Consider the following 57,671-nt stretch of genomic DNA (forward strand, 5'->3'; position numbering starts at 1 on the left):
CTCCCACCCCAACCCCCGCCTACCGCACCCCGGCGGAGCCCTACGCTCCCGTCGGCTGCCGAACGTTGGCCCTGACCCAGTCCACGATCGACGCCGTCGTGGCCCCGGGCGTGAAGATCTCGGCGACACCCTTCTCCTTAAGGAGCGGAATGTCCGCCTCAGGGATGATTCCGCCGCCGAAGACCTTGATGTCCGACGCCTCGCGCTCCTTGAGGAGTTCGATGACGGCGGCGAAAAGCGTGTTGTGGGCCCCGGAAAGAATGGAGAGCCCGATCGCGTCCGCGTCCTCTTGGATCGCGGTGTCGACGATCTGCTCCGGCGTCTGGTGGAGGCCGGTGTAAATGACCTCCATACCCGCATCACGCAACGCCCGCGCAATCACCTTGGCCCCACGATCGTGACCGTCGAGCCCCGGCTTGGCCACCACCACACGGATCGGACCGGATGCCACACCCATCACTGCTGCCTCCATGAACCGACAAGATCTCCAGAGAACCGGACTGCGGAAATCCGTGTCTAGCAAAAACCCAAATCGACCTGTTACCGTCCCGCACCGGCTTGTATCGACTGATAACACCTCAGGACGCCGACGGCGACTCGTCGCAACCGCTTCACGTCAGCCCACGTCAGGTGTACCCAGCGGCACAGCCACCCCGCACCACGTCGGCCGGGGAAGTGAACGAACGTTATCGCTACCATCCCGCAACCGGCAGTTTCGCGGTGGAGACCGAGGGGGAAATCACACGATGGGACAAGTTCGCCGCGCACCGATCCCGCACCCTGGGGCACATGGGCCACAGCCGGGCCGGGCGCAAGGGGAGCCGCCACGAGGTCGCCGTACCTCCGCGCCGCCAGCCACGCGGCCGGATGGTGCGGCATATCGGCGAATGCACGACGACGGGAGGCCCCGTCGTTCCACGGGCGTGATAAACGCCACCCGTGCACCGTCGTTGCTCTCGTCGGCGGTTTCCCATGAGGGCACACGGGGGACAAGGCCGTCCTTCCGTGCGCCGACGGGAGGTCGGCCATGAAGGTCACCAGGGCAGTACTGCCCTTTTATCCGCTTTTGCCGCTCTGTCAACGGCTGTTGCCCAGCAGACTGGCCGGACTCTCGCTGACTCTCCTGAAGGCCACGGCCCTTGAGGTCGCGATCCTCGCGGGACACCTGATCCTCTATCCCACGGGTATCACCCAAGAGCGCCGCCCCGGCGCCGCTTCACCGTCCCCCGCCCTTACCCCCGCCTCAGTCCCCAGGCCCCGCCGCGCACCCGACGACCTCGCCGCCGGGACCGCGACCGAGACCGACCGTGACGCCGAGGCCACCCGCCTGCCCACCCCACCCAAACCGCCGGTTGTCCTCCTCCACGGGTTCATAGACAACCGCTCGGTGTTCGTGCTGCTGCGCCGCTCCCTCGCGCAGCACGGCAGGCAACAGATCGAGTCGCTCAACTACTCCCCCCTGACCTGCGACATACGTACCGCTGCCGAGCTGCTCGGCCGGCACATAGAGGAGATCTGCGAGCGCACCGGTCAGCAGGAGGTGGACATCGTCGGCCACAGCCTCGGCGGACTGATAGCGCGTTACTACGTGCAGCGCCTGGGCGGTGATGTCCGCGTACGGACGCTTGTGACGTTGGGCACACCGCACTCGGGCACGCGCGTGGTGCCGCTGATGAACGCGCATCCGATCGTGCGGCAGATGCGGCCCGGCTCCACCGTGCTCGAGGAGCTGCGCGAGCCCGCACCGGCCTGCCGGACCCGGTTTGTGAGCTTCTGGAGCGATCTCGACCAGTTGATGGACCCGTTGGAGACAGCCTGTGTCGAGCACCCCGACCTGCTCGCACAGAACGTACGGGTGAGTGGGGTCGGTCACCTCGCCCTGCCCGTGCACCCGGCGGTCGCGGCCGGCATACGGCAGGCACTCGACACCGAAGAGACGGCGGGAGCCCCTGCCGCCGCCCGTGCCGGCGGACTGACCGTGGCGTAGCCGCAACGCCCCCTAGGCGTCGGCCGGACACCCAGGAACACCCTCACATCCTCGAACACTCATCGAACGAAAGGCCAAAGCCGCGCCCGCAGTCCGCCGAAAGGCAGCCGAATGCCCGTTTCCTGAACAGGGGATGGCAGCCGAAGATTGTCGCGCCCGTCTACCGCCGGGTACAGTCACCGCACTGCTCTGCCAGCGCCCCTGTCGTCGAGGCGAAAGAGAAGTTGGTGAACGACCGTCACCCGTCGGGGACCGTAGCGCCCCCGGCTTCGGCTCCCGAAGCCGCCTCGACGCACTTCGCGTCGCATGGCGAGCAGGGGGTCCAGTACGGCGACTTCACCACGTACGACGCCTACGCCGCCACCGGTTTTGACGCTACGCCCACCGGCGTCTACGACACATACGGTGCACCGGGTGCCTGCGCGGCGACGCCCTTCGGGGCCACGACGAGCTTCGAGTCCGATCCCCTCTTCGGCGACCTGCCGGGCAGCGGCGGCACGGGTTCGTACGACGCCACGCAGTGGTCCGGCAGTCACCAGACGTTCGGCGGTCACCCGACGCCGAACTACGACCCGTACGCGGCCCAGCACCACGCCGCGTACGACACCGGCAGCCAGGACGCGACCGGTCTCTGGACGGACACCTCCGGTCACCAGCGGCTCACCGGGATACCGGCGCAGTCCACGGGCCCCGACGTCAGCGGTCAGTGGGACGCGAACGCCTGGCTCCAGGCCGAACCGTTCGGCCAGGCCCAGCAGTGGAATACGCAGACCTTCGACTCGGGTGCGTACGACGCGACGGCGTGGAACTCCGACAGCGGCGACCAGCACGAGTCGTACGAGCAACACGAGCCGTACGACCAGCAGGCCACAGCGATCTTCGAGCAGGTCACGTACGAACAACAGACCTCCATAGAGGACGAGTTCAACCCCTCCGACGACCTGGACCCGGACGCCGGCTCCGGCAGCCACGACGAACCCCCTCTCCTCGACGGTGCCGAAGAGATTGCCCCGGACGCCCACGCCACCACCCCCGTCGCCACCCGCTCGGGTTCACGCACCGCATCCCGCGCAGCCTCCCGCTCCCGCCGCCGTACCCCGCCCAAGCGTTCCGCTCTGCTGACGGTCGCTGTGCCGTCCGCGTGTGTGATGGGCGTGGCCGGGATCGCGGCCGCGTCCGTGGGCAGCGGGAGCGAGAACGAGAGCAATGAGACGACGGCCGCGACCGACACAAGCGCTGTGCAGCCGGCGATCGCCAACAACAAGCTGGACACCCAGCTCGAGAGCCTGACCGCGGACGCGGACGACTTCGCCGACCGGGCGAGCCGTACGCAGGAGCGGATCGATCTCAAGGCCCAGCAGGAGGCCGAGAAGAAACGGGCGGCGGCGGAGGCGGCACGCAAGGAGCGGCTGCGTCCGAAGTTCGTGCTGCCGGTCGAGCAGCACGGGCTCAGCGCCTACTACGGCCAGGCCGGCATCAACTGGATGTCCGTGCACTCGGGCATCGACTTCCCCGTCTCGTACGGCACAACGGTGATGGCCGCAACCGACGGCGTCGTCCGTACGGAGTGGAACAGCGCGTACGGGAACATGGCGATCGTGACCGCCAAGGACGGTACGGAGACGTGGTACTGCCATCTCTCCACCTACAAGGTCGCTTCCGGGACCGAGGTGAAGGCCGGCGACCCGATCGCCTACTCCGGCAACTCCGGCAACTCGACGGGCCCGCACCTCCACTTCGAGGTACGCCCGGGCGGCGGCGGCGCGATCGACCCCCTGCCGTGGCTTCGCAGCCACGGCCTCGACCCGACGTAACCGACCCGCCCCGCCGATCGACCGCCAAGCCCCGCCGCAGGGCTACAGCTTCTCCACCGGCGCGTACCGCAGCAGCAGCCGCTTCGGCTTGGTGTCCCCGAAGTCGATCGTCGCCTCCGCGTTCGACCCCGTGCCCTTCACGCCGACCACCGTGCCGAGCCCGAACTGGTCGTGGGTGACCCGGTCCCCCACCGCCAGCGACACCACCGGCTTCTCCGTGGCACCGCCCCGCCGCGTGGCGAAGCCGGAGGCGCCCGAGGCCACCGACCGCGAGCGGGAGGACGACAGGGAGGCCGCCACGCCCGCGGCCGGGCCGGAGGCCACCGCTCCCATGGAACCCGTCCGCTTCCACTCCAGATGTGTGTCCGGAATCTCCTCCAGGAAGCGGGACGGCGGGTTGTACGAGGGCTGCCCCCAGGCGCTGCGCATCGACGACCGCGTCAGATACAGCCGCTCCCGCGCGCGCGTGATGCCGACATACGCGAGCCGCCGCTCCTCCTCCAGCTCCTTGGTCTGGCCGAGGGCGCGCATGTGCGGGAAGACACCGTCCTCCATGCCGGTCAGGAACACCACGGGGAATTCGAGACCCTTGGCGGTGTGGAGGGTCATCAGCGTTATGACGCCGGAGCCGTCCTCTTCCTCGTCCGGGATCTGGTCGGAGTCGGCGACGAGCGCGACCCTCTCCAGGAAGTCGGAGAGCCCGCCCGATGCCTCGCCCTCGCCGGCCTCCTGCTCGAACTCCAGGGCCACGGCGGCCAGTTCCTGGAGGTTCTCGATGCGGGTCTCGTCCTGCGGGTCGGTCGAGGCCTGCAACTCGGCCAAATAGCCGGTGCGTTCGAGGATTGCTTCCAGGACGGTCGCCGGGCCCGCGCCCGACTCGACGATGGTCCGCAGGTCCTCCATCAGCGTGTTGAACCGCTTGACGGCGTTCGTCGAGCGGGCCGCCATGCCGTACGCCTCGTCGACGCGGCGCAGCGCCTGCGAGAAGCTGATCTTCTCCCGCGAGGCGAGTGCGTCGATCATCGCCTCGGCCCGGTCGCCGATGCCCCGCTTGGGGACATTGAGGATCCGCCTCAGCGGTACGGAGTCCTCCGGGTTGGCGAGAACTCTCAAGTACGCGAGGACGTCCCGGACTTCCTTGCGCTCGTAGAAGCGGACGCCGCCGACGACCTTGTAGGGCAGGCCGACGCGGATGAAGACCTCTTCGAAGACACGGGACTGGGCGTTCGTACGGTAGAAGACGGCGACGTCGCCCGCCTTCGCCTCACCGGCGTCGGTCAGCCGGTCGATCTCGTCGGCGACGAACTGCGCCTCGTCGTGCTCCGTGTCGGCGACGTAGCCCGTGATGCGCGCGCCCGCGCCCGCGTTGGTCCACAGGTTCTTGGGGCGGCGGCTTTCGTTGCGCTCGATGACCGCGTTGGCTGCGGTGAGGATCGTCTGGGTGGAGCGGTAGTTCTGCTCCAGGAGGATCGTCTTCGCGTCCGGGTAGTCCTCCTCGAACTGGAGGATGTTGCGGATGGTCGCGCCGCGGAAGGCGTAGATGGACTGGTCGGCGTCGCCCACGACGCACAGCTCGCCCGGGTCGCCCTCGGGGCCGGAGGGCCCGACCAGCTCACGCACCAGCGCGTACTGGGCGTGGTTCGTGTCCTGGTACTCGTCAACCAGTACGTGGCGGAAGCGGCGCCTGTAGTGTTCGGCAACGTCCGGAAAGGCCCGGAAGAGATTGACCGTGGTCATGATCAGGTCGTCGAAGTCGAGGGCGTTCGCCTCACGCAGCCGTGACTGGTACATCGCGTAGGCCTGGGCGAGGGTCTTCTCGAAGCCGTCGGAGGCCTGGGCGGCGAAGTCCTCTTCGTCGATCAGCTCGTTCTTCAGGTTCGAGATCTTGGCGCTGAACGACTTGGGCGGGAAGCGCTTCGGGTCGAGGTCCAGGTCGCGGCAGACCAGGGCCATGAGGCGCTTGCTGTCGGCGGCGTCGTAGATCGAGAACGAGGACGTGAAGCCGAGCTTCTTCGACTCCCGGCGCAGAATGCGGACGCAGGCGCTGTGGAAGGTCATCACCCACATCGCGTTCGCACGCGGGCCGACGAGGTGCTCGACGCGCTCCTTCATCTCGCCCGCGGCCTTGTTGGTGAACGTGATCGCAAGGATCTGGCCCGGGTGGACGTTCCGCTCGCCGAGCAGGTACGCGATCCGGTGTGTGAGCACACGGGTCTTGCCGGAGCCGGCGCCGGCCACGATGAGCAGGGGGGAGCCGGAATGCACGACCGCCGCGCGCTGGTTGTCGTTCAGCCCCTCCAGGAGCGTGGCCGCCTCCACATGGGGACGCGGGGCACCATCGCGGTAGTAGGCCTCCCGGTCCGGCGGCACGTCGAACTTCCCGCCGAACAGATCGTCCGGAACCTGTTCCGGTACGTGCTCGTCCTCGGGCGGCGGCGGGGGCTCTTCCTCGTGGTCCCGCGAGGGTTTGAGGTCCGCCAGGAAGCTGTCATCAAAGAGGCTGCTCATCGCTCTCCGAGTCTAGGCTCCTCCACTGACACCTCGCCGCCGCCCCGAGAACTCGGCCGGTACGACCCTGCCGGGAGCCTGCCGGGATTTCTCTCACCCTCCAGGACCGTCCCGTCACGGTCGGCGACGGATCATGGCACCTGAGGCTAAGGTCACGAAAACGTATCGGACAATTCGCTCATCAACCTTCACAAGAGCCACACGAGTTGGTTAGCTTTCGCAGTGGGCCGCTCGACCCCCACCGGCGAACGTCGCCGGGCCGTGCGGCTCCCGCCGAGTCCGGAACGCCCTAGTGGCCGCCCGGAGCCGGGGACCCACCGACCTTTGGGGTGAATCGGTCCAACTCCCTTAGGGGACAAGGACCGTAGGGCAAACCTTCCGAAGCACACGCCCGAACCCGACAGCTAACTCGGTAGGCGGAGCACGGAAGGAGTCGCCTTCGTGGCGCCACACCGCAAAGCGCGGTCGTCCAGTCCCAAGGGCATACGGACCCCTGCCCTCGCCACCGCCGCTCTCACCTCGGTGGCTCTCCTGTCGCAGACCGCGAACGCTTCGCCCTCCGCGGAGCCGCAGCCCAGCCTCGACGAAGTCCAGAAGAAGGTCGACGACCTCTACCAGCAGGCGGAGACGGCGACCGAGAAGTACAACGGTGCCAAGGAGAAGAGCAGCAAGCAGCGCAAGAAGGTCGACAACCTCCTTGACGACGTGGCCTCGCGCACGCAGAAGCTCAACGAGGCGCGCGAGGAGCTCGGTACGTTCGCCGCCGCGCAGTACCGCACGGGCGCCGCCGCCCCTGACACCGCGTCACTGCTGCTCGCGGACACCCCGCAGGACTACTTCGACCAGAACCAGCTGATGGACCGGCTGACCAGCCGTCAGCAGCAGGCCGTCGAGGACTACGCGACGCAGCAGTCCGAGATGACGCAGCGGCGTCAGGAGGCCTCCGAGAGCCTTCAGGCGCTCACCAAGACCGAGAACACCCTGAAGTCGTCCAAGGCGGACGTTCAGCGGAAGCTCGCCGAGGCGCGCCAGTTGCTCTCGCGGCTGACCGCCGAGGAGAAGGCGCGGCTCGCGGCGATCGAGCGGGAGAAGCGGGAGGAGGCCCAGCGCAAGGCGGAGGAGCTGGCGCGGCAGCAGCAGGCCGCGGAGGAACAGCGCCGCCAACAGCAGCAGGCCCAGCAGACTCCCGCGCCCTCCACCGGCGCGGGGACCTCGACCGGCACGGGCAGCTCCGCGGGGAGCGCCACCTCGACCGCCAAGGGCGAGAAGGCGCTCGCCTTCGCCCGTTCCCAGACCGGCAAGCCGTACGTCTGGGGCGCCTCAGGACCCGGCTCCTACGACTGCTCCGGCCTCACCCAGGCCGCCTGGAAGGCCGCCGGCGTCACCCTCCCGCGCACCACCTGGGACCAGGTCAAGATCGGCACCCAGGTCTCGGTCGCCAGCGCCCAGCCCGGCGATCTCGTCTTCTTCTACGACGACATCAGCCACGTCGGCCTCTACCTGGGCGACGGCATGATGATCCACGCCCCGAAGCCAGGTGCGTACGTCCGCGAGGAGTCGATCTACTACATGCCGATCCACAGCGTGGTCCGCCCGGCATGAGGCACGCGCGCGTGGACCCCTTTTCGGGGTGCACGCGCGCGTGAGCCCTTTTCGGGGCTCTTCAAGGGGCGGTTCTTACGGGGGTTCTTCAAGGCCCGTCAGGTCCAGAGCACCGCGATGAAGACGTTCGCGGTGGTCAGCCCGCCCACCAGCCCGAACAGGCCCTTGTCCACCTTCTCCTCGTCCCGCTTCACATACACGAGACCCAGGATCACGATCAGCAACGCCAGCTTGACGCCGATCTTGACGTTGTTGACCGTCTGGTCGTCGGCCTGGTTGAGGCCGACCAGGATCACGCCCGTGACGAGCATGGTGAACGCCCCGTGGAGCATCGCGGGGCCGAAGCGGGCCGTGCCCTCACCCATCGCCTTCATCTGGGTGAGGAAGCCGCCGAGGAGTGCGGCGATACCGATGATGTGCAGGCCGACGAAGAGATGGATGAGTACGTCCATGAATCCGGAGCCTAACCGGGGGCTCGCATACGGCCTCACACCACCCCGCGCTCCTTGGCGGAGCCCGTACTGCGGAGACTGACGGACCCCGACAGACGCCGGCGGAGCCCATAGCACCGCCGCGCCGTCCGCTCCCCCACAACCTCCGCATCGGTCAACGCCCCGCGTCAACCCGACGGCGCCAGGCCGGGATCACGGTCGCATACGGTCACCGCACGGCTCAGTCCCGACAGTTCCGTACATGGCGTTACCAAGCCCGCCCGCTCAGGTTTAGCGTCCTTCCCCAGGTGACCGGCTCCCCACCGCCGCCCGGGCCAGGGGCGGCAGCCGGGCATCACCGCCGAGAAGATCCGGCGGCGGCCCGCTCCCCCTGTGCGGGCCGCCNNGCGGCCCGCTCCCCCTGTGCGGGCCGCCGCCGGACGCCAGGGGGCTTCTGGCCGCCGCCGGGGGCGTACCCACGCCTCCGCGGTCGTACGGAAGTCCCCCCTTCGGGAAGGAAGTGTGTCCAGGTGGCAGAGCACCGCAAGCCAAGACAGCGCTCACTCGGTGGCAATACGGCCCGCACAGCCTTCACGCTCGCGCTCGCGGGCGCGGCGAGCGCGACCTCCTTCGACGGGGCGGGGCACGCCGAGCCGCGGCTGACACCGGATCAGGTGCGGGCGAAGGTCGACAAGCTGTACCAGGAGGCGGAGGTCGCCACCGAGAAGTACAACGGGGCGAAGGAGAAGGCCGACAAGGCGGAGGACCGGGTGGACTCCCTCCAGGACGAGGCCGCCCGCCGGACGGAGCGGCTCAACTCCGAGCGGGACGCGCTGGGTTCGGTGGCCGCCGCGCAGTACCGGGACGGAGGCCTCGACCCCGCGCTGCGGCTCATCCTCTCCTCGGACCCCGATCAGTACCTGGACGAGGCCGCGTTCGCCGAACGCGCCGGCAGCCGGCAGGCCTCAGCCGTTTCGCGCGTACGCGGCCAACTGCGCGAGATCGAGCAGCTGCGCGGGGCCGCCCGTGTCGAGCTGACCTCGCTCAAGTCCCAGCAGGCGGCGCTGAACCGGCACAAGAAGACGGTCACCGGAAAGCTGGGCGAGGCCCGGCAGCTGCTGTCCCGACTGACTGACGAACAGCGCGCACGGATCGGCGCGGACGACGCCGCCACGGCCCGCGCCTCACGCTCCGCTCCGCGGGATGCGGGCTCGACCGCTGCGGCTCCCAACGCCCGGGCTGCGGCTGCGATTTCGTACGCGTACGACAAGCTCGGCAGCCCGTACGTATGGGGCGCCACCGGACCCGACGCCTTCGACTGCTCGGGCCTCATGCAGGCCGCGTACCGCTCCGCGGGGATCTCGCTGCCTCGGACGACGTATGCCCAGATCGACGCCGGCCAGCGCATCCCCCGCTCCGAACTCCGCCCCGGTGACCTGGTGTTCTTCTACTCCAGCATCAGCCATGTGGGCCTCTACGTGGGCAACGGCCAGATGATCCACGCCCCCAACCCTTCGGCCCCGGTCCGCTTGGCTCCACTGGACGAGATGCCGTTCGCGGGGGCCACCAGGGTGGTGTGAGGTTGTCTCGCCCTCACCGCCCTCACCCGTCCCGTCCCTGGGGGCTGCGCCCCGGGCCCCCTCAGGAAGTACCTCGGGTGCGGGTCGGTTGTGGCTGGTCGCTCCCCACTCTCGGCTTCTCCCCCGCTCCCGGCTTCGCTCGAGCGGGGGACCCCCATGAGCGGGGAGACCCCCATCGCGGCGGAGCCACATATGTCACAGCCCCGCGCCCCTGAAGAGGTGCGCCTGCAGTCGCCCCCCGGTCCCAGGTGCGGCTTCCTTATGCCACCGCTCGCAGCGCTTCCCCTACCGTGGCCACGCCTTCCTCAATCGCGGTGGTTGCGGTCGCCGCGTACCCCAGAAGCACTCCCGGCGAGCCACCCGGCCGCTGCCGGTGCCACGAGAGTGGGTGCACCTTGACGCCGCGAGCCAGTAAGGCGGCGGCGAGGTCGGTGTCGGCGAAACCAAGCCCCTCGAACGTCACCAGCAGATGCAGCCCAGCCGCGGCCCCGTGCACGATCGCCCCCGGCAGATGGGCCCGAATCGCCGCGATCATGGCGTCCCGCCGACGCCGATGACGCCGCCGCAACAACCGCAGATGCCGCTCCAACTCCCCCGACTCCATCAGACGAGCCAGTACGAGCTGCGGGAGCACCGCATTGCCGAGATCCGCGAACCGCTTCGCCGCGACCAGCGCGTCCCGGTACCGCCGCGGCGCCACCACCCACCCCATACGCAGCGCCGGCGCGAGCAGCTTCGACACGCTCCCCATGTAACAGACCCGCTCCGGCATCATCGACCGCACCGCCGGTACGGGCAACCGGTCGTAGCGGTGCTCGGCGTCGTAGTCGTCCTCCACCACCAGGCCGCCGCCCTCGGCCCACCGCATCAACTCCCGGCGCCGTTCACCCCCGAGCACAACCCCCGTCGGAAACTGATGAGCCGGTGTCAGTAACACCGCCCGCCGATCGGCCAGTTCGGATACGAGCACGCCCTCGCCGTCCACCGCCACGGGCGGCGTACGAAGCCCCAGGCTCCCCAGGTGCTGACGAATCCCGAGCGATCCGGGATCCTCCACAGCGATCTCCTCGACCCCGTCCTGGCGCAGCACGCCGCCGATCAGCGCGAGCGCCTGTGCGGTCCCCGCGACGATCAGCACCTCATCGGGCTCGACCCTGATCCCCCGGTTCCGCCCCAGCCAGTGCGCGGCAGCCCGCCGCAACTCCACGGTCCCCCGCGGATCCCCGTACCCGAACCCGCTCGCCGCCAGCTCCCCCAGCACCTCCCGCTCGGCCCGCAACCACGCCGCCCGCGGAAACGCCGCCAGATCCGGTACTCCGGGCGACAGATCGATCCGCGCGGGCGCCACCCGTATCAAATCGAAGACGTCCTCGCCCGGCGGAAGGCCGAACAGGCCGACAGAGTCGGCCCGGTGGCGCGAGTCAGGAGGCCGAACGGGTCCGCCCACGGCCGAGCCCACTCGTGCCACACCAACCGGCCCCGCCACCACCACCGTCCCCCTACGCCCCCGCCCCACCACATGCCCATCCTCCGAGAGCCGCTGATACGCCTCGGTCACCACCCCACGCGACACCCTCAACTCGGCGGCGAGCACACGCGTCGCCGGTAGCCGGCTTCCGAGCGGCAGCCGCCCGTCGGCTATCGCGCGCCGCAGCTGCCCCGCGAGCCAATCGGCCCGCCCACCGAACGGCGCATCCTGTATGTCGAGCTGCAGAAAGTCGGAACCGGCAGACGAGTCCCCGTCTTTGGACATTTTTGGACCTCTCAACAGCACACCCATTGGACCTGTCCGCCGGACCATTCTCGGACGAGGCTCGCCCCATGACCACCACCACGACACCCATCGGCTACGTCCACGGCTACTCCGACCACGAAACCCGCCGCCTCGGCGATCAGGCCGACACCCTCGCGGAACTCCTCCACGCCGGCACGGCCTACCCGGCGGGCAGCAAGATCCTGGAGGTCGGCTGCGGGGTAGGCGCCCAGACGGTCCACTTGGTCGAAGCGAGCCCGGACGCGCACTTCACGGCGGTGGACATCGCGCCCACTTCACTCGCCCAGGCCCGCGCCCGCGTAACGGCCCTGTTCCCCGAGGCCCACGTGACGTGGCACCAGTCGAACCTGTTCGAACTTCCCTTCAAGGACGCCGAGTTCGACCACATCTTCGTCTGCTTCGTGCTGGAACACCTCGCCGCCCCGCGCCAGGCGCTGACCGCCCTGCGCCGCGTCCTCCGACCCGGCGGCACACTCACCGTCATCGAAGGCGATCACGGCTCGACGTTCTTCCACCCCCACAGCCGGTACGCCCAAGGCGCCATCGACTGCCTGGTCCAACTCCAGGCCGCACCAGGCGGGAACGCCCTGATCGGCCGCGAGCTGCACCCCCTCATCGCCGGTGCCGGATTCGAGGACGTGACGGTCCGCCCCCGCACCGTCTACACCGACCGCTCCCGCCCCACCCTGGTGGGCGGCTTCACCCGCGACACCTTCATCGCCATGATCGAGTCCGTACGCGAGGACGCCCTGGCGGCGGGCCTCGTCACCCCCACGGGCTGGGATCGGGGCATCGCGGACCTGCACCGCACGTTGGCCGAGGACGGCACCTTCAACTACACGTTCTTCAAGGCTGTCGCTGTGAACCCGCAGTCGCCGTGATCAGCCCTGCGAGCCGGGCCGCAGCCTGGCCACGAGCTCGCCACGGCTACGGACGCCTACCTTGGCGAACATCGACTTCAGATGGTCCTGCACGGTGTGGGCGGAGATGAAGAGGTGGCCGGCGATATCGGCGGTCGAACGGCCGGCGATCACCTCGCGGCAGATGTCGCGCTCGCGAGACGTCAAACCGTACGCCACGAGAAGCAGACTCATCAGCCGGTCGCCGCTCGCCGGTTCGATGGTTACGGCAACCTGCTCGTCGTCCCCGCCGATCAGCGGGCTGGCCTGGAGGAGTGCCCACCTGCCCCGCGCGTCTCGCAACCGCGCGCGGAATGCCCCCGCGGTTGCGGCACGGGCACCCACGGCCATGACGTGCATCATCAGCATGAACCGCCCGGGTGCGATCTCGTCGATCCCGTCCTGCCATTCCCGTGCGGCCGGGGTGGCCGAGCGAAGTTCGCCGCGCGGACCGAGGACGACGATGGCCGGATGTCCGCCAGGAGCCCGCGCGCGTGCCTCCGAACGCACCGCCAGCCGGGTCGCCCCCGCGATGGCGGGCGCCACTGCGGCGAGGAACTCCGTCTCGCGGTCGGTGAAGTCACGGCCCGCGCGCACCAGGCCCGCCGCGCCCCAGCAGGCCCCGTCGGCCAGGAACAGCATGCGCAGTTCGCTGTCCAGCCCCAAGGGCCGCCACACGTTGTTGAGTCTGGCGCTTCGGGCTCGCTCGCGGTCCGGTAGATCGGAGAGCTTCGCCACGGGTTCCTTGCGCAGAGCCAGCGCGGCGAACGTATGCGGCTCGGCGGCGGAGTATTCGGCTTCGGCCAGCCGTGGTTTGTACTCCGGTGGTATCCGGGTTTCGCCGCTGATCATGGTGCTGATCACCAGTGTTTCCGGGTCGATGGCCGCCCAGCAAGTCAGGTCGGTGCCGACCGCGGTGCCGATCACCTGGATCGCCGCGGAATGGAGTTCGCCGACGCCGAGTCCCGCGGCGGCCAGCGCCACCATCTCCCGGCGGGCACGATGAGCCCGTTCCTCCCACACATGGGAAGTATGTCGCCGTCAGGTCCGATACGTAATCCCAGAATTCTGGGATCGATCCCGCCAGGCGGGCTGCCTAGCGTCGAAGGTATGACGCACCTGATTCAGCACACCGCCGCCGGCGAAGGCGCCGAACTCACCGCCCCGGACGCCGTCCTCACCGTGAAGATCGACGCGGGACACACCGACGGTCACTACGAGCTCTTCGAGGTCGACGCGCCGCGTGGGCCGACAACACCGCCGCACCGGACCGGCTGGAGCAAGGCCTACTACGTACTCCACGGCCGCGTGATCGTCCAGATCGAGGCCGAGGGCTTCGACCTCGGACCAGGGTCGTCGATCACCATCCCGCCAGGAGCCCTCCACACCTTCACCGTGCTCAGCCCAACGACGAAGTTCCTGGTGATGAGCCTGACTGGCGCCATGGGCACCTTCCACGCCGACCTCGACGCCACGGTGCCCCACGGCCGTCCGATCGAGGAAGCCGCACAGGAGATCCAGCAGGTCCTGGCTCGCCACGACGTGACCGTGGCCGGCCTGGAGGCCGCCCGATGACCGCGGTCGTGTGGACCTTCGCACTGCTGGCAGCGATGCTGCACATCGTTGTCTTCGTCTGGGAGGCCCTGCTGTTTCAACGCCCCGGCGTGCATCAGGGCGTTTTCTCCATCCCGAACGCGGACGTCGCGGCCGTCCGGCTGTGGGCATTCGGCGTCGGGTTCTACAACCTGTTCCTCGCCTGCGGCACTGTCGCAGGAGTCATCGCGTGGAGTACTGGTTACGAGGCGGTCGGCCAAGCGCTCGTCATCTACACGTGCCTGTTCATGTTCCTCTCCGGCATCGTGCTCTTCATCGCCGACCGGTTGGCGATGGGGCGGGAGCGGGGAACGGGGCTGAGCGGGGCGCTTGCCCAGAGCCTGCCATCGCTCACCGCGCTCGTCGCCGCGGTGCTGTGACGACTCACGGTCACACCAGCCGTCGTGCCGTTGCCCATCGGGTCAGCTCGTGGCGGTTCGACAGCTGGAGTTTTCTGAGGACCGCCGAGACGTGGGACTCCACAGTCTTCACCGAGATGAACAGCTGCTTGGCGATCTCCTTGTAGGCGTAGCCGCGGGCGATGAGGCGGAGGACCTCGCGCTCGCGCTGGGTGAGGCGGTCGAGGTCCTCGTCGATGGGTGGGGCGTCGGTGGAGGCGAAGGCGTCGAGGACGAAGCCGGCCAGGCGCGGGGAGAAGACCGCGTCGCCGTCTTGGACGCGGAAGACGGAGTCGACGAGGTCCGTGCCGGTGATGGTCTTCGTCACATAGCCCCGCGCGCCGCCCCGGATGACACCGATGACGTCCTCGGCGGCGTCGGAGACGGACAGCGCCAGGAACCGTACGGGCTGCTCGGCATCCGCCATCAACGCGGCGCAGCGACGCAGGACTTCGACACCACCGCCGCCCGGAAGGTGCACATCGAGGAGGACGACCTCGGGCCGTGTCGCCGTGATGACCGAGACGGCCTGGTCGACGTCGGCGGCCTCCCCGACCACCTCGACACCCGTCCGCTCGGTCTGCCCGATCTCCGCCTGGACCCCCGTACGGAACATGCGGTGATCGTCGACGAGGACCACCCGGACCCGCCGACCGGGCCCGGCGTCCGCCGCATCGGACGTGCCCGCCGGGTCGTCGGACTCGGCGGCGCTCTGCGGCGGCGCGTCGGCTGCGGCCGAGCCGGTCTGCTCGGCAGGGCCCGCGCCGGTCGCGCCCGCGGTGGCCCCGCCACCGCCCGGCTCGACCGTCCCGGCCGGCTCGTTCGCCTCGCTCATGTCTCCGCCCTCTCCATCTCCAGCTCGACCTCCGTGCCGCCGTCCGGCACGGCGCGCAGCCGGGCCGTGCCGCCGTTGCGCTCCATGCGGCCGATGATCGATTCTCTGACGCCCATGCGGTCGGCGGGTATCGCGTCCAGGTCGAAGCCGGGGCCGCGGTCCCTGACGGACACGAAGACCGTCCTGCCCTCGACCTCGGCGTAGACCTGCACCGCGCCGCCCTCGCCACCGTACTTGGCCGCGTTCACCATCGCTTCCCTCGCGGCCTGCATCTGGGCTCCTATTCTTTCGTCGAGCGGGCAGTCGCCGACCACCACCACTTCTATGGGGACGCCGTGCTTGTCCTCCACTTCCGCCGCGCTGCGCCGGACCGCCTCGGCGAGCGTGTCCGGCTCGTCGGCCTCGTCCTTGCCGGTGCCCTCCGGTTTGTAGAGCCAGTTGCGCAGGTCGCGCTCCTGGGCGCGGGCCAGGCGGCGGACCTCGCCCGCGTTCTCCGCGTTCCGCTGTATCAGCGTCAGGGTGTGCAGTACCGAGTCGTGGACATGGGCGGCCACCTCCGCCCGCTCCTGGGCACGGATACGCATCAGCCGCTCCTCGGAGAGGTCCTGGGTCATGCGCACGAGATAGGGGCCGGCGAGCAGCGCTATGCCGACGAGGACCGCGAGCGCCGCCTGCAACACCGAGCCGAGGTGGGCGGCGGAGCCCTGGAGGACGAATATCCCGGAGACGCCCACGGTGACCAGCAGGACTCCGGCCGCCGAGCGGGCCAGCGTAAGCGTGCGCCGGTGGCGGCCGACCTCCATCCAGCGGGCCCGCCGCGCGTTGTCCGCCTGGCGCCAGACCAGGGCCACGCCCGCGCCGACGAGGACGACGGGCCAGAGATACGCCTTGGTCCCGCCGCTCAGGTCCACATTGCCGACGAAGATCAGGGCGATCACGACCATCGCGAGCAGCGCGACGATCTGGCCCTTGTCGGGCTTGCGGGCGACGAGTCTGCGGCGCCCGTCGGTGGAGGTTTCGGTGGCGATGGCCGGAGGTCGTCCGGTGTCCACGCCTCCGACGCCGAGCGGCACGAAGAACCAGAACGCGGCATACAGCAAGGCCCCGAGGCCCTCGGCCATGAACAGTCCGACGAAGACCAGCCGCACCCAGACCACAGGCAGCCCGAGATGCCCGGCGAGCCCCCGCGCCACGCCACCGAGCCAGCGTCCGTCGCTGCTGCGGTAGAGCTTGCGCGGCGGCCGCGGGTCCTCGACGGGCACAGCTGCGACTTCCGGCATGCCATCGATATTCACACGCGAGGCGGGCCGGGACATCAGGGTCGACCCCCGAGACTCCCCTGATCTTCGAAGCACCGGGCGCCTCGGGGATCAAGGCCCGATGCCTCGGGGACGATTTCAGGGTTCGGCCAGGGTCGTCCCGACTGCCGCCGGGCCGCCGCGGCCGTCACCATGGACACATGACAGATCACACGCACGCCGCGACGGGTCCAGTACCCGGCTCCGGCCCGGGCCCCGGCGAGGCTTCGCCCACCGGGCCGCGGGACACGGTGCCCGCCGCCGGCGCCCCGGCCACCGCGGGTGAGGAACCGCGCGCGCACGGGGACCCGCCCGCGCCCGGGGATCCAGTCGTGCCCGAGGTCCCGCAGAAGTTCCGGCGCGACCGGCGGCACAAGATGCTGGGCGGCGTGTGCGCGGGGCTCGGGCGGCAGTGCGACATGGACCCGGTGATCTTCCGCATCGGGCTCGCGGTGCTCTCGGCGAGCGGCGGCATCGGCCTCATCTTCTACGGCTTCGCCTGGCTGTTCGTGGCCTACGACGACGAGGACGAGAACGAGCTGCGCAAGCTGCTCACCGGCCGCGTGGACGGCCAGGCGCTGACGGCCGTGCTCTTCGCGCTGGTCGGCTGCGGGGTGTTTCTGTCCATGCTGGGCAACGGAGGGGTGCTCACCTTCGCCACCACGCTCGCGCTGGTCCTCGCGGGCGCCGGTTACTGGTCACGGCAGCGCGGCGCCCCCGGCCCCGACCCGCTCGCCGCGCAGGCGGCGGCAGACGCACCACCGGAGGCGCAGGCACCGCCCGTCCCCGACTCCTTCTCCTCCTGGTGGCGCGACCCCATCATCAAGGACGGCACACATGTGGGAGGCACGGGTTATCTGTGGGGCCCGGGCGACACCCGGGACCGGGACATCGCGGCGGCGGTCAATATCGCGCAGGGCAATTACCGCCCGGACATACGGACACGCGAGCCGAAGCCGCGCGGCCCCCGCTGGATCGGCGGCTGGGTGTTCCTGCTCGCCCTGCTGGCGGGCACGCTCGGCACCGGTGCGACCTGGGAGGAACACGCGCTGGGCACCAGTCTCCAGACGGGCCTCGCCTGCGCGCTGATCGTGTTCGGCACAGGCATAGCGGTCAGCGCGTTCCTGGGACGTACGGGGGCGGGGTCGATCTTCCTCGCGATCATCACCGCGGCGCTGCTGGCCTGCTCGGCGGCGCTCCCGAAGGACATCAGCACGAACTGGGTGCGCACGAACTGGACGCCCGCCGCAGCGGCGGACGTACGGCCGACGTACGAACTCGGCACCGGAGTCGGCACGTTGGATCTGACCCGGATAGACCTCGCCAAGGGCCAGATCCTGACGACGAGCGTCGAGGTGGGCGTGGGCCAGCTCAAGGTCGTCGTGCCCGACGACGCGACCGTGAAGCTGGTAGTCGACGTGGGCGTCGGTGACATCCAGTTCCCCGGCGACGGAAAGCAGGACGTGGACGTGGCCCCAGGCAAGTACGAGCAAAAGACCCTCAAGCCCACGGGCAACACCAAGAATGGCGGCACGCTCGACCTCACCCTCGAAGTCGGCGTCGGACAGGCGGAGGTGTCCCGTGCTACGTCATGACTTCCAGCCCGGCCGACTGATAGCGGGCTTCTTTCTCACGCTCACCGGCATCGTCTACGCCGGCGACGCGGGCGGCCTCTGGGAGACCCCTTGGTTCGCGGTGATCCCGCTCGTCACCGGCGGCCTGTGCCTGGCAGCAGCAGCGGGCACGGTGACGTACGCGATACGCCACCGCCGCAAGAGCCTTGCTTCCCGGGAGCCGCGGGAGACGCCCACGCAGAGCTAAGCGGTCTCGGGGAAGTGAGGCACGCCCCCACGCCTCCCCCACTGCCTTAAAGGCGTGGGAGGTACCCCCAGGCACGGCACCTCGCCGCACTGCCGCATCACCCAAGTACGTCCAGTACGAGGGCGATGCGGCAGCACGCCGATGCTCCCCCAGCTACCGCTGGGGGTGCCCCCAGAGGTGCCCCCAGCACCGGACGACGCGGGAACGCACCCCACCTCCCCGAGACCGCTTAGGGCCTGAGCTCCAGAGGGCGTAGCCCTAGTACGCCCCGGCTCGCTGCCTGCGTCGTGATCGCAGCATCGAGTCGATGGAGAACACCGACGCGCCGGCGAGTACGAGGGGGAGCCAGGCCATCAGGTAGGGGAGGTCGTTGCCGTAGTAGTACGGGTCCGAGGGCCAGCTCACGGTGAGCCAGAGGCTGAGGGAGATCATGGCACCGCCGAACGCGGCGAGCCGGGCGAACAGGCCGATCAGGGTGCCGATGCCGACGGCGAGCTCGCCGAAGGCGATGGCATAGGCGAAGCCGACCGGGTTTTTGAGGGACAGGTCGACGAGTTCCGGGATGGCCGAGGAGTCGCGCACCGTGCGCATCATGTCGCCGATCGAACCGGAACCGGCCTCCGACATGAACGCACTGTCGGTGAGCTTGTCGATCCCCGCGTAGATGAAGGTGACGCCGAGGAAGACGCGCAGCGGCAGCAGGGCGTACCGGGTGGCGGCGTCCCGCCAGTCCCTGCCTCCACCGTCGAGGTAACCGGAGTGCGTATCCATCCGCATACCGTGAGCCATCGCACTCCGCCACCTCTCACCGAACCGACAGTTCGCCCCTCAACAGACCATACGTACGCCAGAGTCCGGCGGCTCAACCCCGGACGGCACTTTTTGCCTCAAAAGTTGTGCCTCGTGCCTCCGGCGGTTGGGCGGGGGCCTACGGGGGCGGTGGGTTCGGTTTCGTTGGCGACTGCGGGTCCGTCGTGGCTGGTCGCGCAGTTCCCCGCGCCCCCAAAAGGGGCGCTCCCGGAGCCGCCAGCCACAACCGACCCGCACTTGCCCACCGGCGGGAGGGGCCGTGGGCCGGTGCGTCGTATGCCCGTCGCTTAGGTTCTGTCTCAGGCCACCCGCACCCTGTACCAGCAAAGGGCCGTACGCCCCGCCTGCGACGGGCTGACGCACCGGCCCACGGCCCCGACCCACCCACCGGACCCCAAGGGACGCGGGGAACGGCGCGACCAGCCACCCACAACCCGCAGCCGCCCCACCGCCGGAGGCACCCCGCGGGGAACGGCGCGACCAGCCACAACGCACCCGCAGCCAGCAGCGAACCCAACCGACGGAGTCAATCCGTCACATCAATCCCGTAGCGATTCGTCTCCACCCCCGCCGCGGTAACCACCTGCACCTCCACCCGCCCAGGCTCCACATCCGCAGGCACCGGCACAGTGAGAACCGCGTCGGACGGGTTGCTGAAGCCCCCGGCCACGGGCACGAGCGGCACATGCACATGGACGGGGCCGATCCGGACCACCATCCGCGACAGACGTTCAGCCGTGTGCGCGCCCGGAGGCACAAACCCGGCCCCGCGGATCTCGATGTCGTCTCCCGTACGGATGGGCGCGTCCAGGTCCCCGGCCTCGCGGGAGCGGACGACCGAGAGAATCACCGGTCGCCCGCCCTCGGCGTACTTGGCGGCAACGTATGTCGTGGCCGACACCAGCACCACCAACGCCAGTCCCCACGGCAGATCCGGCAACTGCTCGGGCCGCCGAGCGAGCCGTACCGCGGCGAAGGCCAGCGCGGCACCGGTGATCACCACGTACTGCGTGTCCGCGAAGCTGCCCCGCCCCGAGTCATCGGTCAGCAGGTCAGCGGCCCGCGGCCGGTCGGCACGTATCTTCTGCAGGCGCTGGCCGAGCACCCGCAGGCCCACCACCCGCCGCACCAGCACAGCGATTCCGCACGCCACGGCGAGAACGGTGACGAGCCCGGCACCCCGGGCGAGTTCGAGCCCGGAGACCAGCGCGTCACGCTCGCCCGGCGAGGAGGCGCCCGCGAGCCGGCCCGCCAGTACCAGCACGGCGTAGACGACGAACAGCACCCAACTCGCCGCCACCGCACGGGAAGTGGACAGCCGGTTGTCCTCACCGATGACCGGCGCCAGCGCACCCCCACGCGCCCGGTGGAACCACGACGCTCCGACCAGCAGCCCGCCCACGACGACCGCGGCGAGGAAGCCGGCGGTCCGCGCGGCAGTCCAGCCCGCCCCGATCGCGGTGAGCGCCTGCACCAGAAGCAGGCCGCCGACGACTCCCGCCACCGCGAAGGCCGTACGCCGCCACAGCAACCCCAGCCATGCCGCAGCCTCGGCCCGGCCCCGCTCGGCGACGAGGTCCGCGGACTGGGTCAGCTCGTCCGACACCCACTGCCGCGAGGCCCCCGCCGAGTGCGCGACAGCGGCGGGCAGCCCCCGGCCGGAGGCCAACTCGTCCCGCTTGGAAAGGAATGCGGCAACGGCTCGTCTATGCCCTTCGCGCGCCCCCTGCGGACAGTCCCCGCAGGTGCAGCCCCCTTCGTGCGCGCCCTGTCCAGCCTCCTGCACCGCCACCGCCCGTTGCCGCCTTCCCGCACCGCTCCGTAGAACCAACTCGTAGAGCCGACTCATAGCCCCAAGTACCAGGCACCGGGATTGTGCCGTACGCCACTCCGCCCCCACCCGGCAGGTCCGGTATCCGGTCAGCGCCGACGAATCACTCCCACCGCACTGGGGAGCCCCGCGCCCCAACCCCCCACCCCATGTTGACCCGGCTGCGAGAATTTCCGTATGGCCGAGATCATCCAGCGCGACGGGACCTGGGCCTTCGACGGCAACACGGTCCGGATCACGCCGGGACTCCACCGCTCCGTACCGCTGTTCCGGCAGACGTACGGAGAGATCGCCGTGCCGCTCGAAGCGGTCGCCAGCGTCGTCTACGAGCCCGAACGCAAGCGCGGCCGGCTGCGCCTGAGACTCCGCGAGGGCGCCGACCCGCTGCTCCAGGCGACCGGTGGCCGCCTTCCCGACGCGGCGGACCCGTACCGGCTGACGGTGGACCTCGACCGATCGGGCATCGCCGAGTACGTCGCCGAGGAGATACGCCGTGCGCTGCTCCTCGAGCAGATCCCCAAGGAACCCGCGAAGGAGTACCTCCTGCCGGGCCCGCCCGTGCCGGTGTTCGTCCGCTCCAGCGACGGCACGGTGTCGTTCGACGGGAACCAGGTCAGGATCGACTGGAGCGACACCTCGGACCGGGTGAAGCGCGCGACGGGCCCGCGCATCATCGACGTACCGGATCTCGTCCAGGTGGAGTGGCTGCCCAACTCCGGTTACGAGGACGGCTTTCTGCGCTTTGTGACCCGCGAGACGGCGTTCTCCAAACTCCCGCCCGAGAAGGACCCGTTCGCCCTCGACCTGTGGGGCAGCGCCCGCCGCGACCTGCTCACGGCGCTGGTCGCCACCGCGGTCACGGCTCGTCTTCCCCACCCGTCCACCCGCACCGGCGAATACCTTCCCGCCGACGCGCCCCGCCTCCCGCTGACGCCCCGGGATGCCGTACCGCCCGAGCCCGAGCCCGAGAATCACGACGTACTCCTGCGCCGACTACGGGAGTTGGGCGAGCTGCACCGCGAAGGCGTGCTGACGGACGAGGAGTTCGCGGCGACGAAGGCCGCCGTACTCCGCAGATTCTGAGCACCAGGAGCTCCGGGAAAGGCTCCCCAGAACGGCCCCGGCACCCGAACCGTCACGACAACAGATCCGGCTCACTCCGGCTGATGTCCTGCCACAGCGGCTGATAGTTGATCCACGCCACCAGATCCCCGCCGAGCTGCTCCCGCGTCGCCACCGCCTGCCGGTGGTCGATGAGCACGGGCCGGCCTGCCGCGCGGGCGGTGAGCTGGACCTGGCTAGAGCGTTCCATGGACACGAACCACCAGGCCGCCGCGTCGACCGAGTCGCCGACGGTCAGCAGTCCGTGGTTGCGCAGCACCAGCGCCTTGCGGGAGCCGAGCGCGGCGGCGATCCGCCGCCCCTCCTCGGCATCCACGGCGACGCCGGTATATGCGTCGTACAGTGCGTGATCTTCGTAGAAGGCGCAGCTCTCCTGGGTGATCGGGTCGAGCAGTTCGCCGAGCGCGGCCAGGGTGCGCCCGTGCACCGAGTGGCAGTGGGCGACCGCGACGACGTCCGGGCGGGCGGCATGCACCTGGGCGTGCACGGTGAAGGCCGCCTGGTTCACGTGATAGCGCCCCTCGATCACCTGCCCCTCTCCGTTGGCCATGACAAGATCGCCGACGGTGACATGTTTGAAGGGCATGCCGAACGGGTTGACCCAGAAGCAGTCGCTGAACTCCGGGTCGCGCGTGGTGATATGGCCGGAGACCCCGTCCTCGAAACCGAGCCGCCCGAAGATCCGCAACGCCCCCGCGAGCCGCTCCTTGCGATGGCGCCGCTCGTCGTCGAGCGACTCGTGCATCGGCGGCATGGCGAAGCGCAGTTGCTCGGTGGGTCGGGGCAGGGGCGGTGTGGGCCCGTGCATATGTCCTCCAGCCCAGAGGTACGGACTTGTTTGCAGCCCGGAAGTTACCGTCGGTCAGCGCAGGAGAACAGAGATGTTCGTGAAGAGAGTGCACAACCGTTGTGCGGGGTCGTTTGTCTGCGTGTCTGGGAGAATAAGACTGACTCGTCAGTTGAATCATAAAGAAAGGGCGGAGGGATGAGGGGAGGCATGAACAGAACCGAGGGCATGAACAGAACCGAGTACCGGGTCGCCGAGATGCTCCACCAGATCGCGACCCGTGACGTCGTCGTGCTGAACGACACCACCGGCTCACCGGGCAGACTCGCCGCGCTCACCTATATCGCCGTCCAGTACGGATTCCGGTACGGGGAGACGAGCAGGAACGGCCAGACGCTCCAGGTCCGCCTGATCCGCGACACCCGCCCCGAGGCGCGCCGGCGGAGCACGGCGACACTCAGCCGCCTGGCGGCCGGCCGCACGCCGGGCATGCGCCCCGGCACCCTCAAGCCCCTGCCGGACGCGGCGCCCGCGGTCGGGCTGCTCAAGGCCCGGATCGAGTACGACTCCCTGGACGACGACCCGGACTGGCGCCGCAAGGCCGTCTTCATGAGCGCCAGCGCGTTACTGATGGCACTGCTGCTGATCCCCGTGGGATGGAGGGCGTCGCTCTGCGCGAGTGCCGCGATGGGCATGGTGTTCGCGGTCCTCCTGCTCAGGGAGGACGTACGCAAGGACCGGCTGGCACGGCGGCTGCGGGCACACGGGCTGCTCTGAGCCCTCTGAGGCGCATCGCCTCAACCGCTCTTCAAAGACGACAGAAGATGTCGGGTATCGGCGCGAGACTTGTCGTATGACGTCGAACTGGGCAGCCTTCACCGCCGCCGAACCCGACCTCGCCAAGACGGCCGAGGAACGCTTCGGCGCCTTCACGCACCACATCCTCGCGACCCTCCGCAAGGACGGGTCGCCCCGTACCTCCGGGCTCGAAGTCCGTTTCCGGAACGGCGAGTTGTGGCTCGGCATGATGCCGAACTCGCTGAAGGCGCTGGACCTGCGCCGCGATCCGCGCTTCGCGCTCCAGGCGAACCCGGGGGCCGGGACGGAGATGGCGGGCGGCGACATACGGATCTCGGGACGGGCCGTCGAGGTCACCGATCCCGAGACGGTGGCGCTGTATACGGAAGAAGCGGAAGAGGTGGAACCGCCGGAGCCGTTCCACCTCTTCCGCACCGAGCTGACGGAGGTCGTACGCACCTACGTCGAGAACAACGCGTACCTGGTCGTGCAGATCTGGAAGCCCGGCGAACCGCTGCGCATCGTCAAGCGCAAGTGAGCCGGAGCCTTCAGGACGTCACTCCCACTCGATCGTGCCCGGCGGCTTGCTCGTCACGTCGAGGACGACGCGGTTGACGTCCGCGACCTCGTTCGTGATCCGGGTCGAGATCTTCGCGAGGACGTCGTACGGCAGTCGCGACCAGTCGGCGGTCATGGCGTCCTCGCTCGACACCGGGCGGAGCACGATCGGGTGGCCGTACGTCCGGCCGTCACCCTGGACGCCGACGCTGCGCACGTCCGCGAGCAGCACGACCGGGCACTGCCAGATGTCGCGGTCGAGGCCGGCCGCGGTCAGCTCCTCGCGGGCGATGGCGTCGGCCTCGCGCAGGAGGTCCAGACGCTCCTTCGTCACCTCGCCGACGATACGGATGCCGAGGCCCGGGCCCGGGAACGGCTGGCGCTGGACGATCTCGTCCGGCAGGCCCAGCTCCTGGCCGACCATCCGGACCTCGTCCTTGAAGAGCTTGCGCAGCGGCTCGATCAGCTGGAACTCGAGGTCTTCCGGGAGCCCGCCCACGTTGTGGTGGGACTTGATGTTGGCGGTGCCGGTGCCGCCGCCGGACTCGACCACGTCCGGGTAGAGGGTGCCCTGCACGAGGAAGGCGACCTCGGGGCCCGCGTCCGCGATGATCTCGGCCTGCGCCTGCTCGAAGACCCGGATGAACTCGCGCCCGATGATCTTCCGCTTCTCCTCGGGGTCGCTGACCCCGGCGAGCGCCTTGAGGAAGCGCTCCTCGGCGTCGACGACCTTCAGCTGCACACCGGTGGCCGCGACGAAGTCCTTCTCGACCTGCTCGGTCTCGCCCTTGCGCATCAGACCGTGGTCGACGTACACGCAGGTCAGCTGCGAGCCGATGGCCTTCTGCACGAGGGCGGCGGCGACCGCGGAGTCCACGCCACCGGAGAGCCCGCAGATGGCGCGCTTGTCGCCGACCTGCTCGCGAATGGCGGCGACCTGTTCGTCGATGACGTTCCCGGTGGTCCAGTTCGGGCTCAGCCCCGCGCCCCGGTACAGGAAGTGCTCGAGCACCTGCTGGCCGTGTGTGGTGTGCATGACCTCCGGGTGGTACTGGACGCCGTACAGCTTCTTCTCGTCGTTCTCGAACGCGGCGACCGGGACGACGTCCGTGGAGGCGGTGACGGCGAAGCCCTCCGGGGCCGCGCTGCACGCGTCGCCGTGGGACATCCACACCGACTGCTCGTCGGGGGTGCCCTCGAAGAGGGTGGAGCCCGACTTGGAGACGTGCAGGGGCGTACGGCCGTACTCGCGGGCGCCCGTGTTGTCCACCGTGCCGCCGAGGGTCGTCGCCATCAGCTGGAAGCCGTAGCACATGCCGAAGACGGGGACGCCGGCTTCGAAGATCTCGCGGTCCAGGCGGGGGGCGCCCTCCGCGTACACCGACGAGGGGCCGCCGGAGAGGATGATCGCCGCCGGGTTCTTGGCGAGCATGTCCTGGACCGGCATGGTGCTCGGCACGATCTCGCTGTAGACCCGGGCCTCGCGGACCCGTCGGGCGATGAGCTGGGCGTACTGCGCACCGAAGTCGACGACCAGGACGGTGTCGGGGGCGGTGGGGTTCGCTTCTGGCACGGGTTGCCTTCCGGCGGTTGAGCAGGGCTGTGTGCCCGAGTTTAGCTGGGAGCCCGGTGGTGGTGGCGCCGTCACTGGGGGCTCCGCCCCCAGGCCCCCGTATCGGCCTGAACGGCCTCGTCCTCAAACTCCCCCACTCTCGGCTTCGCTCGAGCGGGGGGACCCCCACGACGGGCTTGATGCTGACCCAGCTTGGAACGTCCACCCTCGCGCATGCATACTGGCCCCATGCTCACGCACAAGACCTTCGTCTTTACCTATGGCATCCGGCCCACCGGCTGCCATGGTCGTGCTGCTTGAGCTAGTGACAAGCGACTTACCAGGCGCCCCGGGCCGACAAGGTCCGGGGCGCCTGACGTTTCCGGACCTTGCCGCTCCAGGGCCTCCCTCTAAAACTCGAAGACTCGAAGCAGAGGAGCCCGACATGGCTGACGTACTCGACAAGACCGGCGCCCGTACCGACGAGGCCGCCGGCGTGATCACCGGCGCCCGCGAGCGCATCGACGCGCTCGACGACCGGATCATCGGTCTCGTGCAGGAACGCATGGCCGTGTCCGCCGTGATCCAGGAGGAGCGGATCGCGTCCGGCGGCCGGCGGGTGAACCTGTCGCGGGAGATGGAGATCCTCGGCCATTACAGGGAGGCGCTGGGCAAGCCCGGTACGTCGCTGGCGATGACGTTGCTGGAGCTGTGCCGGGGCCGCATCTGAGTGCCTGTATCCGAGTCCCCGCATCTGAGTTCCGCGTACGCACGTACCCATGGCCCGTTCCCGCAAGACGCGTGACCGCGCCGCGACGCGCTTCGTTGGTGTCGGTGTCCGTGCCAGCCAGGGGCGGGCCCGAAGAAACCACGCGTGGGCTCCGCTGGAGCGATGAGGCGTACGGACGTGCGTCGTGACCTCGCTCCAGTAGACGTGACCGGACGGCAGGGGACAGCAGGCCGGTCGCAGCAAGAGAAGGCCGGCTCCGGGGACGCCCGGAGCCGACCCGCCGAATCTGTGTGAGGGCGGTCGAAACGGTTGCGAAGGCCTCCGCACATCGAGCACGATGCGTAGAGCAGTCCCAAATCGAACAGCCCACCCGAGTCCCAGCGCAGACAACCGCAATGCCTCCACTGACTGCCAAAGGTCTACACCACTGACGCTCCCCAAGTGCTCCGGGGCGCAGACCGGCGGACACCAGAACCACCACTGAACCAGCGGCGCTTCCCCCGGCGCCGCTCCGCAGGCACCGGCGCTGCCCTGACGTCGGTGCTGACCGGGAAGGGCCCCGCGGATCCCCCCGCCGCGGGGCCCTTCGCCTGCCCGGACTGCCTGTGCTTCCCGTCAGGCTCCCCAGGTCCCCTCAGGTCCGCGAGACCGTGCCGCACGTGTCGGAGTTCCGGATGTCGCGGCTGCGGTCGTACGGGTCGACCGTGGGCCCTGTCGGCGCCGGCCCCTGGGTGAGGCCCGAGTCGAACTGCGGGTGAATGTAGCCGTCGTAGACACCGCAGGCGGAGTTGGCGAGATCCTGCTCGGAGCGGACCACCAGCAGCTTGCCCGGGGTGACCTGGACTCGCGCCGGGTCGGCGAGCTCCGTCTCGAGGATGCGGCGCACGATGACGCGGTCCACCTCCGTGGAGTCCGGGTCGGCGGGGGCCACCGCGTAGACGAAGGTGTAGTCGGCGTGGACGACGACGGACCCGTTCTCGCCCGGTTCGAAGGTCAGGCGCCCACGGGTCTTGACCACATCGCCGACGAGCCGCACCTCGTCCTTGTCGAACCGGCTGAACAGCAGCAGCGGATCGTTCTCCTTGTCCGGCTTGCGCAGCCAGGACCGCACGTCGGAGAGCATCCGGGGCTGCTTGGGGTCGAGGATGTCGAGCACGGTCTCCGGCGTGCCGCCGAGCAGGGTCTTCCGGTCGAGGTTCGCGTCGACGAGCAGGGCCTTGGTCTGCTTCAGGGCCTGGTCCACCTCGTCCTTGCTGAACGAGCCAACCGCCTTCGCCTCCGGCAGCACGATTCCGGCGGCCCCGTCGGCGTACCGGGCGGCCGGAGATCCGGCGAACGGCTGGTCCAGTGTGGGCGTTCCGGGTGCGGCCGAGGGGGCGGTGGACGGGGGCGCGGTCTCCTCGGGCAGCGGGGCCGCGGATTCCGTGCCCGTACCGCCCGTGCCGAACGGGTCGCCGGGCAGCAGGGACGGCTTCATGGCGACCAGGGCGACGGCGAGCACCAGCGGTACGCCGATGATCGCCCAGAGCTTGCGGCGGCGGGCGGGCCGCCCGCCCATCCCCTGCAGGTCGGGACCGGTGCGCCACCCCGGCGGCACCTCGCCCCGCGCGTCCTGCTGACGCAGCCGCTCCGTCACCATGCGGGCTCGCGCGGAGGGCTCCTTGGGTGCGTCGGAGATGCCGATACCCAGCTCGCTGTCCCGTACGAACTTCTCCCACATGTCGCCTGCGGAGTCCTTGGGGCCCTCGGAGCCCCTGGGTCCCTCGGACGGCTTCTCGGCCACGGCGCTCGCGCCTCTCCCCTGTCAACTGCCCACCCACGATGGGCAGACGAGGATCCGTTCTAAGCCGTGGCCAAGGGAGTTCACAAGTCGAGCACGGAGTTCACGTGTGTGACTCAGCCCACATAAGAATCCTGTGAAATTGAGGACAACCATTCACAGGGTTCCCGTGTCTCACTTGCGGAACCAACAGCCCCACCGCGTCCCGTACGCGTGAGGCGTCCACCCACATCTCGTACCGCGAAGCTGCGGTACGCCTGGACTCACCGAGGTCTTGATGAAGCTTCGCCGTGCCCTGGCCGCTGCGGCCGCTACGGCCGTCATAGCCCCGCTCGCGCTGCTGTCCGCGCCCGCCGCGTTCGCTACAGACGGTCCGAGCACGACGACCACCACGGAACCCGCTGCGCCGACGACCGACCCGACGGCTCCGACTACGGATCCGACCACGGACCCGACGGCGCCGACCACCGACCCCACGGCCCCGACCACCGACCCGACGGCGCCGACCACCGACCCCACGGCCCCGACGACCGACCCGACGGCGCCGACCACCGACCCCACGGCCCCGACCACCGACCCGACGACCTCTCCGAGCCCCAGCGAGAGTGCGCCGGAGGACGGTGACGAGGCCGAGCTCTGCGTCGACGAGGACGGCAACGACCTCACCGAGCTCAGCGCCGACCTGAAGAGCGGCCTGTCGGGCCTGCCCGACACGATTGTCGCGGGCAGCGGCTGGACCAAGTTCTCGTTCAACGTCTCCAACAACGGTGACGACGAGATCAAGGACATCGCACCGCTGATCGGTGTCGCGGCTTTCGGCTGGGACGACGAGGAGGACTACTCCGGCGAGATCAGCGTGCAGGTCCTCGACAAGGCCACCGGAACGTGGCAGGAGGTCGCGGGCGCCGCGGGCGAGGGTGGCACGTTCACGCCGTTCTCGCTCGGCGCCGGCAAGTCGACCTCGTACCAGCTGCGGCTGAGCGTCAGCGGTAAGGTGCCGGACTCCATCGGCGTGACCGGCGGCTTCGCCCAGTACTCGGACGACGAAGGCTGCTGGATCGCCGACGACCCGAACGGCTGGGTCTACTTCTTCGACATCCTCGCCGCCGGCTCCGACCCGGGCAAGCCGTCCGAGGCCAAGCCCGAGCCCAAGCCGCAGACTGGCGGCAAGAAGGAAATCACCCAGGCCAAGGCGGTGGACGTCTCCGGCTCGCTCGCCGAGACCGGTTCCAGCTCCGCCCTGCCGATGATCGGCCTCGCCGGCGGTGCCGCCCTCGTCGCCGGTGCGGGCGCGGTGTACATCGTGCGCCGCCGCAAGACCGGTGCCGACGCGTAACGCTCGGCGCTGACGCGTAAGGCGTAACGCTTCACGCGGTCGACGCTTCACGCGGTCGACGCTTCACGCAAGAGACGAAGGACCTGCGCTCGGAGGGGGGTGCAGGTCCTTCGTCGTGTCGCTGGGGGGTTACTTCTTCGGCGGTACCGCCGGCATCCCCACGAACGGCAGCCTCAGCGCGCCGAAGGCGTCCGCCGGGACGACGGGCGAGCGGGGTTCGACCGGCTTCAGTCGTTCGTACGCGGCTCCCGGCGCCGGACGCGGGTCCGCCTCGCCCTTGTTGGGCCAGTACGACATCGCTCGCTCGGCCTGGGCCGTGATGGTCAGGGATGGATTGACGCCGAGGTTCGCGGAGACCGCGGCGCCGTCGACGACCGAGATGCCCGGATGCCCGTACAGCCGGTGGTACGGGTCGATGACGCCCTCGTCGGGTGAGGCGCCGATCGGGCAGCCGCCGAGGAAGTGAGCCGTCAGCGGCGTACCGATCAGCTCGCCCACATTGCTGCCCGCGAAGCCGTTGATCTCCTCGGCGATCGCCGAGGCCGCCTCCGAAGCCGCCCTGATCTGCTTAGGGTTGGGGGCCCCGTGCCCCTGACGAGCCGTCAACAGGCCTTTCCCCGCGCCCTTCGGTTTCAGGTAGGTCGTCAGGGAGTTGTCGAGGGACTGCATGACGAGACCGATGATCGTCCGCTCCGACCAGCGGCGGTAGGACAGCGAGCGGAGCACGAGCAGCGGATGCCGGGCCGCGTGGGACAGAAAGCCGAGGACCCTCGACGACCGTTCCGCGTACGGGACTTGGACGATGGACAAGCCGCCCATCGAGTTCGAGCCCTTGCCGTAACGGACCGGCTCGATGTGAGTGTTCGGGTCGGGGTGGATCGAGGAGGTGATCGCGACCCCGCGGGTGAAGTCGGCCTTCGCCTCGCCGGTGACCTTGCGATAGCGCCGGTTGTCGGTCTGCGCGCCGACCAGGGCCTCGGAGTTGGTACGGGTCAGATCGCCCAGCCTGCCGGAGAGGTACGGGAGTTGGCCGCCCGCCTTCATCCGGTGCAGCAGGGTCTGCGTGCCGTACGTACCGGCCGCGAGGACGACCCGGCGGGCCCTGAAGACCCGCCCCTCACCCTTGCGCTTCTGGTCGGTCGGGAGGGTGGCGACGGCGTAGCCGCCCCGCGAGTCGTCCGTGAGCGAGACGACCGTCGTCATCGGGTGGACGACCGCGCCCGCCTTCTCGGCGAGGTACAGGTAGTTCTCGACAAGGGAGTTCTTCGCGCCGTGCCGGCAGCCGGTCATGCACTCCCCGCACTCGGTGCAGGCCTTGCGGGCGGGGCCCACGCCGCCGAAGTACGGGTCGTCGACCTGCTGTCCGGGCCCGGCCTTCGCCCTCCCGTCGGCGTCCTCGCCGTCACCGAAGAAGACGCCGACCGGCGCCAGATGGAAGGTGTCGCCCACGCCCATCCGCTCGGCCGCCGCCTTGAGGTGGACGTCGGACGGCGTCATCGTCGGGTTGAGCCGTACGCCGAGCATCCGCCGCGCCTGGTCGTAGTACGGCTTCAGCTCCTCCTGCCAGTTGGTGATGTCCTTCCACTGTGGGTCCTCGAAGAAGGGCTTCGGCGGTACGTAGAGGGTGTTGGCGTAGTTCAGCGAACCGCCGCCGACGCCCGCGCCCGCCAGCACCATGACATTGCCCAGGAGATGGATGCGCTGGATGCCGTACATGCCGAGTTTCGGCGCCCAGAGGTAGTTCCTGAGGTCCCAGGAGTTCTTGGGCAGCGTGCCGGGCGTGAAGCGGCGGCCCGCCTCCAACACGCCGACGCGGTAGCCCTTTTCGGTCAGGCGCAGGGCTGTGACCGAGCCCCCGAAGCCGGAACCGACGACGATGACGTCATAGTCGTACGCCTCGTCGTCCCGCTCTTGGACAGAGTTCTCCTGCGACACGTGCTCTCCTCATTGAGAACCATTCGAGAACCATTTGAGAACCGGTGACTCCTAGCGGAAGCGCAACGCCTTCATCACCCGCAGGCTCCGGCTCATGAACGCCGCGTACTTCTCGTCGTCCATCCCGAACGACGGCGCCAGCGGCAGCAGCCGCTGGTGGGCGACGGTCTGCGCCTCGGTGTACTTGAGGATGCCCTCGGAGCCGTGGCGGCGGCCGAGACCGGAGTCCTTCATGCCGCCCATCGGTGACTGGAGACTGCCGTACGCGGCCGCGTAACCCTCGTTGATGTTGACCGTCCCGGTACGCAGCCGGGCGGCGATCTTGACGCCGCGGCGGCCGTCCTTCGTCCAGACCGCCGCATTCAGGCCGTACGGCGTGGAGTTGGCCTGCTCGATCGCCTCGTCCTCGTCCTTGAAGCGGTAGACGGAGACGACCGGGCCGAAGGTCTCCTCGTTGCAGACGGCCATCGGCGGCTCGACGCCGTCGAGGATGGTGGGCTCGAAGAAGTACGGGCCGATGTCCGGGCGGGCCACGCCGCCCGCGACCAGCTTGGCGCCCTTGGCGACGGCCTCGTCGACGTGCCGGGTCACGGCCTGGAGCTGGCGTTCGCCGGCCAGCGAGCCCATCTCGGCGCCGTACGCGAGGGACGTGCCGAGCCGCATCGCCTTGGTGCGCGCCGCGAACCGCTCCACGAAGGCGTCGGCGACCGACTCATGGACGTACAACCGCTCGATGGAGACGCACAGTTGGCCCGCGGAGGAGAAGCAGGCACGCACCGCGCCGGCCGCCGCCTTGTCGATGTCGGCGTCTTCGAGGACCAGCATGGCGTTCTTGCCGCCGAGTTCGAGCGAGGCGCCGATCAGCCGGGCCGCGGCGCCCTTGGCGACCTCGCGGCCCGTGGGGGTCGAGCCGGTGAAGGAGACGTAGTCGGCGTGCCGGACGACCTCCGGGCCGATGACCGGGCCGTCGCCGATGACGACCTGGAACACCTCGATCGGCAGCCCCGCCTCGATCAGCAGGTCACGGGCCCACAGCGCCGTCAGACAGGTCTCCGTGTCGGGCTTCATCACGACCGCGTTGCCCGCGACGAGGGCGGGCAGCGCGTCGCCGACCGACAGCTCCAGGGGGTAGTTCCAGGGCGCTATCTGCCCGACGACGCCGCGCGGCTGGCGCAGTTCGGTGACCTTGGTGAGGGTCGGCACGGCGCCGGTGTGCCGCTTGGGCCCGAGGTATGAGGGGGCCTTGCGGCCGTAGTGCCGGGCGGCCACCGCCACCGCCTGCACCTCTTCGTGCGCGTGCAGCCGGGCCTTGCCGGTCTCCAGCTGTACGAGGTCGAGGACTTCGGCCTGACGCTCCAGCACCAGGTCGTGGAAGCGCAGGAGTACGGCGGCACGCTGCCGTACGGGCACCTGCGCCCAGACGGACTGGGCCGCACGGGCCTGCTCGAACGCCTTGCGTACGTCCTCGGGGCTGGACTCGGGCAGATCGGCCAGCTTCTCACCGGTGAACGGCGTGTGGTTGGCGGTACGCCCCGACCCGGCCACGCCCTTGGTGAGCTGAGCGACCAGCTCCGGCGTGACCACGTCGGCGGCCGTGCGGGCGCCCTCGGGGGCGGGAGCGAGGGGGTTCGTGCCGGTCTTTGCCGGGGCCTGCGAGTCCGTCATGCGGGGCAGCGTATTCCTGGGCGAGAACTTTTGGTACCCGGTGGTAACCGACTTCACGGAGTGCACACATCGCGCCAGTGGGCGCTGGCGGAGAACGCCCTGATCAGGGCATTAGCTCAAGGAACTGAACCCAAGGAGATGAGCCCAAGGTCACTGGCCCACCATCGCTCCGCTGCATCTATGCGGCAGCGGAGGGTCGGAGCTCGGGGAATGCTTCCTCCCATGTCCTGCGCACACCGCGCCCGAGCATCTTGCGCAGGATGGGCCAGGCTTCCGGCGGGCGGCGGGGTCGCGGTCGGCGACGTGCCGGGCGACGGCGTCGACACCGGGGCGGGCGTACCGCGGACGCTCAGGCGTCTGCCGGAGCAGTTGCGGGCTCAGCCTGAGCTGCCTGGGAGGACGAAGCCGTTTTCGTAGGCGAATACCACGGCTTGGGCGCGGTCACGCAGATGGAGCTTGGCGAACATGCTGCCGATGTGGCTTTTCACCGTCGCCTCGGTCACGACCAGGTGCGCGGCGATCTCCGGGTTCGACAGGCCCCTGGCCACCAGGAGGAGGGTCTCCCGTTCCCGGGGAGTGAGATCGGCCGGCAGCTTGGTGGGGGGCCGGAGCGGTTCGGTACGGGTGGCGTAGTCCTCGATCAGCCTGCGGGTGATCGACGGCGACAGCAGGGCCTCACCGGCGTGCACGACGCGGATCGCCTCCAGCAGGCGGTCGCGGGAGGCGTCCTTGAGCAGGAAACCCGACGCGCCCGCCCGTAGTGCGCCGAAGACGTATTCGTCCAGGTCGTAGGTCGTGAGGATCAGCACCCGGGGCGAGGATCCGGAGGCGGTCAGCCGGGAGGTGGCCTCGACACCGTCCATGCGCGGCATGCGGATGTCCATCAGGACCACGTCAGGGCGCAGAGCGGCAGCCTGGGTGACTGCCTCGTGGCCGTCGGCGGCTTCGCCGACGACCTCGAGGTCGTTCTGGGTCTGCAGGAACAGCCGGAAGCCGGTGCGGATCAGCTCCTGGTCGTCGACGATCAGAAGGCGGGTGGTCATGCCGCATCCCCGACGGGGAGCCGGGCGGTCACCAGGAATCCGCCGGCGGTATGGCGGGCGTCCAGGCTGCCGCCTGTCACCGCCGCACGCTCCCGCATCCCGAGGATGCCGTGCCCGGCGGCCGACGGGACCGGGTCGCGGCCGCCGCCGTCGTCTTCGACCGTGACGTCCAGCTGCGTCCGGCCGTAGTGGAGCGTCACCGTGACCTGGGTGGGGTCGGTGTGTTTGAGCACGTTGGTCAGCGCCTCCTCGACGATTCGGTAAGCCGACAGCTCGAGGCCGCCGGCCAGCGGCCGGGCCTCGCCGGTGAGCTCCAACCGCACGGGCATCCCGGCTGTCCGGTATCCGGAAACCAGCTCGGCGAGCTGGTCGAGCGACGGCTGCGGTCGCCACTGCGCGTTGTTGTCCGACGTGCGCAGCAGACCGAGGATCCGGCGCAGCTCGGCCAGGCTCTGTTCCGCGTTGGTCTCGACCCGTTCCAGGGTCTCAGCCGCGACCTGGGGCTCGGTCGGCAGGACGTCCCGGGCGCCGCGCACGCCGATCAGCATGACGGTGACCGAATGGGCGACGATGTCGTGGAGTTCGCGGGCGATGGAGGTGCGTTCCCGCTGTGCCGCGATCTGGTCGAGCTGCTCGCGCTCGCGTTCCAGGGTGGCCGCGCGGTCCTCCAGCGCCCAGGTGTAGCGCCGCCGGGTCTGCAGGTACGAGCCGAGGGCCCACGCGCCGATCGGGATGGGCAGCGAGGAGATGCTCGCCAGAAGCAGGAACAGCGCCGTCGGGACGAGCGCCGCCACCGAGACCCTTCGGTCACGCAGGTCGGCGAGCGAGGCAAGGGCGACCACGACGGGCGCCCCGCCCGGCGAGTAGCCCAGCGGTACGAGCACCGCGGCACCTGCACAGGCCGCGATGAGCACCGCCAAGGGCGCGCGGCGGCGGACGAGCAGGACGGAGCCGGCAAGCACCGTCACCACGACCGGGATCACGCCGACCGGGATCACGCCGACCCGGATCACGCCGACCGGGGTGTCGCCGTCGAAGAGCTGCCCCAGCTCCACTCCGGTCGTGATCACCGCCAGCGCGAGGTCGAACAGCGCCGAGCGGCGCGCGACCAGCAGGTCGTACGCCGCCCGGGCCCACTCAAAGAGCCGGTTCACGCCAGATCGCGCCGTCGCTCGACGATGACCGCGACAAGCGTGACCGCGACCGTCCATGCGGCCAGTACCCATCCGGCCGAGACCACCGACAGGGTCGTGTGGTGCGTCATCCGGCTCAGAACTCCGGCCGCGCCGAACGGCGTGAGGTTGACACCCGATTCCCAGATGTCGGACAGCAGCGGGACCACGGCGAAGTTCACGATCAGGAGGACGACCACTCCCAGGACCGGGCTACGGATCAGAGCGCCGAGGGCGGCACCCAGGATCGCGGACAGGACGAACGCCACGAGGTTGCCCGCCACGACGGCACCGACGTCTCCCGAGGTGAGATCGGGACCCGGGTGGTCACTCAGCAGCGGCAACGCGAGCCCGACCGACACCATGGTCGTCAGCGTACCGAGCAGGAGCCCGGTCAGCGCGTAAGCGGCAATTCTCGCCGACAGCACGACCCCGCGGTGACGGCGGCCCACAAGAGCCGCCGGTGCGGCCGTCCGGTGCCGATACTCCCCGGCCGTACCGACCAACCCCCAGAGCAGAAGCAGGATCGGCAACGCCGACAGGGCTTCCTCCTTCTCGGGCACCTCGTCCAGCGTGCCCGACCACACCGCGACCGCCAGGACGTTGAGGACCGCGAACGCGACCCCGCCCACCGCGAAGCCCAGCACAGTCCGGGTGGTCACGGTCTTGATCAGTTCGCCTCGCAGCAGATGGCTCAACGGTCCGACCCTCCCGTAAGACCGAAAAACGCATCCTCCAGCGACGCAGTCCGCTGGACGATCTCCTCCAGCAGGACGCCGTCGCGGTGGGCCAGCCGTGCGACCTCCGCGGCGTCGAGCCCTTCGACCAGCAGCCCGCCTCCGTCCTCGCGCTTCGTGCGGCCACCGGCCGCAGCCACCAGCCCCGACAGGCGCTCGGCCTCGGCGGTGCGTACGACGACCACGCTCTCCCCGGACCGTTCGAGGTCCCTGATCGCGCCTTCGTGAACCAGCCGGCCCCGGTCGATCATGATCACGTCGTCGACGGTCTGGGCCGCCTCACCCAGCATGTGGCTGGACAGCAGGACCGTGCCACCGTTCGCGGCCCGATCCCGCAGCAGCGTGCGCAACCAGCGGATGCCCTGCGGGTCCAGACCGTTCACCGGCTCGTCCAGCACCAGGATCTCCGGATCGCCCAGGAGCGCCGCGGCGAGCCCGAGCCGTTGCCGCATGCCCATCGAATACTTCCCGACCCTGCCCCGGGCCGCCTCCTCCAAGCCGACGAGTTCCAGCACCTCGCCGACCCGGCGGCGGGGCAGCCCGGCCAGCGCGGCCAGCGACCGCAGGTGCGCCCGACCGGTCCGGCCGGGATGGGCACCGCACGGCTCGATGTGCACGCCGAGCAGGCGGGCGTCGGGCCTGATCGTCGTGACTGACGTGCCCCGTACGAACGCCCGGCCCGCAGTCGGCCGCGCCAGTCCGACGACCGCTTTGAGCGCGGTGGTCTTCCCTGCCCCGTTCGGGCCGAAGAACCCCGTCACCCTTCCGGACCCGACCGTGAACGACAGGTCGTCGACTGCCGTTCTACGGCCATAACGCTTGGTCAGCCCTTCGACCCTGATGGCTGCCGGGTCTCCAACGAATGTTCGTGAAGAAGTCATGCCCGAAGCTTCCGATGTGGTGATCTCCCAGTCATCCGCCCACGGTCGAAACCCGAACTCCCACCAGGGGAGGAGACCACCGCTGGGCGCTGCCCGACTTCCATCCGTCCGTCGGCCGACGCACATCCGGCAGCTGACACACATTGACGAGGCCAAACCATCCGCGCCCGGGCCGGGCAGCCGGCACAGACTGGATTATTTTCGGAGAGGCACTCAGTGGCCCGTTGCCCGCACAGGTGACGGGCCGGATCGGCTCATCGAGGGTCGGCGTTCTGAGACCAGGCTCGCTGGATCGTCCGGTAATCGATCACAGCGATGTCCTCCTGCTGCAGAACTTCACGGGCCTGTCACAAGCCCTGGCGTGCTCGACGCGACCGCGGAAACCGAGGCCAGTGGCGTGAGGTACTACCCTCCCAGCCCGACAGGCCGTCCGCGACGGGACGCGTCCTCGGTTGCACAAAACGGCTCGCGCTTGGCGGCCACCGGCGCGATGCTGTCACGATGCCCGCAGAGACGGCTTACCACGACGAAGTCGGCGACTACTTCGCAAAGAACGCCGACACCAGCCCCTACAACGCACACACCGACCGGCCGGCGATGCTCGCGCTGGCGGGGGATGTTGCCGGGCTGAAGATTCTCGATGTCGGCTGCGGGGCCGGGCACTACGCGGCCGAACTCCTGTCGGGTGGTGCCGAGGTAGTCGGAATCGACGGCAGTGCAACTCTGCTGAGTCACGCGCGGGAGCGATTGGGTGACCGGGCCGAACTGCGCATGCACGACGCGGAGAAGCCGCTGGACTTCATCGACGACGCGTCGTTCGACGGAGTCGTGTGCGCATTGATGCTCCACCACATCGCCGACCGGCCGCGTCTCCTCGGTGAGCTACGACGCGTCCTGCGTCCGGGCGGGTGGCTGCTGATTTCGACGACCCACCCGACGGCTGACTGGCGCAAATTCGGTGGCTCGTACTACGCCGACGACTGGGTTGATCTCCCGCTCGCCGGAGGCCCGTTGGCAATCCGCTACCAACGCATGCCGCTGGAAACATTCCTGAACGAGCTGCTGACCGCCGGATTCATGCTTGAAAGACTCGTCGAACCTCGCCCAACGCCTGGCCTGCGAGAACTCGATGCAACGGCCTACGACAAGCTCCACCAAGCTCCGTGCTTCCTCGCTGTCAGACTGCTGCGGCCCTGACAGCACGCGATCCGCGCCTCCTCAGCGAACATGCACGGCGGAAAATACCCTGATCAGGACATCAGCCCGCCATCGCCTTGCCCACCTTGAGGCGATCGCGCGCGCCCTCGAACAACGAGGTGCCGCGTTTCTCGTCCTGCGTGCCCTTCGGCATGTCCACGCGCAGCTCGTAGTACTCCTTGGCGTCCGTGGCGATCAGCAACTGCATCACGCGGTACTTCTCCTCCTTCACCTCGTACTCGGTGTCGAGGAGCCTCGCCTCGTAGCCGTGGAACGTGGTGGGTCCGGACAGCGTTTTGGCGAAGTCGTCGGCGTAGGAGAGCGTGGCCTCGTCCGCCCAGGAGTCCATGGGCGTCGGCACGGCGTCCTCGCGGGTCAGCCGGAGCTGGACGGTCTTGTCGCCGTAGATCACCGTGCGGGAGGGGTTGCGGCGGTCCGCACCGGAGTCGTTGCGGTCGACCAGCGGAGTGCCGGCCGGTACGGACAGGATGGCGTCCAGGTCCCTCTCCGTGTGGATGGTCCAGCCGTTCACGGTCGGGGACGAAGGGGAGGCAGACGCCGAGGGGGCGTCGCCACGACTCTGTGCCTCCGTCCTCGGGTCACCGCCCCGGAAGGAGATCCCGAGCCATATGCCGCCGGTGAGGAGAACGGCACCGGCGACGCAGGCGGCGAGGAGACGAAGGCTGGGGCGTCGTCGGCGTACGGAGCGATGGTCGGGCTCCGTCGGGGACTGCGCGGGTGGGGCGGGCGGGGGTCCGGCCGTCTCGGTTCTTGCCGTGTCCGGCGACGGCAGTCCGGACCGTACCGTCTCGGTGTAGCCCGCGAACTCCGGTGAGGCGGAGGGCGGTTGGGACTTCCAGGGCGTGTCGGTGACGACAGGTACGGTCCAGCCCTCGGCGACCGCCTCCAGCACCGCCGCGCTCTTCGCGGCGTCCGGTCGCTGCCCGGGGTCCTTGGCCAGCAGCTGGGTGATCAGCGGGGCGAGGTCCCCGGCCTGCCGCGGTTCCGGCGGCTCGTCGGACAGGATCGCGGCGAGCGTGGACTCCACGGTCGTACGGCGGAAGGGGGACCAGCCCTCGACGGCGGCGTACAGCAGAACGCCCAGAGACCAGAGGTCGGAGGCGGGTCCGGCGCCATGGCCCGCCATGCGCTCGGGCGCGATGAACTCGAGCGAGCCGACGAACTCGCCGCTGGCGGTGAGGGATTCCTCGCCCTGGATGTGCGCGATGCCGAAGTCGGTGAGGACGACCCGGCCGTGGGGGCCGAGCAGCACGTTGGCGGGCTTCACGTCCCGGTGCACGATCCCGACGGAGTGCGCGGCGTGCAGCGCGCCGACGATCGCGAACCCGATGCGCGCGGTGTCGGCCGGCTTGAGGGGGCCACGCCGCAGTACGTCGTGCAACGACTCGCCCCGGATCAACTCCATGATGATCCACGGCAGTCCGTCCTCGACGACCACGTCATGGATGGCGACGGCGGCGGGATGGTCGACACGCGCGGCGGCCCGCGCCTCGCGGTAGAGGCGGTTGGCCGCGCGCTGGTGGGCATCGTCCTCGGGATCCCCGGGTAACCGCGGCTGCTTGACGGCGACTTCGCGCCCCACCAGTTCGTCCCAGGCCCGCCATACGGTGCCCATGCCGCCGGAACCGATGCGCTCGGTCAGCCGGTAGCGGCCGCCGATCAGCCGGCCCACGTCAGTTGTCATGCACCATCAGTATCGTGTGGCCTCAGAGCTTGTCGATGTCGAGACTGGCGATGGCGGTCTTCGCGATCTCGCGGCCCTCGTCGGTGAAGTATCCCTTGCCCGGGTAGTCGATCCAGAGCCGGTACATGTCACCGTTCTCGGCCTTGTAGTAGAAGATCCTGGCCTCGCGCAGACGCGGGCTCTGCGTGTCCGTGTTGGTGTAGACGACGGTGTTCTCGGCGGCCTTCTGCTCCTTGTACGTGGCCTCCTTCGGTTCCCCCTTCGGAGCTGGGGTGTCGGCCATACCGGACCCGTACTCGCCGTCCTTGTACGTGGCCCAGTCGGCGAACGCCTTGGCCGAGGCCGAGTCAGGGATCTCGCCGTTCGTGTCGTCGGCCTTCCGGTCGAGGTCCACGCTGATCCAGACACCGCCGCTCGGGTCGGAGAACGAGACCACGGTGCCGTCCGAGCCATCGGCGGGCTTGTCCCTCACGAAGTCGGCGGGCACGCCGACGCTCGCACCGATCTTCGGCAGATCCTGCTGCTTCCAGTCGTCCGGCAACGGCCCCGCGAACGGGTTGCCCATCCCCAGGAACGCCGTGACCGCTGTAGCCACGACGAGCCCGGTGGCGATCCCGATCCACCCCTTGCGGCCGATACGGACCGACTTGCCAACGGGCGCCGCGCTTTGGAGGACCTTGGTCTCCTGGGGCGGCTGGGCGGCCTGTTCCAGGAGCCGGCGGACCTGGGCGGCGTTCGGGCGGCGGGCCGGGTCCTTGTTGAGGAGGGCGTTGATGGCGTCGGCGAGCGGGCCCTTGGCCGCGTTCGGTGCGGCCGGCGTGGCGTTGAGGACGGACTGGAGGGTCGCGGGCGTGTTGGTGCGGCGGAACGGCGAGATGCCCTCCGTGGCCGCGTACAGGACGACGCCCAGCGACCACAGGTCGGAGGCGGGACCCGGCCGCTGCCCCAACACCCGCTCAGGCGCGATGAATTCGGGCGAACCGACGAAGCCGCCGGTGTCCGTCAGGTTCGTCTCGCCCTCGATCTGGGCGATGCCGAAGTCGGTGAGGACGACGCGGTCGTGCGGGCCGAGCAGGACGTTGTCGGGCTTGACGTCGCGGTGCAGGATGCCCGCCGCGTGCGCGGCCTCCAGCGCGCCGAGGACGTCGAGGCCGATCTTCGCCGCCTCGCGCACCCCGAGGGTGCCCTCCTGCAAGGCGGCGCCGAGCGAACGTCCCTGCACCAGCTCCATCACGATCCACGGCTGGCCGTCCACCACCGCGACATCGTGCACATTCACGACAGCCGGGTGATCGAGCCGGGCCGCGGCGCGCGCCTCGCGGCGCATGCGCTCGAAGGCGTTGGCGCGTTCGCGTTCGGGAAGATGATCCGGTACGCGGGGCTCCTTGACGGCGACCTCACGGTCCACCGTCTCGTCCTTGGCCTGCCATACGGTGCCCATGCCGCCATGACCGAGCTTGCCGAGCAGCCGGTAACGACCGGCGATCAGACGTCCGGCGCCGGGCTCCTGCTGCACCTGCTGCGTCTGCGGCACCTGCTGCTCGGGCACGACCTGGGTGGGCGCCGCGTAAGGGTTGCCCGGGTACGGGACGCCGGCGGGCTGCGGTGCGCCGGGCGGCGGTCCGGGCACACCTGTCTGCGGCGGTTGCAGATCGAAACTGGTTGGCTCGTTCGACCCGTAAGGGGCTCCCCCGTTGCTGTTCATAAGAACCATCCATATCGCGCCAGATGGCGAGCTTCCACCCCTAATGCCTACCGGTCACACACCCGTGACGCACGACGTTCCTTATGTTCCCTTTACGGGATTCTGGGCGGCCGGTTACGGGATTCTGGGCGGCCGGTCCGGCGACGGAGTCGTGTCCACGGTGGACGTCGGCGAGCGCGTGCCGGTCACCGTGGGCGTGTGGCTCGTCGGCGGACCCGTACCGGGGCTGGTCTCGGGCGCCGAACTCGTGGGCGGCGGCGTACGGTCGTTGTCCCCGCCCCCTCTCATCAGCAACGCGGCGGCCGATACGCCCGCCCCCGCCATCGCGGCGACCAGCGCAGCCGCGATCAGCGCCCTCCGGGCCGACAGCGGCAACGGCGACGGCCGCGCGGGCGAGGGGATCCGGAGCGGCACGGTCACCGGCTGCCGTTCCTGTACGTCCCGCCGCGTCGGCGTCGAGGGCCCGGGCGGCACCGGTGGCGTACGGCCCGTGTCGAGAAACGCCCGCAGCATCCGCTCCGCCTCCACCGAACCGAGACGCCGGTCGGGATCGCGCTCCAGGAGCCCTCGTACGACGGGAAGGATCGGCGCGGCCTCGTCCGGCGGATGGATCTCGGCGGAGACCACCGCGTGCAGAATGCCGCTCAACGAGTCACGGCGGAACGGCGATTCACCGCTCAGGACCGCACACAGCAGCGCGCCCACCGACCACAGGTCGGCCTCCGCGCCGGTGCGGACGCCGGTCATCCGCTCGGGCGCGGTGTACTCGGGCGAACCAACGAAGGACCCGGACTCGGTGAGCGTGGGGGTGCCCGGTACCTGGGCGATGCCGAAGTCGGTGAGGACGACGCGGTCGGTGCCGTTCTCGATGAGCACGTTGGCCGGTTTGATGTCCCGGTGCAGGACTCCGGCCGTGTGCGCCGTGCGCAGCGCGTTCAGCAGGTCGACGCCGATCCGGGCGGCCTCCGGCGCGTCGACGGGCCCGTGCCTCGCGATGCGGTCGGCGAGGGAGTCGCCGTCGATCAACTCCATGACGATGTAAGGGCGTTCATCGTCCTCCACGACATCATGGACGACCATGACGTTCGGGTGGCTCAGCTGCGCCACCGCCTGCGCCTCACGCAGGGTGCGCTCGCGCTGCCGCCGGGCCTCGTCCGCGGAGAGCTCCTCGTCGAGCGGAAGCTCCTTGACGGCCACCTGGCGCCCGAGCAACTGGTCCGTCGCCCGCCATACGACGCCCATGCCGCCGCGACCGAGTCTCACCTCAAGGCGGTAACGCCCCGCGATCACACGGAAGTTGGCCCCCTCGGTCCCCATGCGCCCCATCATGCCGCACCGGACGGACGCCCTCCGGGGCGGCGACCGGCCAAGTATCCCGCCGGCCCGAGACGGCCAGCGGGTTCTTGCGGGCTCCCGGCTGGCCGACCAGGGGCGATTATTTTTAGCCAGGACCGATTTTCAAACGAGCACAAAGCACGGCAAATAGCCAGGGAATACGCGCTGTTCAGGGCAAAACGGGTGGCCGGAATCATGCTGCCACGTGGATCACGGAAGCCTTATTGTTCCCTTATGGGAAACACATTGAAGCGACTTTCAGTCACGGGCATCGCGGCGGTGGCGATATTCGCCACGACCACAGTGACCAATGCCAGCGCGGCGAGTGGCGGAGCCGCGTGCTCGGTGACCGGTGCTTCGGGGAGCGCCACGTTCACCAACTGGTCAGCCAACTATGTGGACATCAGCGGTTGGGTCAAGGACACCAAAGCCGATGGTCACCATGTGGGCATTCGATTCAGATCCATAGACCACGCCACCGGATGGGTAACGGATTGGCCCTGGCGCACCGAACGCGACGGAAGCGGATCGACCACCAACTTCACCACCTACGCACGGCCCTCCGGCGATGATCTCGACTCCATCGGCGTGCAGGTGGCGGTCAGGGAAGGGAACACGATAGTCCGTTCGTGCACGGCCTGGGCCTGAGTCCTCGCGGAAAGCGGGAACTTCCTCGGTGCGTGAAGGATGACGGAAAGCGCTCGGGGAACCTCGAATCGTTGACGTATCGGCCCATGCGATGTCCGCATGGGCCGATACGTTCCACTCGGATCCACTCGGATCAACCCTCCTGGAAGCTCCGCAGGATCCAGTCGAACTGCTTTCTGGTGGTGTCCCAGTTGTCGGCCGGCGAGGACGCGTAGATGGCGTACTCGATGCCGTCGTTCATGTACCCGACGTCGATCGCTCGGTAGGGCCCAGGGAAGTAGTGCGGCGGGTCCTTGGCCAGCGCGTTCCACATGTACTCCCAGCGGACGCCCGGCTCGTCGCGGAAGACCTCCTCCTTGAGGGTCAGCCGCTGGTAGCCCTGAAACCGCAGCCGCTTTGAGACCCGCTCGTCCAGGTCGGTCATGTGCTCGTACGAGGTGCGGAAGTCCGGCGCCGTGTCGACGGCGACCCGCACGAGGTGCTTGCCGTTGTCGGGCGAGAAGTCGACCTGCCGGAGGCCGTCCTGGTCGATGGAGACGGACCGCTTCCACCCCTTGGGCAGGGAGATACTGAAGCCCACCGGGTCGTCGTGCCGCTCCCAACCGGCGGGAACCGCCCTCTGATCGCCCCCGTCGCTCGGCGTGGCACTGGGGCTGGGGCCGGCACTGGTACCGATCAGCGGACCCGACGGTGCAGAGGCGGGGTTGCCCGAGCTGCCCGTGCCGAACTGCTGCAGCACCACCGCGGCTCCGGCGCCGATGACCGCGGCAAGGACCACGACGAGGGCGAGGGTGCGGCCACGCCGGCGCCCTCGCGCGCCGGCCGCCGGTCCGGACGTCGGGGGATTCTGCGGGTGATTCGTCGGGTGATTCAAGGTGGCGGCGGCCGGATCGGGCGCCGGCTGGCCATGGGTGCCGTAAGTGCCACTGATTGTTGGGGTGTTCGACATGTGCTCCGTCGGCACATAGGCTTCGGCCGCGCTCGGCCTGCGCCCCTCCGCGGCCTCGGCGAGCATCTGCTCGGCCTGAGCCACATCGGGCCGTTCGGCCGGATCCTTCCGCAGCAGCGCCGTGATCACGGGCGCGAGCGGGCCCGCGTGCTCCGGCTCACCCGGCTCCTCGTCGACCACCGCCTGCATGGTGGTCAGCGGTGTGGTCCGCCGGAACGGGGATCTCCCCTCGACCGCCGTGTAGAGCGTGGCGCCGAGCGCCCACAGGTCGGAGGCGGCGCCCGGGTCGTGACCGCGTATGCGCTCAGGCGCCATGTAGTCGACCGAGCCGACGACCTCGCCGGTCCGCGTGATCGTCGTGTCTCCCTCGACCTGTGCGATCCCGAAGTCGGTGAGCAGGACACGGCCGTCCCGGGAGAGGAGTACGTTGCCGGGCTTGATGTCGCGATGCAGTACGCCGGCCGAGTGCGCGGCCCGCAGCGCACGCAGCACCCACAGCCCGATCCGTGCCGCCTCCCGGGGCTCGACGCGCCCCGAATCCTTGACCGCGTCGGCGAGCGAGTGGCCCTCGACCAGCTCCATCACGATCCACGGCCGGCCGTCGTGCTCCAGCACGTCATGCACGGTGACGACGGCCGAGTGGTTGATCCGCGCGGCAGCGCGCGCCTCGGCCCGGGTACGGGCGAGCAGTACGGCCTGATCGCTCTCGGACACGTACAGCGCGGCCGTCAGCTCCTTGATCGCGACGGCACGGTGCAACACCTCGTCATGCGCGCGCCACACTCGGCCCATTCCGCCGCTCCCGATGGAGTCGACGAGCCGGTAGCGGTTCGAGAGGAGCAGGCCCTGCATCTGATTCACGTTTCCCCGCATAGTCCTTGACAGGTTCAGATTAGGGACCGGTCATCGAACAGGGGAACCGGCGGGGGCACTCGGTACCGCACTGTGACGATCGTGCCCTGTGGGTGAGCAAGGGACTACGGGAGCTGCGGGAACAGCGGGTCCGGCGGGGTCGATCGGTGAAGCAGTCGGTGGGGCGATCCGGCCGTCGATCGGTGACCTGGTAGGTGCGTCAACCGGTGATCTGATAGGTGGCCGACGCCTGCTCGTACAGCCGTGACACCTCGTCCCGCTCGGCCTCCGGACCGCGCAACTGCACCACGTGGTAACGGCCGTCGACGAGGATCGCCAGATTGCGTACGTATATCTCGCGTCCCTCGGCGTCCTGCCAGGTGAACTGGCCCTCGGCCATGGTCCGTCCGCCCACGTCGATCCGCCGCATCCCGCTGGACGTGGCCCAGGTCGAGTCGCGGAACGGCTGCAATTCCCGCTCCTCCTCCCGCTGGTACGTCATCGGATCGTCGCCGTATTCGCTGGTGGTGTCGCGCCCGGGCACGATGAGCAGCTCGAAGTTGCCCTGGGAGTAGATGACTTGACCGCTGCCGTTCTTGGGCGTGCGGTCCCAGCCGTTGGCGACCGCGACGCTGAAGCCCTCGGAGTCCTTACGCAGGGTGAAGCCCTGCGGGAGGTCGGGGCCGGTGGTCTGCGTGCCGGAACTGGACGACTGGCTGGGGCTGTTCTCCCTGCTGGGCGTCCCGCTCGGCGTGTTGTCGGGCTGCGGATCCGTGCCCGCGTTCCCGTCCGTGCCGGGGTTCGGGTCGGTGTCGGACGAGTGCTCGGGGGCGGGCGCGGCGTCTCCGGCGGCGCCGGTCTGCGCACCGCTGCTCGCATCCGGCCCGGCCTTGGGCATGAAGACCATGGCGTACGCCACGGCCGCGGCCAGCGCCAGCAGTATCAGCAACAGCAGGGTGCGGCCGAGACGGCGGGGTTTCGGCGCCTTCTCCTGCCGCTTGTGACGGCCATGCCGGTCGGGCAAGCCGGCGCGGCGCTTGCGGACGAGCTCGCCCCGGCGGCGTACGACGGGCAGGCGCCTGGCATCCACCGGCGGCGCCGCCACGATATGCGTCCCCGCCTCCGGCTCGGGCGCCGACCGTACGAGCGAACGCAGCCAGCCGCGCAGCTCCTCGAAGTCCAGCCGCTCCGTGGGGTCCTGACGCAGCAGCGACTCCACGACCGGCCTCAGCGGCCCGCACTCCTCCGCGAACGCGGGCGGCTCCGCACACACCAGCTGCACGAGCTCGGCGGTGTTCTCCTCCGGATACGGCGCATGCCCCTGCACGGCCCGGAAGAGCAGCGCCCCCAGCGCCCACAGGTCGGTCGCGGGCCCGATCGGCGCCGCCAGCTGCCAGTTCTCGTGCACCGGCCCGGCCTGTTCGGGCGCCCACCGCTCGGTGACCGGTCCCACGACCGCCATGCGGGCCTGGCGGGCGCGCTCGGCGGCGAGGGCGGTGGTGGGACCTCGGTGGGGCGTGCGCTCGGGGACGAGGTGGGTCCAGCGGGTGGGTGGAGCGGAGGTGGGCTGATGGGGGCCGGTGCGGTGGTCGGGGGACTGGGTGGGTACGCCGCTTGCCTCGGGGGCGGCTCCGTTTCCCGGTACGTCGGTTCCGGTGCCCGATGTGCTCATTCTGTTGCCCGGTATGCCCGTTCCGGCTCCGTTCGCGTTGCCCGGGAGCGCGGGGGCGCCGGCGCGGGGTACGGCGCCGTGCCAGGGGTTCGACCGGCCCACTCCGTACGGGTCGGCGATCTGGCCGGGCGGCGGAGTGTGCTCCGTGCCGTACGCGGAGGTCTGCCCGGCCTCGGCGTCACTCTCGGCGGGGCGGGGCCGCGGGGCGGGCAACGCTGTGTTCTGTCCGTGCCGTCCGTCCCGCTGCTCCTCGTGCACACGCGCCGCGGCCCGCGCACCGGCGCGATAGGCCGCGATGGCTCCGGCCCGGGCCGCCCGCACGTCGTTGCTCGGCTCCAACTCCCGCCGCCCCGCGACCGGCGGCTGCGCCATGGGCGCCGCGGCTCCATTGCCGCCGGGCGCCGCCTCTACGGCGGACCGGTCGTCACCGGGGGCACGCGTACTGGGCACAGGGGGCGAGCTGTAGTGACCGGGGCCACCGGGCTGACCGTACGGGCCCGGCGAACCGGCCGGGCCGGCGGCCGTTCCGGAAGCGGAACCGGAATCGGCCCCCTCAGGGCCCTCGCCTCCGTCACCCTCCGCAACCGGCACCGGGTCGTACCCGCACAGCGCCTCCTCGGCCGCCCCGGCCGCGAGCCCCGTGAGCATCACCCGGCCGTCGTCGCAGACCAGCACCGTACGCACGGTGATGTTCCGGTGGACCCAGCCGTGCGCATGCAGCACCCGCAACGCGGTCAGCACATCGGCGGCGACCTCGGCGGCCCGGTACGGACTCAGCGGGCGCTCCGCGAGCAGGGCCGCCAGCGGCCGGGCGGGCACCAACTCGCTCACTATCCACAGCGACCCGCCCTCGGCGAACACGTCGAAGACCTGGTCGAGCCGGGGATGGTCGGGTATCTGCGCCGCCGCCTGCGCGGCCTCGATCGCCCGGCGCACGGCGGGCTCGGTGGGCCGCCGCGTGGGCCGCGCGGCCGACCGCCGCACCCCGCCGTCCCGCGCCACGAACCCATCGGGCAGACCGTCGGCGTCGATCACCTCCGCCTCGACGACCTCGGGCAACGGCACCTGCCTGACCAGCACTTCCTGCCCGCTGTAGGTGTCGAAGGCCCGGCTCTCGGCGAGTTCGTACTCGTCCGAAGGCGGCAGCGGCAGGCGGTAGCGGTCGGCGAGTACCCGTCCCGCATAGTCGTCCACGATGCCTCCCCCGGCCGCCTGGTCGGTCAAATCCGTTCGTCACACGTCCCGTTGTGGCCTCATATCCGGCTGCGTACGGTCCGCAACCACTCACGATACGTGCCGGAGGCAACCCGCAGTGAGGGGATGCGAGATCTCAAGACTCCCGTATCCCTCTTGTATCCCTCAGGACTTCGGTTCGAACGTCCGCGTGAGTGTCTGCCAGGTGTCCCTGCGAAGATCGCTGCCCCACGCCGAGTCCTTCGCGGTGTACATCAGCGCGTGACCGAGCTGGCCGTTGACGACGAACCCGCGGTCGATGGAGCGGTACTTGGTCCCGCCCTCCGTGTACGTGAACTCCCAGTCGGCCGCGTTCCAGCCGCGGTAGCCCACCTTCTCTATGCGGATCCGCTGGTACTGCGACCGCTTCATGAAGTCTTCTTGGTTCTTCCAGTCCGCCACGGGGTCGTCCTTGGGCGTGGACGTCCAGGCGACCAGCAGCTCCTGCCCGTCGGGACCGGCGAACCTGTCCCCGCTCGCGCCCGTGGACTGGTACTTCCACCCCTTCGGCAGCCCGATCGAGTACCCCTGGCTTCCCTTGTACGTCGACGCGGCGATGTCCTTCGAATCCCCGCCGCCTTCGTTCGCCCCACCCGAAGTGCTCGGGCTCGGACTCGGCGTGCTTCCCGTGGTCGGGCCTCCGGTGGCTCCGGCAGCGGACTCCGGCTTTTCGCTGCCGTCCTTGTCCGTACCGCTGTTCTCGTCCTGCTTGGTGCCGCTCCCGGCGTTCGCCCCGCTGGAGGCGGACGTGTTGCCTCCGCTGCTGTTGCCCTGGGCCCCGGCATCGTCATCGCCGTCCAGCACGACCGCGAGAATCGTGCCGAGTACGGCGAGCGCCACGGCCACCGCGACGATCACCATCGTCCGTCGCGACACCACATCGCTGAGCGGCGCCCTGGGGGTGGTGGGCGGCGGCGTCCCGCCACCGGCCCCCGAAGTCCCGCTCGCCGCAGGGGAGTTCGCTCCGCCGGAACTCAGCCCGACGGCGGCTTTGTCACGGTCCTCCGCGGGTGCTTCTGCCTTCTCCTCGGCCTGCCGCTCGGTCTTCTCCTCGACCTTCGCTCCGGCGGGCGTCTTCTCGCTCGAGGGTGCGGCGCCCTCCCCGGAGGAAACCTCGGAGTCGGCCGCGTTGGCGGAGCTGGCGGACTCGGCGGAGCCCGCAGAGTCGGTGGCGCCCGCGGACTCAGTAGAGCCCTTGGAGTCCGTGGAACCTTCGGAGTCGGTGGTGGAACCGTCGGACTTCCCGCGCACCCCGGCCACCGCCGCCGAGGCCGCCCCCGCCGAAGCAGCAGCACTCTTCCGTACGGAACGAAACGCCCCGAGCAGCCGCTCGGCCGCCTCCTCACCCTTCTTGCTCGCCTTGCTCGTCCTGCTCCCGGAACCGCCGACGGCCCCACCGCCCGAAGTCCCCTTCTTCGAGGGGGCCTCCGGCACGTCCGGCAACGGCACGACCTTCGTCGCCTCCATCGGCTCCGGCTCGGTCTCCTCGGGCTCGGGCGCGTGGATCACCTCGGTGAGCATCGCCCGCGCACCCGCCTCGTCGAGCCGCTGCTCGGGGTCCTTCACCAGCAGCCCGAAGATGACCTTCTCCAACGGCCCCGCATTCTTCGGCTGTTCGAGCGGCTCCGTCATCACCGCGGTGAGCGTCGCGATGGCGGACCCCTTGTCGTACGGCGGCACACCCTCCACCGAGGCGTACAGCAAGCCGCCGAGCGACCAGAGGTCGGCCGCGGGCCCCGGCTTGTGGCCGCGCGCCCGCTCGGGCGAGATATAGGAGGGCGCGCCGACGAGCATGCCGGTCGAGGTGATGGACGGGTCGCCCTCGACCTGCGCGATACCGAAGTCGGTGAGCACGACCCGGCCGTCCTCGGAGATGAGCACGTTCGACGGTTTCACGTCCCGGTGCAGGATGCCCTCGCGGTGCGCGGCACGCAGTACGTCGAGGACGGCGAGACCGACTTCCGCAGCGCGCTTGGGGGTGAGCAGCCCGTCCTCACGGATCGCCTCGGCGAGCGACTTGCCCTCGATGAGCTCCATCACGATCCACGGCCGGTTGTCCTCGTCGACCACGTCGAAGACCGTCACCGCGCCGTTGTTCCGGATCCGCGCGATCGCCTTGGCCTCACGCAGGGTGCGCGTGATCAGCCGCCGCTTCTCGTCCTCGTCGATGCTCGACGGGAACCGCAGCTCCTTGACGGCGACCGTCCGGCCCAGCGTCTCGTCCTTGGCCCGCCACACGGTGCCCATGCCGCCGCGGCCGAGGACTTCTCCCAGCCGGTACCGACCGGCGAGGAGACGTTCACTCTTGTCCTGACGGGATGCCCCGTCCCGCTCCGGCTCCGACATGCGTCCCCTCATGCAACCCGCCCCGACAGAGCCTCCATTGTCCCTCACCCGACGACCAGTCAGCGCCCAGGGTGCCCACAAACGGAATGCACCACCCCCAACCCCGGCGAGGGCGCCGCGCTACAGCGGCACGATGTCCGGCGCCCCCAGCCGTGCGGCGTCGGCCGTCAGGTCGTCCGGCTGCCGCTGCGACTCCCGCTCGGCCTCCACCCGCTTCTCGTAGTGCTGCACCTCACGCTCGATCTGGTCCTTGTCCCAGCCGAGCACCGGCGCCATCAGCTCCGCGGCCTCCAGCGCGCTGCGCGTCCCGCGGTCGAACGTCTCTATCGATATGCGCGTACGCCGAGTCAGTACGTCGTCCAGGTGCCGCGCCCCCTCGTGCGAGGCGGCGTACACGATCTCGGCGCGCAGATAGTCCTCAGCCGCAGGCAACGGCTCGCCCAGCGAGGTGTCCGCGGCGATGAGGTCGAGGACCTCCTCGGCGAGCACCCCGTACCGGTTCAACAGGTGCTCCACGCGCACCACGTGGAGCCCGGTTCGCGCGGCTATGCGCGCCCGCGCGTTCCACAGCGCCCGGTACCCCTCGGCGCCGATGAGCGGGATGTCCTCGGTGACGCAGTCGGCGACGCGCTGGTCGAGGCCGTGCACCGCCTCGTCCACGGCGTCCTTGGCCATCACGCGGTACGTCGTGTACTTGCCGCCCGCCACGACCACGAGCCCCGGCACCGGATGCGCCACGGTGTGCTCGCGCGACAGCTTGCTGGTGGCGTCCGACTCCCCGGCCAGCAGCGGCCGCAGCCCTGCATACACCCCTTGCACGTCGTCACGTGAAAGCGGCACCGCCAGCACCGAGTTGACGTGCTCCAGGAGATAGTCGATGTCCGCGCTGGACGCCGCGGGATGCGCCTTGTCCAGGTCCCAGCCGGTGTCCGTCGTGCCCACGATCCAGTGGCGCCCCCACGGGATCACGAACAGCACGGACTTCTCGGTCCGCAGGATCAGCCCCGTCGTAGAGTGGATCCGGTCCTTCGGCACGACCAGGTGGATGCCCTTGGACGCCCGTACGTGGAACTGCCCCCTCTCCCCCACCAGCGCCTGCGTGTCGTCCGTCCACACCCCCGTGGCGTTGACGACCTGCTTGGCGCGGATCTCGTACTCCCCGCCCGCTTCCACATCCTGCACCTTGGCACCGACAACCCGTTCGCCCTCGCGCAGGAAGCCGGTCACCCGCGCGCGGTTGGCGACCTTCGCGCCGTACGCCGCCGCCGTGCGCACCAGGGTCGCCACATAGCGGGCGTCGTCCATCTGCGCGTCGTAGTACTGCAATGCCCCGACCAGCGCGTCCTTCTTCAGGCAGGGCGCCACCCGCAGAGCGTTACGGCGCGAAAGGTGACGATGTACCGGCAGCCCGCGCCCATGGCCACGCGCCATCGACATGCCGTCGTAGAGCGCGACGCCCGATCCGGCGTACAACCGCTCCCAGCCCTTGTTCTGCAGTGGATAGAGGAACGGCACGGGCTTGACGAGGTGCGGCGCCAGCCGCTCCAGCAGCAGTCCGCGCTCTTTCAGCGCCTCCCGTACGAGCGCGAAGTCGAGCATCTCCAGATAGCGCAGGCCGCCGTGGATCAGCTTGCTCGACCGGCTCGACGTGCCCGACGCCCAGTCACGCGCCTCGACCAGACCGGTGGACAGTCCACGGGTCACGGCGTCCAGCGCGGTGCCCGCGCCGACCACGCCACCGCCCACGACCAGCAGATCCAGCTCGCCCTCGGCCATTGATGCGAGTGACTCGGCGCGCTCCGCCGGCCCCAGTTTCGCTGTCCTCACCGCTGCCTCCCGCTGTTCGTCGCGCTGGCCTCAGCTGTTCGGCGAGGCTCGGTCCACATCCCCCATGCCCAAAGTCTGACGGCGTTGCCCGACTTCGGCCACCACCCACCGCCAGCCTGTGGACAGCTCTCGGCGACTCCCAAGGAATCACAGCCTGGCAATACAGCAAATCGGTCATATTTATTCCTAGTCTGACATTGCGCTCGCCCGTTCTGTCCACAGGGCTTGCGCCGTTGTCCCGCTTCGGTTACTGGGAAGGACGGTCCACCGCCACGCCCGCAGATCTCGCCGTCATCGGCCTCGGCCAGCTCGGACTGCCCCTGGCCCGGGCCGCCGCCACCGCCGGCATCTCCACGCTCGGCTACCAGAGCGGCGACCCCGCGCCGCTACCCGCCACCGACCTGCGCCGGATGCTCTCGGGGGCTTCCGGCCGGCCATCAACCCCGCCGAACTCGGCCGCGTACGCACCGCCATCATCTGCGCACCGACCCCGCGCGACGCGGACGGCGGGCTCGACCTGGCTCAGGTGTCCGCCGCCGCACACACCCTGGCCACATGACTGCGTCCGCACACCACGGTGATCCTGGAATCACCCGTGTCCCCGGGGACACGGAGGAATTTCTGCGGCCTCTTCTGGAAGAGGGTTCCGGGCTGCGCGCGGGCCGCGACTTCCACCTCGCGTACTCGCCCAGCCGTGTCGACCCGGGCAACCGCGACCACACCCCCGCCAACACCCCGAAGGTCATCGGCGGCCTCACCCCCCTGCACCGAGTCGGCCGCCGCCTTCTACGGCCGGCTCACCGACAAGGTGGTACGCGCGCGTGGACCACGCGAAGCGGAAACCGTGCAGCTCCTGGAGACCAACTACCGGCACGTCAACATCGCCCTGGTCAACGAAATGGCCGCCCTCTGCCACGAGTTGGGCGTCGACCTGTGGGACGTCATCCGCTGCGCCGAGACCAAGCCGTTCGGCTTCCAGGCCTTCCGCGCCGGCCCCGGAGTGGGCGGTCACGCCGCCCCCGGGACCTCGCGGGCCCCAGGACCCGCGCCCTGCGCATGGTCGAACTGGCCCAGCAGGTCAACGACCACATGCCCCAGTACGTCATCCAGCGCGCCACCACACTCCTCAACGAACACGGCAAGTCGGCCCGCGGCGCACGCGTACTGCTCCTCAGCGTGACGTACAAGCCCGACCACGCCGACCAACAGGGCTCCCCGCCCGGGAGATCGCACTCCGGCTGATGGAACTGGGCGCCGCCATCAGCTACGACGACCCGTACGTCCCGTCCTGGAGCGTTCTGGACCACCCGGTCCCACGCGCGGACTCCCTCTACGAGGCCACCGCCGACGCCGACCTGACGATCCTGCTCCAGCACCACCGCACGTACGACCTCCAGGGACTGTCGGTGAAGGCGCAGTTGCTGCTGGACACGCGGGGGGGGGCTACGCCTGCGGGGGCGGCGCACAGGTTGTGAAGGGGGCGCGTGCGGAGGGGTTGTGCGTCTGGGGCTGGTGGCGTGCGGGGCAGGGACGCCGCTAGCGTGGAGGCAGGTGGAGCCCACCGCAGCGGGCAGAGTAGTACTGCGGCGGCTCCTGGTTGGTGAACGGAGTGTCCGCTCCTAGGTTCTGTAGGGGCGGCCGCTCATCAACCGAAGATCCACCTCCTCCGGTGCCACGCCGCCCAACGGCGGATCCGGTACCGTACAAAAAGGTGGAGCCCACCGCAGCGGCTACTGCGGCAGGCTCCTGAAAAGTGAACGGAGTGTCCACCCCTAGGTCTCGTGGGGGTGGCCGCTCACTTTCCGTAAATTCGCAAGATCCACCTCCTCCGGCACTTCACCATCCGCAGACGGATACGGTCCCAGCGGGTGGGCTTGCGGTGACGACCCATGGGTGCGCCCCCTTCCATGACGCCGCCCAGTAGCCCGGTGGACGGTCCATTGGAGCTCGGGCCGGGCCCCGAGGGCCGGGGTCCGGAAACGTTCTCCTTGGAAGGGGGCGCCCCAGAGAACCGGGTCGCCGAACACGGACACTATCGCCTCACTACGCCCATTCAGCCCACATTCGCCCCAAACGCAACCACACGCCCTCCTTCCACAACCGCGCCCCCACCAGCCCACTTGGGCACAGAAAAGGGACCCGGTCACCCCACGGGCAACCGAGCCCCTCCCTCCGCTCAAGCCGAGCGCAGCGTCACGTCACCTCTTGTGCTGCGAGTCCGCCACCGTGACCTCAACCCGCTGGAACTCCTTCAGCTCGCTGTACCCGGTGGTCGCCATCGCCCGCCGCAGCGCCCCGAAGAAGTTCATGGAACCGTCGGGGGTGTGCGAGGGACCCGCGAGGATCTCCTCGATCGTGCCGACCGTGCCGAGGTCGACCTTCTTGCCGCGCGGCAGCTCTTCGTTGACGGCCTCCATGCCCCAGTGGTGGCCCTTGCCGGGTCCGTCAGTGGCACGGGCCAGTGGGGAGCCCATCATGACCGCGTCGGCGCCGCAGGCGATGGCCTTCGGGAGGTCGCCGGACCAGCCGACACCGCCGTCGGCGATGACGTGTACGTACCGGCCACCGGACTCGTCCATGTAGTCCCGGCGGGCCGCCGCCACATCCGCGACCGCTGTCGCCATGGGCACCTGGATGCCCAGGACGTTGCGCGTGGTGTGCGCGGCGCCGCCGCCGAAGCCGACCAGGACACCGGCCGCGCCCGTACGCATCAGGTGCAGCGCCGCCGTGTATGTGGCACAGCCGCCGACGATGACGGGGACGTCGAGCTCGTAGATGAACTGCTTCAGGTTCAGCGGCTCGGAGGCGCCCGACACATGCTCGGCCGACACCGTCGTACCGCGGATCACGAAGATGTCGACGCCCGCGTCCACGACGGCCTTGGAGAACTGGGCCGTGCGCTGCGGCGAGAGCGCGGCGGCGGTGACCACGCCCGAGTCGCGCACCTCCTTGATGCGCTGACCGATCAGCTCCTCCTGGATGGGAGCCGTGTAGATCTCCTGGAGGCGGCGGGTCGCGGTCTCGGCGTCCAGCTCGACGATCTCGTCGAGGAGCGGCTGCGGGTCCTCGTACCGCGTCCACAGGCCTTCGAGGTTCAGTACGCCCAGGCCGCCCAGCTCGCCGATACGGATGGCCGTGGCCGGAGAGACGACCGAATCCATGGGGGCGGCCAGGAAGGGCAGCTCGAAGCGGTAGGCGTCGATCTGCCAGGCGATCGAGACCTCCTTCGGGTCTCGCGTACGGCGGCTGGGGACGACGGCGATGTCGTCGAAGGCGTACGCCCGGCGGCCGCGCTTGCCGCGCCCGATCTCGATCTCAGTCACGTTCTGTGGCCTTTCCCTCTTCGTTTCAGCGTCTTCCAGTATCCCCGACGCCTATGACAAGGGCGGCCCCGAAGCTCCCGGGACCGCCCTTGGCCGTGCTGCACGCGCGCGTGGATGCCGATTACGGCGTCGTACGACTACTTGTTGCGGCTGTAGTTCGGCGCCTCGACCGTCATCTGGATGTCGTGCGGGTGGCTCTCCTTGAGGCCCGCGGAGGTGATCCGTACGAAGCGGCCCTTGGTCTCCATCTCGTCGATGGAGGCCGCGCCCACGTAGCCCATCGTCTGGCGCAGACCGCCGACGAGCTGGTGCAGCACGTTGGCCAGCGGGCCGCGGTAGGGCACCTGGCCCTCGATGCCCTCGGGCACGAGCTTGTCGTCGGAGGCCACCTCGGCCTGGAAATAGCGGTCCTTCGAGTACGACCGGCCCTGGCCCCGGGACTGCATCGCACCGAGCGAGCCCATCCCGCGGTAGGACTTGAACTGCTTGCCGTTGATGAACTGCAGCTCGCCGGGCGACTCCTCACAGCCGGCGAGGAGGCTGCCCAGCATCACCGTGTCGGCGCCGGCGGCGAGCGCCTTGCCGATGTCGCCGGAGTACTGCAGGCCGCCGTCGCCGATCAGCGGGACGCCCGCCTGGCGGGCCGCGAGGGACGCCTCGTAGATCGCGGTGACCTGGGGGACGCCGATGCCGGCAACCACCCGGGTGGTGCAGATCGAGCCAGGGCCCACGCCCACTTTGATGCCGTCGACGCCGGCGTCGATCAGCGCCTGGGCGCCGTCACGTGTGGCGACGTTGCCGCCGATCACGTCGACGCGGACGCTCGACTTGATCTTCGACATCCAGCTCAGGGCGTTGCTGTTGTGGCCGTGCGAGGTGTCGACGACCAGGAAGTCCACCCCGGCCTCGGCCAGCGCCTGAGCCCGCTCGAGCGCTTCGGGGCTGGCGCCCACGGCGGCACCGACGATCAGGCGTCCCTCGGCGTCCTTCGCGGCGTTGGGGTACTGCTCGGCCTTGACGAAGTCCTTCACCGTGATGAGGCCCTTGAGGACGCCCGCGTCGTCGACCAGGGGAAGCTTCTCGATCTTGTGGCGGCGCAGCAGCTGCATGGCGTCCGGGCCGGAGATGCCGACCTTGCCGGTGACCAGCGGCATCGGGGTCATGACCTCGCGCACCTGACGGGAGCGGTCGGTCTCGAAGGCCATGTCGCGGTTGGTGACGATGCCCAGCAGCTTGCCGCCGCCGTCGGTCACCGGGACACCGCTGATACGGAACTTGCCGCACAGCGCGTCCGCCTCGGCGAGCGTCGCGTCCGGGTGCACCGTGATCGGGTCGGTGACCATCCCGGATTCGGAGCGCTTCACCAGGTCGACCTGGTTGACCTGGTCCTCGATGGACAGATTGCGGTGGAGTACGCCGACGCCGCCCTGTCGCGCCATGGCGATCGCCATGCGGGACTCGGTCACCTTGTCCATCGCCGCCGAGAGCAGCGGGATGTTCACGCGCACGTTGCGAGAGATGCGGGACGAGGTGTCGACCGCGTTCGGAAGCACTTCCGACGCGCCCGGCAGCAGCAGCACGTCGTCGTAGGTCAGCCCGAGT

43 protein-coding genes, 1 pseudogene and 1 riboswitch (1 of these 45 running past the window's edge) are annotated in these 57,671 nt (G+C 69.8%); of the genes and pseudogenes, 17 read left to right on the top strand and 27 right to left on the bottom strand.

Features of this window, described 5'->3' with window-relative positions; all coding sequences use genetic code 11:
- Nucleotides 1-40: 40 nt before the first annotated feature.
- Nucleotides 41-457 carry a cobalamin B12-binding domain-containing protein gene (locus ACYVO6_RS02475; protein ID WP_461057042.1) on the bottom strand — a complete coding sequence of 139 codons (417 nt, stop codon included), beginning with the start codon at nucleotides 455-457 and terminating at the stop codon, nucleotides 41-43.
- A 570-nt stretch (nucleotides 458-1,027) separates the two neighbouring features.
- On the opposite strand from ACYVO6_RS02475, the gene ACYVO6_RS02480 reads away from it, so the two are divergent.
- A complete protein-coding gene (locus ACYVO6_RS02480) occupies nucleotides 1,028-1,987 on the top strand; it encodes an esterase/lipase family protein (protein ID WP_461056733.1) in 960 nt (319 codons plus the stop codon).
- Between the two features lie 227 nt (nucleotides 1,988-2,214).
- Complete coding sequence (locus tag ACYVO6_RS02485) at nucleotides 2,215-3,801, top strand: M23 family metallopeptidase (RefSeq protein WP_461056734.1); 1,587 nt, start codon at nucleotides 2,215-2,217, stop codon at nucleotides 3,799-3,801.
- Between the two features lie 42 nt (nucleotides 3,802-3,843).
- Here the strand turns inward: ACYVO6_RS02485 and pcrA are convergent, their stop codons facing one another.
- Nucleotides 3,844-6,309, bottom strand: coding sequence for a DNA helicase PcrA (gene pcrA, locus ACYVO6_RS02490; protein ID WP_461056735.1), 2,466 nt, complete (start codon nucleotides 6,307-6,309; stop codon nucleotides 3,844-3,846).
- 261 nt (nucleotides 6,310-6,570) lie between these two features.
- A riboswitch (cyclic di-AMP (ydaO/yuaA leader) is annotated at nucleotides 6,571-6,743 on the top strand.
- A gap of 7 nt (nucleotides 6,744-6,750) precedes the next feature.
- Here pcrA and ACYVO6_RS02495 point away from each other — a divergent pair.
- Nucleotides 6,751-7,911 (top strand): C40 family peptidase, encoded by a 1,161-nt coding sequence (locus tag ACYVO6_RS02495; RefSeq protein WP_461056736.1) that lies wholly within the window; start codon nucleotides 6,751-6,753, stop codon nucleotides 7,909-7,911.
- Nucleotides 7,912-8,009: 98 nt separating this feature from the next.
- On the opposite strand, the gene ACYVO6_RS02500 is transcribed toward ACYVO6_RS02495, so the two are convergent.
- A complete protein-coding gene (locus tag ACYVO6_RS02500) occupies nucleotides 8,010-8,363 on the bottom strand; it encodes a hypothetical protein (RefSeq protein ID WP_461056737.1) in 354 nt (117 codons plus the stop codon).
- Nucleotides 8,364-8,872: 509 nt separating this feature from the next.
- On the opposite strand from ACYVO6_RS02500, the gene ACYVO6_RS02505 reads away from it, so the two are divergent.
- Entirely contained in the window at nucleotides 8,873-9,922 is a 1,050-nt protein-coding gene (locus tag ACYVO6_RS02505; RefSeq protein WP_461056738.1) for a C40 family peptidase, read from the top strand.
- 259 nt (nucleotides 9,923-10,181) lie between these two features.
- On the opposite strand, the gene pdxR is transcribed toward ACYVO6_RS02505, so the two are convergent.
- Complete coding sequence (gene pdxR / locus ACYVO6_RS02510) at nucleotides 10,182-11,675, bottom strand: MocR-like pyridoxine biosynthesis transcription factor PdxR (RefSeq protein WP_461056739.1); 1,494 nt, start codon at nucleotides 11,673-11,675, stop codon at nucleotides 10,182-10,184.
- A gap of 68 nt (nucleotides 11,676-11,743) precedes the next feature.
- Here pdxR and ACYVO6_RS02515 point away from each other — a divergent pair, with 68 nt between their 5' ends.
- Nucleotides 11,744-12,577, top strand: coding sequence for an L-histidine N(alpha)-methyltransferase (locus ACYVO6_RS02515; RefSeq protein ID WP_461056740.1), 834 nt, complete (start codon nucleotides 11,744-11,746; stop codon nucleotides 12,575-12,577).
- Here the strand turns inward: ACYVO6_RS02515 and ACYVO6_RS02520 are convergent, their stop codons facing one another.
- A complete protein-coding gene (locus ACYVO6_RS02520; protein WP_461056741.1) occupies nucleotides 12,578-13,618 on the bottom strand; it encodes a helix-turn-helix transcriptional regulator in 1,041 nt (346 codons plus the stop codon). It abuts the gene before it with no gap.
- Nucleotides 13,619-13,705: 87 nt separating this feature from the next.
- Between ACYVO6_RS02520 and ACYVO6_RS02525 the strand changes: the two genes are divergently transcribed.
- Together ACYVO6_RS02525 and ACYVO6_RS02530 are read left to right on the top strand one after the other, a co-directional pair.
- A complete protein-coding gene (locus ACYVO6_RS02525; RefSeq protein ID WP_461056742.1) occupies nucleotides 13,706-14,170 on the top strand; it encodes a cupin domain-containing protein in 465 nt (154 codons plus the stop codon).
- Entirely contained in the window at nucleotides 14,167-14,568 is a 402-nt protein-coding gene (locus ACYVO6_RS02530) for a DUF1304 domain-containing protein (protein WP_461056743.1), read from the top strand. The genes ACYVO6_RS02525 and ACYVO6_RS02530 overlap by 4 nt, the downstream gene beginning before the upstream one ends.
- A 10-nt stretch (nucleotides 14,569-14,578) precedes the next feature.
- Here the strand turns inward: ACYVO6_RS02530 and ACYVO6_RS02535 are convergent, their stop codons facing one another.
- Both ACYVO6_RS02535 and ACYVO6_RS02540 read right to left on the bottom strand, forming a co-directional pair.
- Complete coding sequence (locus ACYVO6_RS02535; RefSeq protein WP_461056744.1) at nucleotides 14,579-15,421, bottom strand: LuxR C-terminal-related transcriptional regulator; 843 nt, start codon at nucleotides 15,419-15,421, stop codon at nucleotides 14,579-14,581.
- Nucleotides 15,418-16,701, bottom strand: a complete 1,284-nt coding sequence (locus tag ACYVO6_RS02540; protein WP_461056745.1) for an ATP-binding protein — start codon at nucleotides 16,699-16,701, stop codon at nucleotides 15,418-15,420. The genes ACYVO6_RS02535 and ACYVO6_RS02540 overlap by 4 nt, the downstream gene beginning before the upstream one ends.
- A 179-nt stretch (nucleotides 16,702-16,880) precedes the next feature.
- Here ACYVO6_RS02540 and ACYVO6_RS02545 point away from each other — a divergent pair, with 179 nt between their 5' ends.
- On the top strand, nucleotides 16,881-18,314 hold the full coding sequence (locus ACYVO6_RS02545; RefSeq protein ID WP_461056747.1) for a PspC domain-containing protein: 1,434 nt from the start codon (nucleotides 16,881-16,883) through the stop codon (nucleotides 18,312-18,314).
- On the top strand, nucleotides 18,301-18,540 hold the full coding sequence (locus ACYVO6_RS02550) for a hypothetical protein (protein ID WP_461056749.1): 240 nt from the start codon (nucleotides 18,301-18,303) through the stop codon (nucleotides 18,538-18,540). Before ACYVO6_RS02545 ends, ACYVO6_RS02550 begins: the two co-directional genes overlap by 14 nt.
- Before the next feature lie 258 nt (nucleotides 18,541-18,798).
- Here ACYVO6_RS02550 and ACYVO6_RS02555 read toward each other — a convergent pair whose 3' ends face one another.
- Nucleotides 18,799-19,329, bottom strand: coding sequence for a DoxX family protein (locus ACYVO6_RS02555; RefSeq protein ID WP_033329205.1), 531 nt, complete (start codon nucleotides 19,327-19,329; stop codon nucleotides 18,799-18,801).
- 547 nt (nucleotides 19,330-19,876) lie between these two features.
- Nucleotides 19,877-21,142, bottom strand: a complete 1,266-nt coding sequence (locus ACYVO6_RS02560; protein WP_461056751.1) for a hypothetical protein — start codon at nucleotides 21,140-21,142, stop codon at nucleotides 19,877-19,879.
- A gap of 216 nt (nucleotides 21,143-21,358) precedes the next feature.
- Between ACYVO6_RS02560 and ACYVO6_RS02565 the strand changes: the two genes are divergently transcribed.
- Nucleotides 21,359-22,264, top strand: a complete 906-nt coding sequence (locus ACYVO6_RS02565; RefSeq protein WP_461056753.1) for a DUF4429 domain-containing protein — start codon at nucleotides 21,359-21,361, stop codon at nucleotides 22,262-22,264.
- A 52-nt stretch (nucleotides 22,265-22,316) separates the two neighbouring features.
- On the opposite strand, the gene ACYVO6_RS02570 is transcribed toward ACYVO6_RS02565, so the two are convergent.
- Nucleotides 22,317-23,111: a class II aldolase/adducin family protein gene (locus ACYVO6_RS02570; protein WP_461056755.1), complete on the bottom strand. Its 795-nt coding sequence runs from the start codon at nucleotides 23,109-23,111 to the stop codon at nucleotides 22,317-22,319.
- 189 nt (nucleotides 23,112-23,300) lie between these two features.
- On the opposite strand from ACYVO6_RS02570, the gene ACYVO6_RS02575 reads away from it, so the two are divergent.
- Nucleotides 23,301-23,867 (top strand): hypothetical protein, encoded by a 567-nt coding sequence (locus ACYVO6_RS02575; protein ID WP_461056757.1) that lies wholly within the window; start codon nucleotides 23,301-23,303, stop codon nucleotides 23,865-23,867.
- Between the two features lie 76 nt (nucleotides 23,868-23,943).
- Nucleotides 23,944-24,426, top strand: a complete 483-nt coding sequence (locus ACYVO6_RS02580; protein WP_461056759.1) for a pyridoxamine 5'-phosphate oxidase family protein — start codon at nucleotides 23,944-23,946, stop codon at nucleotides 24,424-24,426.
- 18 nt (nucleotides 24,427-24,444) lie between these two features.
- Here the strand turns inward: ACYVO6_RS02580 and guaA are convergent, their stop codons facing one another.
- Nucleotides 24,445-26,019, bottom strand: a complete 1,575-nt coding sequence (gene guaA, locus ACYVO6_RS02585) for a glutamine-hydrolyzing GMP synthase (protein WP_461056761.1) — start codon at nucleotides 26,017-26,019, stop codon at nucleotides 24,445-24,447.
- Nucleotides 26,020-26,443: 424 nt separating this feature from the next.
- Here guaA and ACYVO6_RS02590 point away from each other — a divergent pair, with 424 nt between their 5' ends.
- Nucleotides 26,444-26,728, top strand: coding sequence for a chorismate mutase (locus ACYVO6_RS02590; protein ID WP_461056763.1), 285 nt, complete (start codon nucleotides 26,444-26,446; stop codon nucleotides 26,726-26,728).
- Between the two features lie 634 nt (nucleotides 26,729-27,362).
- Here ACYVO6_RS02590 and ACYVO6_RS02595 read toward each other — a convergent pair.
- Nucleotides 27,363-28,511, bottom strand: coding sequence for a hypothetical protein (locus ACYVO6_RS02595; RefSeq protein WP_461056765.1), 1,149 nt, complete (start codon nucleotides 28,509-28,511; stop codon nucleotides 27,363-27,365).
- A gap of 274 nt (nucleotides 28,512-28,785) precedes the next feature.
- On the opposite strand from ACYVO6_RS02595, the gene ACYVO6_RS02600 reads away from it, so the two are divergent.
- Entirely contained in the window at nucleotides 28,786-29,844 is a 1,059-nt protein-coding gene (locus tag ACYVO6_RS02600; protein WP_461056767.1) for an LAETG motif-containing sortase-dependent surface protein, read from the top strand.
- Nucleotides 29,845-29,973: 129 nt separating this feature from the next.
- Here ACYVO6_RS02600 and ACYVO6_RS02605 read toward each other — a convergent pair whose 3' ends face one another.
- From ACYVO6_RS02605 to ACYVO6_RS02630, 6 genes are all read right to left on the bottom strand, one after another.
- A complete protein-coding gene (locus ACYVO6_RS02605; RefSeq protein WP_461056769.1) occupies nucleotides 29,974-31,779 on the bottom strand; it encodes a GMC family oxidoreductase N-terminal domain-containing protein in 1,806 nt (601 codons plus the stop codon).
- Nucleotides 31,780-31,830: 51 nt separating this feature from the next.
- On the bottom strand, nucleotides 31,831-33,444 hold the full coding sequence (locus ACYVO6_RS02610) for a succinic semialdehyde dehydrogenase (protein WP_461056772.1): 1,614 nt from the start codon (nucleotides 33,442-33,444) through the stop codon (nucleotides 31,831-31,833).
- Between the two features lie 377 nt (nucleotides 33,445-33,821).
- Nucleotides 33,822-34,487: a response regulator gene (locus ACYVO6_RS02615; RefSeq protein WP_461056774.1), complete on the bottom strand. Its 666-nt coding sequence runs from the start codon at nucleotides 34,485-34,487 to the stop codon at nucleotides 33,822-33,824.
- The gene (locus ACYVO6_RS02620) at nucleotides 34,484-35,641 is read right to left on the bottom strand and encodes a sensor histidine kinase (RefSeq protein WP_461056776.1); all 1,158 of its coding nucleotides are present in this window, start codon (nucleotides 35,639-35,641) and stop codon (nucleotides 34,484-34,486) included. The genes ACYVO6_RS02615 and ACYVO6_RS02620 overlap by 4 nt, the downstream gene beginning before the upstream one ends.
- Nucleotides 35,638-36,357 (bottom strand): ABC transporter permease, encoded by a 720-nt coding sequence (locus tag ACYVO6_RS02625; protein ID WP_461056778.1) that lies wholly within the window; start codon nucleotides 36,355-36,357, stop codon nucleotides 35,638-35,640. Before ACYVO6_RS02625 ends, ACYVO6_RS02620 begins: the two co-directional genes overlap by 4 nt.
- The gene (locus ACYVO6_RS02630) at nucleotides 36,354-37,277 is read right to left on the bottom strand and encodes an ATP-binding cassette domain-containing protein (RefSeq protein ID WP_461056780.1); all 924 of its coding nucleotides are present in this window, start codon (nucleotides 37,275-37,277) and stop codon (nucleotides 36,354-36,356) included. The genes ACYVO6_RS02625 and ACYVO6_RS02630 overlap by 4 nt, the downstream gene beginning before the upstream one ends.
- A gap of 501 nt (nucleotides 37,278-37,778) precedes the next feature.
- On the opposite strand from ACYVO6_RS02630, the gene ACYVO6_RS02635 reads away from it, so the two are divergent.
- Nucleotides 37,779-38,474, top strand: a complete 696-nt coding sequence (locus ACYVO6_RS02635; RefSeq protein ID WP_461056782.1) for a class I SAM-dependent methyltransferase — start codon at nucleotides 37,779-37,781, stop codon at nucleotides 38,472-38,474.
- Nucleotides 38,475-38,535: 61 nt separating this feature from the next.
- Here the strand turns inward: ACYVO6_RS02635 and ACYVO6_RS02640 are convergent, their stop codons facing one another.
- The 3 genes from ACYVO6_RS02640 to ACYVO6_RS02650 form a co-directional block, all read right to left on the bottom strand.
- Entirely contained in the window at nucleotides 38,536-40,179 is a 1,644-nt protein-coding gene (locus ACYVO6_RS02640; RefSeq protein WP_461056784.1) for a serine/threonine-protein kinase, read from the bottom strand.
- 22 nt (nucleotides 40,180-40,201) lie between these two features.
- Nucleotides 40,202-41,884, bottom strand: a complete 1,683-nt coding sequence (locus ACYVO6_RS02645) for a serine/threonine-protein kinase (protein ID WP_461056786.1) — start codon at nucleotides 41,882-41,884, stop codon at nucleotides 40,202-40,204.
- A gap of 114 nt (nucleotides 41,885-41,998) precedes the next feature.
- The gene (locus tag ACYVO6_RS02650) at nucleotides 41,999-43,201 is read right to left on the bottom strand and encodes a serine/threonine-protein kinase (protein ID WP_461056788.1); all 1,203 of its coding nucleotides are present in this window, start codon (nucleotides 43,199-43,201) and stop codon (nucleotides 41,999-42,001) included.
- Nucleotides 43,202-43,453: 252 nt separating this feature from the next.
- On the opposite strand from ACYVO6_RS02650, the gene ACYVO6_RS02655 reads away from it, so the two are divergent.
- Nucleotides 43,454-43,867 (top strand): hypothetical protein, encoded by a 414-nt coding sequence (locus ACYVO6_RS02655; protein ID WP_461056790.1) that lies wholly within the window; start codon nucleotides 43,454-43,456, stop codon nucleotides 43,865-43,867.
- A 133-nt stretch (nucleotides 43,868-44,000) separates the two neighbouring features.
- Here the strand turns inward: ACYVO6_RS02655 and ACYVO6_RS02660 are convergent, their stop codons facing one another.
- The 4 genes from ACYVO6_RS02660 to ACYVO6_RS02675 all read right to left on the bottom strand — a co-directional run bounded on the left by ACYVO6_RS02660 (nucleotide 44,001) and on the right by ACYVO6_RS02675 (nucleotide 52,746).
- The gene (locus tag ACYVO6_RS02660; RefSeq protein ID WP_461057044.1) at nucleotides 44,001-45,668 is read right to left on the bottom strand and encodes a serine/threonine-protein kinase; all 1,668 of its coding nucleotides are present in this window, start codon (nucleotides 45,666-45,668) and stop codon (nucleotides 44,001-44,003) included.
- Nucleotides 45,669-45,888: 220 nt separating this feature from the next.
- The gene (locus tag ACYVO6_RS02665) at nucleotides 45,889-48,534 is read right to left on the bottom strand and encodes a protein kinase (RefSeq protein ID WP_461056792.1); all 2,646 of its coding nucleotides are present in this window, start codon (nucleotides 48,532-48,534) and stop codon (nucleotides 45,889-45,891) included.
- Nucleotides 48,535-48,699: 165 nt separating this feature from the next.
- Nucleotides 48,700-50,919, bottom strand: a complete 2,220-nt coding sequence (locus tag ACYVO6_RS02670; protein WP_461056794.1) for a serine/threonine-protein kinase — start codon at nucleotides 50,917-50,919, stop codon at nucleotides 48,700-48,702.
- A gap of 120 nt (nucleotides 50,920-51,039) precedes the next feature.
- Nucleotides 51,040-52,746: a glycerol-3-phosphate dehydrogenase/oxidase gene (locus tag ACYVO6_RS02675; RefSeq protein ID WP_461056796.1), complete on the bottom strand. Its 1,707-nt coding sequence runs from the start codon at nucleotides 52,744-52,746 to the stop codon at nucleotides 51,040-51,042.
- A 233-nt stretch (nucleotides 52,747-52,979) separates the two neighbouring features.
- On the opposite strand from ACYVO6_RS02675, the pseudogene ACYVO6_RS02680 reads away from it, so the two are divergent.
- Nucleotides 52,980-54,221, top strand: a pseudogene (locus tag ACYVO6_RS02680) (nucleotide sugar dehydrogenase).
- A gap of 723 nt (nucleotides 54,222-54,944) precedes the next feature.
- Here ACYVO6_RS02680 and ACYVO6_RS02685 read toward each other — a convergent pair.
- Nucleotides 54,945-56,069 (bottom strand): GuaB3 family IMP dehydrogenase-related protein, encoded by a 1,125-nt coding sequence (locus ACYVO6_RS02685; protein WP_461056799.1) that lies wholly within the window; start codon nucleotides 56,067-56,069, stop codon nucleotides 54,945-54,947.
- Between the two features lie 137 nt (nucleotides 56,070-56,206).
- On the bottom strand, nucleotides 56,207-57,671 hold the 3' portion of the coding sequence (gene guaB, locus ACYVO6_RS02690) for an IMP dehydrogenase (protein WP_461056801.1). The gene runs 41 nt beyond the window's last position; 1,465 of the gene's 1,506 nt are visible here — the last part of the coding sequence; its start codon lies beyond the right edge, outside the window; its stop codon occupies nucleotides 56,207-56,209.

This window comes from Streptomyces pseudoechinosporeus, assembly GCF_054783935.1.

Bases quoted from the DNA above. Each gene is read 5' to 3' on its own strand.
- ACYVO6_RS02475 (WP_461057042.1), bottom strand. From the start codon at position 457: ATGGGTGTGGCATCCGGTCCGATCCGTGTGGTGGTGGCCAAGCCGGGG.
- ACYVO6_RS02480 (WP_461056733.1), top strand. From the start codon at position 1,028: ATGAAGGTCACCAGGGCAGTACTGCCCTTTTATCCGCTTTTGCCGCTC.
- pcrA (WP_461056735.1), bottom strand. From the start codon at position 6,309: ATGAGCAGCCTCTTTGATGACAGCTTCCTGGCGGACCTCAAACCCTCG.
- ACYVO6_RS02500 (WP_461056737.1), bottom strand. From the start codon at position 8,363: ATGGACGTACTCATCCATCTCTTCGTCGGCCTGCACATCATCGGTATC.
- pdxR (WP_461056739.1), bottom strand. From the start codon at position 11,675: ATGTCCAAAGACGGGGACTCGTCTGCCGGTTCCGACTTTCTGCAGCTC.
- ACYVO6_RS02515 (WP_461056740.1), top strand. From the start codon at position 11,744: ATGACCACCACCACGACACCCATCGGCTACGTCCACGGCTACTCCGAC.
- ACYVO6_RS02525 (WP_461056742.1), top strand. From the start codon at position 13,706: ATGACGCACCTGATTCAGCACACCGCCGCCGGCGAAGGCGCCGAACTC.
- ACYVO6_RS02530 (WP_461056743.1), top strand. From the start codon at position 14,167: ATGACCGCGGTCGTGTGGACCTTCGCACTGCTGGCAGCGATGCTGCAC.
- ACYVO6_RS02535 (WP_461056744.1), bottom strand. From the start codon at position 15,421: ATGAGCGAGGCGAACGAGCCGGCCGGGACGGTCGAGCCGGGCGGTGGC.
- ACYVO6_RS02540 (WP_461056745.1), bottom strand. From the start codon at position 16,701: ATGCCGGAAGTCGCAGCTGTGCCCGTCGAGGACCCGCGGCCGCCGCGC.
- ACYVO6_RS02545 (WP_461056747.1), top strand. From the start codon at position 16,881: ATGACAGATCACACGCACGCCGCGACGGGTCCAGTACCCGGCTCCGGC.
- ACYVO6_RS02555 (WP_033329205.1), bottom strand. From the start codon at position 19,329: ATGGCTCACGGTATGCGGATGGATACGCACTCCGGTTACCTCGACGGT.
- ACYVO6_RS02565 (WP_461056753.1), top strand. From the start codon at position 21,359: ATGGCCGAGATCATCCAGCGCGACGGGACCTGGGCCTTCGACGGCAAC.
- ACYVO6_RS02570 (WP_461056755.1), bottom strand. From the start codon at position 23,111: ATGCACGGGCCCACACCGCCCCTGCCCCGACCCACCGAGCAACTGCGC.
- ACYVO6_RS02575 (WP_461056757.1), top strand. From the start codon at position 23,301: ATGAACAGAACCGAGGGCATGAACAGAACCGAGTACCGGGTCGCCGAG.
- ACYVO6_RS02580 (WP_461056759.1), top strand. From the start codon at position 23,944: ATGACGTCGAACTGGGCAGCCTTCACCGCCGCCGAACCCGACCTCGCC.
- ACYVO6_RS02590 (WP_461056763.1), top strand. From the start codon at position 26,444: ATGGCTGACGTACTCGACAAGACCGGCGCCCGTACCGACGAGGCCGCC.
- ACYVO6_RS02600 (WP_461056767.1), top strand. From the start codon at position 28,786: ATGAAGCTTCGCCGTGCCCTGGCCGCTGCGGCCGCTACGGCCGTCATA.
- ACYVO6_RS02610 (WP_461056772.1), bottom strand. From the start codon at position 33,444: ATGACGGACTCGCAGGCCCCGGCAAAGACCGGCACGAACCCCCTCGCT.
- ACYVO6_RS02615 (WP_461056774.1), bottom strand. From the start codon at position 34,487: ATGACCACCCGCCTTCTGATCGTCGACGACCAGGAGCTGATCCGCACC.
- ACYVO6_RS02630 (WP_461056780.1), bottom strand. From the start codon at position 37,277: ATGACTTCTTCACGAACATTCGTTGGAGACCCGGCAGCCATCAGGGTC.
- ACYVO6_RS02635 (WP_461056782.1), top strand. From the start codon at position 37,779: ATGCCCGCAGAGACGGCTTACCACGACGAAGTCGGCGACTACTTCGCA.
- ACYVO6_RS02640 (WP_461056784.1), bottom strand. From the start codon at position 40,179: ATGACAACTGACGTGGGCCGGCTGATCGGCGGCCGCTACCGGCTGACC.
- ACYVO6_RS02645 (WP_461056786.1), bottom strand. From the start codon at position 41,884: ATGAACAGCAACGGGGGAGCCCCTTACGGGTCGAACGAGCCAACCAGT.
- ACYVO6_RS02650 (WP_461056788.1), bottom strand. From the start codon at position 43,201: ATGGGGACCGAGGGGGCCAACTTCCGTGTGATCGCGGGGCGTTACCGC.
- ACYVO6_RS02655 (WP_461056790.1), top strand. From the start codon at position 43,454: ATGGGAAACACATTGAAGCGACTTTCAGTCACGGGCATCGCGGCGGTG.
- ACYVO6_RS02660 (WP_461057044.1), bottom strand. From the start codon at position 45,668: ATGCAGGGCCTGCTCCTCTCGAACCGCTACCGGCTCGTCGACTCCATC.
- ACYVO6_RS02670 (WP_461056794.1), bottom strand. From the start codon at position 50,919: ATGTCGGAGCCGGAGCGGGACGGGGCATCCCGTCAGGACAAGAGTGAA.